The organism is Halalkalibacter akibai JCM 9157 (assembly GCF_000513135.1).
GTDB lineage: Bacteria > Bacillota > Bacilli > Bacillales > Bacillaceae_D > Halalkalibacter > Halalkalibacter akibai.
This window is the reverse complement of the sequence record NZ_BAUV01000008.1, coordinates 1-57671: the sequence shown is the minus strand read 5'-3', so window position 1 is coordinate 57671 and position 57671 is coordinate 1. Positions and strand designations below refer to the sequence as shown.

At 37.1% G+C, this 57671-nt stretch carries 48 protein-coding genes, 5 tRNA genes, 4 pseudogenes and 1 riboswitch (1 of these 58 running past the window's edge); of the genes and pseudogenes, 16 read left to right on the top strand and 41 right to left on the bottom strand.

The window, feature by feature from the left end; all coding sequences use genetic code 11:
- From JCM9157_RS06955 to JCM9157_RS06940, 4 genes and pseudogenes are all read left to right on the top strand, one after another.
- Positions 1-426 carry the 3' end of an iron-siderophore ABC transporter substrate-binding protein gene (locus JCM9157_RS06955; RefSeq protein WP_035663344.1) on the top strand. Its footprint begins 642 nt before the window's first position, so the window shows 426 of its 1068 coding nt (coding positions 643-1068); its start codon lies off the left edge, out of view; its stop codon occupies positions 424-426.
- Positions 427-1460, top strand: a pseudogene (locus tag JCM9157_RS06950) (FecCD family ABC transporter permease).
- Positions 1457-2488 carry a FecCD family ABC transporter permease gene (locus JCM9157_RS06945; RefSeq protein ID WP_035663342.1) on the top strand — a complete coding sequence of 344 codons (1032 nt, stop codon included), beginning with the start codon at positions 1457-1459 and terminating at the stop codon, positions 2486-2488. The pseudogene JCM9157_RS06950 and the gene JCM9157_RS06945 overlap by 4 nt, the downstream one beginning before the upstream one ends.
- Positions 2488-3302 (top strand): annotated as a pseudogene (locus JCM9157_RS06940) (ABC transporter ATP-binding protein). Before JCM9157_RS06945 ends, JCM9157_RS06940 begins: the two are co-directional and overlap by 1 nt.
- A gap of 459 nt (positions 3303-3761) precedes the next feature.
- Here JCM9157_RS06940 and JCM9157_RS06935 read toward each other — a convergent pair.
- Complete coding sequence (locus JCM9157_RS06935; protein ID WP_052012994.1) at positions 3762-7133, bottom strand: endo-1,4-beta-xylanase; 3372 nt, start codon at positions 7131-7133, stop codon at positions 3762-3764.
- Between the two features lie 630 nt (positions 7134-7763).
- Here JCM9157_RS06935 and JCM9157_RS06930 point away from each other — a divergent pair.
- Positions 7764-8246, top strand: a complete 483-nt coding sequence (locus tag JCM9157_RS06930; RefSeq protein ID WP_035663340.1) for a hypothetical protein — start codon at positions 7764-7766, stop codon at positions 8244-8246.
- Positions 8247-8597: 351 nt separating this feature from the next.
- Here JCM9157_RS06930 and JCM9157_RS06925 read toward each other — a convergent pair whose 3' ends face one another.
- A complete protein-coding gene (locus JCM9157_RS06925; protein ID WP_035663424.1) occupies positions 8598-9476 on the bottom strand; it encodes a radical SAM/SPASM domain-containing protein in 879 nt (292 codons plus the stop codon).
- Positions 9477-9910: 434 nt separating this feature from the next.
- Positions 9911-9994: riboswitch (cyclic di-GMP riboswitch) on the top strand.
- A gap of 34 nt (positions 9995-10028) precedes the next feature.
- Here JCM9157_RS06925 and JCM9157_RS06920 point away from each other — a divergent pair.
- Together JCM9157_RS06920 and JCM9157_RS06915 are read left to right on the top strand one after the other, a co-directional pair.
- Positions 10029-11249 (top strand): hypothetical protein, encoded by a 1221-nt coding sequence (locus tag JCM9157_RS06920; RefSeq protein ID WP_035663337.1) that lies wholly within the window; start codon positions 10029-10031, stop codon positions 11247-11249.
- A gap of 185 nt (positions 11250-11434) precedes the next feature.
- On the top strand, positions 11435-11863 hold the full coding sequence (locus JCM9157_RS06915; protein ID WP_148296827.1) for a PxKF domain-containing protein: 429 nt from the start codon (positions 11435-11437) through the stop codon (positions 11861-11863).
- 67 nt (positions 11864-11930) lie between these two features.
- Here the strand turns inward: JCM9157_RS06915 and rlmH are convergent, their stop codons facing one another.
- The 26 genes and pseudogenes from rlmH to JCM9157_RS06795 form a co-directional block, all read right to left on the bottom strand.
- Complete coding sequence (rlmH, locus tag JCM9157_RS06910; RefSeq protein ID WP_035663333.1) at positions 11931-12410, bottom strand: 23S rRNA (pseudouridine(1915)-N(3))-methyltransferase RlmH; 480 nt, start codon at positions 12408-12410, stop codon at positions 11931-11933.
- 65 nt (positions 12411-12475) lie between these two features.
- On the bottom strand, positions 12476-12637 hold the full coding sequence (locus JCM9157_RS23875; RefSeq protein ID WP_081734087.1) for a CxxH/CxxC protein: 162 nt from the start codon (positions 12635-12637) through the stop codon (positions 12476-12478).
- 139 nt (positions 12638-12776) lie between these two features.
- Positions 12777-13997, bottom strand: coding sequence for a S1C family serine protease (locus JCM9157_RS06905; protein ID WP_035663332.1), 1221 nt, complete (start codon positions 13995-13997; stop codon positions 12777-12779).
- Between the two features lie 340 nt (positions 13998-14337).
- Positions 14338-15135, bottom strand: coding sequence for an MBL fold metallo-hydrolase (locus JCM9157_RS06900; protein WP_035663330.1), 798 nt, complete (start codon positions 15133-15135; stop codon positions 14338-14340).
- Positions 15136-15220: 85 nt separating this feature from the next.
- Positions 15221-15994 carry a two-component system regulatory protein YycI gene (locus JCM9157_RS06895; RefSeq protein ID WP_035663328.1) on the bottom strand — a complete coding sequence of 258 codons (774 nt, stop codon included), beginning with the start codon at positions 15992-15994 and terminating at the stop codon, positions 15221-15223.
- Positions 15981-17324 carry a YycH family regulatory protein gene (locus JCM9157_RS06890; protein WP_035663327.1) on the bottom strand — a complete coding sequence of 448 codons (1344 nt, stop codon included), beginning with the start codon at positions 17322-17324 and terminating at the stop codon, positions 15981-15983. The genes JCM9157_RS06895 and JCM9157_RS06890 overlap by 14 nt, the downstream gene beginning before the upstream one ends.
- A complete protein-coding gene (gene walK / locus JCM9157_RS06885) occupies positions 17314-19140 on the bottom strand; it encodes a cell wall metabolism sensor histidine kinase WalK (protein WP_035663325.1) in 1827 nt (608 codons plus the stop codon). The genes JCM9157_RS06890 and walK overlap by 11 nt, the downstream gene beginning before the upstream one ends.
- The gene (gene yycF / locus JCM9157_RS06880) at positions 19140-19853 is read right to left on the bottom strand and encodes a response regulator YycF (protein ID WP_035663323.1); all 714 of its coding nucleotides are present in this window, start codon (positions 19851-19853) and stop codon (positions 19140-19142) included. Before yycF ends, walK begins: the two co-directional genes overlap by 1 nt.
- 178 nt (positions 19854-20031) lie before the next feature.
- On the bottom strand, positions 20032-20706 hold the full coding sequence (locus JCM9157_RS23280) for a peptidoglycan DD-metalloendopeptidase family protein (protein ID WP_268870927.1): 675 nt from the start codon (positions 20704-20706) through the stop codon (positions 20032-20034).
- Between the two features lie 32 nt (positions 20707-20738).
- Complete coding sequence (locus JCM9157_RS23275) at positions 20739-21464, bottom strand: hypothetical protein (RefSeq protein ID WP_052012992.1); 726 nt, start codon at positions 21462-21464, stop codon at positions 20739-20741.
- 473 nt (positions 21465-21937) lie between these two features.
- Positions 21938-22010 (bottom strand) — tRNA-Thr (locus JCM9157_RS06870).
- A gap of 12 nt (positions 22011-22022) precedes the next feature.
- Positions 22023-22098: transfer RNA gene (locus JCM9157_RS06865), tRNA-Phe, on the bottom strand.
- Between the two features lie 17 nt (positions 22099-22115).
- Positions 22116-22192: transfer RNA gene (locus JCM9157_RS06860), tRNA-Asp, on the bottom strand.
- A gap of 18 nt (positions 22193-22210) precedes the next feature.
- A tRNA-Glu gene (locus JCM9157_RS06855) sits at positions 22211-22285 on the bottom strand.
- An 11-nt stretch (positions 22286-22296) separates the two neighbouring features.
- Positions 22297-22372, bottom strand: a tRNA-Lys gene (locus JCM9157_RS06850).
- Positions 22373-22700: 328 nt separating this feature from the next.
- On the bottom strand, positions 22701-23987 hold the full coding sequence (locus tag JCM9157_RS06845; RefSeq protein ID WP_035663322.1) for an adenylosuccinate synthase: 1287 nt from the start codon (positions 23985-23987) through the stop codon (positions 22701-22703).
- A 404-nt stretch (positions 23988-24391) separates the two neighbouring features.
- Positions 24392-25756 (bottom strand): replicative DNA helicase, encoded by a 1365-nt coding sequence (gene dnaB / locus JCM9157_RS06840; RefSeq protein ID WP_035663320.1) that lies wholly within the window; start codon positions 25754-25756, stop codon positions 24392-24394.
- Between the two features lie 159 nt (positions 25757-25915).
- Positions 25916-26359 (bottom strand): 50S ribosomal protein L9, encoded by a 444-nt coding sequence (gene rplI / locus JCM9157_RS06835; protein ID WP_035663319.1) that lies wholly within the window; start codon positions 26357-26359, stop codon positions 25916-25918.
- Between the two features lie 2 nt (positions 26360-26361).
- Positions 26362-28325 (bottom strand): annotated as a pseudogene (locus JCM9157_RS06830) (DHH family phosphoesterase).
- A gap of 11 nt (positions 28326-28336) precedes the next feature.
- On the bottom strand, positions 28337-29272 hold the full coding sequence (locus JCM9157_RS06825; protein ID WP_035663318.1) for a YybS family protein: 936 nt from the start codon (positions 29270-29272) through the stop codon (positions 28337-28339).
- A 139-nt stretch (positions 29273-29411) separates the two neighbouring features.
- Positions 29412-29645, bottom strand: a complete 234-nt coding sequence (gene rpsR / locus JCM9157_RS06820) for a 30S ribosomal protein S18 (protein ID WP_035663316.1) — start codon at positions 29643-29645, stop codon at positions 29412-29414.
- A gap of 67 nt (positions 29646-29712) precedes the next feature.
- Complete coding sequence (gene ssb / locus JCM9157_RS06815; RefSeq protein WP_035663315.1) at positions 29713-30225, bottom strand: single-stranded DNA-binding protein; 513 nt, start codon at positions 30223-30225, stop codon at positions 29713-29715.
- A 24-nt stretch (positions 30226-30249) separates the two neighbouring features.
- The gene (rpsF, locus tag JCM9157_RS06810) at positions 30250-30537 is read right to left on the bottom strand and encodes a 30S ribosomal protein S6 (RefSeq protein ID WP_035663314.1); all 288 of its coding nucleotides are present in this window, start codon (positions 30535-30537) and stop codon (positions 30250-30252) included.
- A 709-nt stretch (positions 30538-31246) separates the two neighbouring features.
- On the bottom strand, positions 31247-32347 hold the full coding sequence (gene ychF / locus JCM9157_RS06805) for a redox-regulated ATPase YchF (RefSeq protein WP_035663313.1): 1101 nt from the start codon (positions 32345-32347) through the stop codon (positions 31247-31249).
- A 126-nt stretch (positions 32348-32473) separates the two neighbouring features.
- The gene (locus tag JCM9157_RS06800) at positions 32474-32674 is read right to left on the bottom strand and encodes a DUF951 domain-containing protein (protein ID WP_035663312.1); all 201 of its coding nucleotides are present in this window, start codon (positions 32672-32674) and stop codon (positions 32474-32476) included.
- Positions 32675-32809: 135 nt separating this feature from the next.
- Positions 32810-33826 (bottom strand): YkvI family membrane protein, encoded by a 1017-nt coding sequence (locus tag JCM9157_RS06795; RefSeq protein ID WP_035663309.1) that lies wholly within the window; start codon positions 33824-33826, stop codon positions 32810-32812.
- 233 nt (positions 33827-34059) lie between these two features.
- On the opposite strand from JCM9157_RS06795, the gene yyaC reads away from it, so the two are divergent.
- A complete protein-coding gene (gene yyaC / locus JCM9157_RS06790) occupies positions 34060-34713 on the top strand; it encodes a spore protease YyaC (protein ID WP_035663308.1) in 654 nt (217 codons plus the stop codon).
- 81 nt (positions 34714-34794) lie between these two features.
- Here the strand turns inward: yyaC and JCM9157_RS06785 are convergent, their stop codons facing one another.
- From JCM9157_RS06785 to rpmH, 13 genes are all read right to left on the bottom strand, one after another.
- Positions 34795-35496 carry a DUF554 domain-containing protein gene (locus tag JCM9157_RS06785; protein WP_035663306.1) on the bottom strand — a complete coding sequence of 234 codons (702 nt, stop codon included), beginning with the start codon at positions 35494-35496 and terminating at the stop codon, positions 34795-34797.
- 23 nt (positions 35497-35519) lie between these two features.
- Positions 35520-35921 carry an aminotransferase class V-fold PLP-dependent enzyme gene (locus tag JCM9157_RS25675; RefSeq protein ID WP_268870923.1) on the bottom strand — a complete coding sequence of 134 codons (402 nt, stop codon included), beginning with the start codon at positions 35919-35921 and terminating at the stop codon, positions 35520-35522.
- Positions 35918-36667, bottom strand: coding sequence for an aminotransferase class V-fold PLP-dependent enzyme (locus JCM9157_RS25670; RefSeq protein ID WP_268870922.1), 750 nt, complete (start codon positions 36665-36667; stop codon positions 35918-35920). The genes JCM9157_RS25675 and JCM9157_RS25670 overlap by 4 nt, the downstream gene beginning before the upstream one ends.
- A gap of 151 nt (positions 36668-36818) precedes the next feature.
- The gene (locus tag JCM9157_RS06775) at positions 36819-37667 is read right to left on the bottom strand and encodes a ParB/RepB/Spo0J family partition protein (protein WP_035663305.1); all 849 of its coding nucleotides are present in this window, start codon (positions 37665-37667) and stop codon (positions 36819-36821) included.
- On the bottom strand, positions 37648-38421 hold the full coding sequence (locus tag JCM9157_RS06770; protein WP_035663304.1) for a ParA family protein: 774 nt from the start codon (positions 38419-38421) through the stop codon (positions 37648-37650). The genes JCM9157_RS06775 and JCM9157_RS06770 overlap by 20 nt, the downstream gene beginning before the upstream one ends.
- Before the next feature lie 401 nt (positions 38422-38822).
- Positions 38823-39683, bottom strand: coding sequence for a nucleoid occlusion protein (noc, locus tag JCM9157_RS06765; protein WP_035663302.1), 861 nt, complete (start codon positions 39681-39683; stop codon positions 38823-38825).
- A gap of 309 nt (positions 39684-39992) precedes the next feature.
- Entirely contained in the window at positions 39993-40706 is a 714-nt protein-coding gene (rsmG, locus tag JCM9157_RS06760) for a 16S rRNA (guanine(527)-N(7))-methyltransferase RsmG (RefSeq protein WP_035663299.1), read from the bottom strand.
- A gap of 91 nt (positions 40707-40797) precedes the next feature.
- Entirely contained in the window at positions 40798-42684 is a 1887-nt protein-coding gene (gene mnmG, locus JCM9157_RS06755; RefSeq protein WP_035663297.1) for a tRNA uridine-5-carboxymethylaminomethyl(34) synthesis enzyme MnmG, read from the bottom strand.
- Between the two features lie 35 nt (positions 42685-42719).
- Complete coding sequence (gene mnmE / locus JCM9157_RS06750; protein ID WP_035663296.1) at positions 42720-44096, bottom strand: tRNA uridine-5-carboxymethylaminomethyl(34) synthesis GTPase MnmE; 1377 nt, start codon at positions 44094-44096, stop codon at positions 42720-42722.
- Positions 44097-44314: 218 nt separating this feature from the next.
- Positions 44315-44935 carry an RNA-binding cell elongation regulator Jag/EloR gene (gene jag, locus JCM9157_RS06745; protein ID WP_035663294.1) on the bottom strand — a complete coding sequence of 207 codons (621 nt, stop codon included), beginning with the start codon at positions 44933-44935 and terminating at the stop codon, positions 44315-44317.
- A complete protein-coding gene (gene spoIIIJ, locus JCM9157_RS06740; RefSeq protein WP_081734084.1) occupies positions 44932-45735 on the bottom strand; it encodes a YidC family membrane integrase SpoIIIJ in 804 nt (267 codons plus the stop codon). The genes jag and spoIIIJ overlap by 4 nt, the downstream gene beginning before the upstream one ends.
- 59 nt (positions 45736-45794) lie before the next feature.
- Entirely contained in the window at positions 45795-46136 is a 342-nt protein-coding gene (gene rnpA / locus JCM9157_RS06735; protein ID WP_035663292.1) for a ribonuclease P protein component, read from the bottom strand.
- A gap of 155 nt (positions 46137-46291) precedes the next feature.
- The gene (rpmH, locus tag JCM9157_RS06730) at positions 46292-46429 is read right to left on the bottom strand and encodes a 50S ribosomal protein L34 (RefSeq protein WP_003323480.1); all 138 of its coding nucleotides are present in this window, start codon (positions 46427-46429) and stop codon (positions 46292-46294) included.
- A gap of 689 nt (positions 46430-47118) precedes the next feature.
- Between rpmH and dnaA the strand changes: the two genes are divergently transcribed.
- The 8 genes and pseudogenes from dnaA (at position 47119) to JCM9157_RS06690 (ending at position 57527) form a co-directional block, all read left to right on the top strand.
- Complete coding sequence (gene dnaA / locus JCM9157_RS06725) at positions 47119-48471, top strand: chromosomal replication initiator protein DnaA (protein WP_035663290.1); 1353 nt, start codon at positions 47119-47121, stop codon at positions 48469-48471.
- 176 nt (positions 48472-48647) lie between these two features.
- Complete coding sequence (dnaN, locus tag JCM9157_RS06720; RefSeq protein WP_035663289.1) at positions 48648-49787, top strand: DNA polymerase III subunit beta; 1140 nt, start codon at positions 48648-48650, stop codon at positions 49785-49787.
- Positions 49788-49955: 168 nt separating this feature from the next.
- Positions 49956-50171: a S4 domain-containing protein YaaA gene (gene yaaA / locus JCM9157_RS06715; RefSeq protein ID WP_035663287.1), complete on the top strand. Its 216-nt coding sequence runs from the start codon at positions 49956-49958 to the stop codon at positions 50169-50171.
- Between the two features lie 12 nt (positions 50172-50183).
- Positions 50184-51292, top strand: a pseudogene (gene recF, locus JCM9157_RS06710) (DNA replication/repair protein RecF).
- A 20-nt stretch (positions 51293-51312) separates the two neighbouring features.
- Positions 51313-51597, top strand: a complete 285-nt coding sequence (remB, locus tag JCM9157_RS06705; RefSeq protein WP_035663285.1) for an extracellular matrix regulator RemB — start codon at positions 51313-51315, stop codon at positions 51595-51597.
- A gap of 113 nt (positions 51598-51710) precedes the next feature.
- Entirely contained in the window at positions 51711-53633 is a 1923-nt protein-coding gene (gene gyrB, locus JCM9157_RS06700; protein WP_439644332.1) for a DNA topoisomerase (ATP-hydrolyzing) subunit B, read from the top strand.
- 127 nt (positions 53634-53760) lie between these two features.
- Positions 53761-56304, top strand: a complete 2544-nt coding sequence (gene gyrA / locus JCM9157_RS06695; protein WP_035663282.1) for a DNA gyrase subunit A — start codon at positions 53761-53763, stop codon at positions 56302-56304.
- A 143-nt stretch (positions 56305-56447) separates the two neighbouring features.
- Entirely contained in the window at positions 56448-57527 is a 1080-nt protein-coding gene (locus JCM9157_RS06690) for an HD-GYP domain-containing protein (RefSeq protein ID WP_035663280.1), read from the top strand.
- The last annotated feature ends 144 nt before the right edge of the window (positions 57528-57671 follow it).

Sequence of the window (57671 nt, the reverse complement as noted above, 5' to 3'; positions counted from 1 at the left end):
TCTGAAATTAAAGGTAAGAAAGCAGCATTTGCTATGATCAATGCTACTGACTTATCAAAGTTTTACGTTTATACACCTGCTGATCCTCGTGGAGAGTTCCTTGGTGAGTTAGGAATGGAATACCCTGAAAGTGTTATTGACCAAATTGCTGATCCAAATAGTTTTTATATTGAATTAAGTGCTGAAAATGCAGATGCACTTAACGGTGTTGAAGTATTAGTAACTTACGGAGATGAGAATACACTTAGTGCATTACAAGCTGATCCGATTCTTGGAAAAGTTCCAGCAATTGAACAAGGGTCTGTAGTCATTATTGGAGATAATACTCCACTTGCAGCAGCAGGTACTCCAAGCCCACTATCGATTCAATATTCTATTGATGAATATTTACAATTAATCTCAGAAGCTGTTAGTAAGTTAAATTAAATGATTACTACATCCGTTTCCGAGAATAAGCAGTTACTTATTCCGAAGTATTTCATAAGAGTTCTTATCCTTCTTATTATTTTACTCGGTATATGTATATTGGCTTCTCTTGCCTTTGGCTCTCGTACAATTGGATGGAATGAACTAATGACTGGGCTGTTCCAACCAGATGTACAGAGCATGAAGCAAATGTTGTACGCCAAAGAATTGCTAGAACTGTATTTAGTCTTTTGTGTGGTGCTGCATTAGGAATTTCTGGGGCTCTTATGCAATCTGTCACGCGCAATCCTATTGCAGATCCTAGTATTTTAGGAGTTAACACAGGGGCAGCATTGTTCGTTGTTTGTGGGATTTCCTTTTTAAATATTAGTACTGCTGGCCAATATATTTGGCTTGCATTAGCGGGAGCTATCATAACTGCCATCTTTGTTTTCGGAATTGGATCTATGGGGAGTGGCGGTGCCACGCCCCTTAAACTCGTTTTAGCCGGAGCTGCTACAAGTGCCGCATTATCATCATTAGTAATGGCAATTATGATTCCTCGCTCGAATGTTATGGATCAATTTAGGTTTTGGCAAGTAGGTAGTGTCGGATCAGGTAACTGGAGTACCATTTCTACCTTTCTTCCTTTTCTTATTGTAGGGGTATTAATAGCACTATTTACAGCTCCAGCACTAAATGCATTAGCGTTAGGTGATGAGGTTGCTACAGGTTTAGGAGTACGCACTGGTACGCTAAGGCTTATAGCTGCTTTTGGTGGTGTTCTATTATGCGGCGCAACAACAGCCCTAGCAGGTCCAATTGGCTTCATTGGTTTATTAGCAACTCACTTGATTCGACTTATGATCGGTCCTGATTTACGTTATGTTATACCTATGTCTGCTCTATCAGGGGCCATTATTTTAACGATATCAGATATAAGCGGAAGGCTTTTGGGAAGCCCTGGTGAGCTTGAAGTTGGTGTTGTCACAGCATTTATTGGCGCTCCCATCTTAATCTTACTAACTATGAAAGCGAAAATGCGATCATTATGATAAATGAAACAGTAAATCAAATTATAGTGAATAGAACTAAAAGACGTCGTCATTATTTATTCGTAACTTCCTTCCTTGCTTTCACTGCTTTGGCATTATCCTGTGCCATGCTCATGTTAGGAAATACAATGTATCCGGTTCAAGATGTTATCCGTGTTTTATTAGGTGAGGAAGTACAAGGAGCATCATTTGCAGTTGGGACCATTCGTTTTCCAAGAATGCTAGCAGGAGTTTTTGCTGGATTTGCTTTCGGAGTGGCAGGCACTGTATTTCAAACGATGTTGCGAAATCCTTTAGCAAACCCAAATGTCATTGGAATAACTGCTGGTTCCAGTGCAGCCGCTGTATTTTGTATCATTGTTCTTCAAGCAAGCAACACTGTTGTCTCAATTGCTTCTATTTTTGGTGGTCTTGCTACAGCGTTACTAATTTTCCTTTTAGCAAAAGGAAACTCTTTTTCAATAGGTAGATTAATATTAATAGGAATTGGAATTCAAGCAATGTTAAACTCCGTTATTTCCTATTTACTACTCATTGGTCAACAACATGACCTTCCTACTGCAATGAGGTGGCTAAGCGGTAGTTTAAATGGAGCAAAAATGGAGAGCCTTTATCCTCTTATTTTGACGGTTCTTATCTTCGCACCTATCATTTTAGTACTTGGAAAAAGATTAGATATGTTGGAACTTGGAGAGCAGGCAGCTACTTCACTTGGTGTTGATACAGATAAAACAAGACTTTTACTTGTTGTGAGCTCTGTCCTTATTATCGCACTAGCTACCGCTACAACAGGTCCTATCGCATTTGTTGCATTTCTTGCTGGACCTATTGCAAAAAGACTGGTTGGTGTTGGGTTTTCAAATATTATCCCAGCAGGTCTAGTTGGAATCATTTTAGTTTTAGCAGCAGATCTTATTGGACAGTTCGCATTCACTGCTAGATACCCTGCAGGTGTAATAACTGGCATTCTTGGTGCACCTTACTTGATCTACTTGCTAATTAGAATGAACCGAAAAGGAGATTTATAATGAAACCAACACATATTTTTCAAGCAGAAAAAATCACTGCTGGATATGATCATAAAGCCATCCTTCATGATGTAAGTATTTCCATTCCAAGTAATCAAATAAGCATCATTATCGGAGCCAATGGTTGTGGGAAATCCACTCTCCTTAAAACAATGGCTAGACTTATTAAACCCATTTCTGGTCAAGTGACCTTGGATGGGAAATCTATTCACAAAATTCCACCAAGACAGCTAGCTCGTGTGTTAGGACTTCTGCCTCAATCACCTATCGTTCCAGAGGGAATAACAGTTGCTGATTTAGTCGGGCGAGGAAGATTTCCGCACCAAACGTTTTTAAAAGGGTGGACAAAAAAGGATTATGAAGCTGTTGCTGAGGCAATGGAAATGATGAAAATCACTGAGTTTGCCGATCGAAATATTGATGAACTTTCAGGTGGGCAGAGACAACGTGTGTGGATTGCAATGGCTCTAGCGCAGCAAACCGATATCTTGTTTCTTGATGAACCAACAACCTTCCTAGATATCACTTATCAAGTTGAGATTCTTGACCTTTTAACAGATCTTAATCGAAAACATGGAACAACGATTGTCATGGTTTTGCATGATATTAACTTGTCAGCTCGTTATGCAGACATATTTTTGCTCTTCATAAAGGTAAGCTAGTTGCAGAGGGTACACCATCAAAGGTTATTACAAGTAAATTAATTGAAGATATTTTTGGTCTTCATTGTACCGTAGTCAAAGATCCTGTTTCAGGTTCTCCTTCTGTTGTTCCAATTGGACGATATCATAATCAATTGAAAATGTATTCATAAAGAGGATGGGACAAAAGAATTTTTAATAACGAGAATCCGAACGAAAAGGTTGTTGCAGCGTAGCAGTCGCTCCGGAAATACACTTCGCTTTCCGCGGGCGGCTGGTGAGCCTCCTCGTGGTTACGCACTGCGGGGTTTCACCCTTGCCTTTTGATCCCGCAGGAGTCTACGTATATTTCCTACGCTAAGGTTTTTCATCGTTTCATATGCTCATCAAAACACTTTAGACTTCCTTCCTTCAGGGTATATGACTAACTTTTCTAATACAAAATCTGGGCTTTAACCCTTCCTTGCAAATTATTGTCGTGCACTGTCTGTAAATAGAAAAAGAGCTATTAGCTTTATGCTAATAGCTCTTCTCTCTAACTATTAAGCTGCTCTTCCTAATGTGTTCATTGATTTATCAAACAATGAAAAATGTCAATCCGATTAGATATCCATTTTCCACACTAGTTTTGGTCACTTTTTTCCTTCTTTATCAGACTTCTTATCTTCTTTTGAAGCTTTCTTTTCTTCTTTTTCAGCTTGCTTAGTCGCTTTTTCCTCTTCTTTTAAAGCTTTTCTTTCTTCTTTTTCAGCTTGTTTCTCTTCTTTTTTCAATTCTTTATCACCTGGTACTGGTGCCTGGTCTTCATCATCTACTGGTTCTTCTGTTACATCACCAGCAAGTGTCAGTAAACCGAATACAGATGGGTCATTCCAACCAGCACCTGATGTATCATTCCATGTTGCAACACTTTGGCGAGCTCCATTTCTAGCATCATTGATTTGTAAATCAAATCCGATGATCATGTCGTTTTCTGGAGTTACTTCAGTCAATGGAATTTTCAACTCAACTGTGTAACCATTTCCTGATGGATGTACTTGAGTTGCAGATTCAAAACCGGCTCCAATTTCACCTGGATTAAAGCTAGTCTCATTTGCGAAATTTACTCGATATTGGCCATGGCCAACTCCATATGAAGTAGCTTTCGTATTAAGCTGGTCTATAAATACCTCAATTGAATCTTGTTCATGAGCAGCAGTAGACGATTTATCAAGCTCTGAGTCACTCACTTGAATCAGTACATACAAGTTTTCATGATCCCAAAGAACTCTACCTTCACCCGTTGCCCCTTCCCAAGCCGCTTGATAACGGTTAATAGGTAATCTTGGAGCGTTATTCCAAACATCATCAATCGTACCATCAATTACAGGAGTTCCAAAAACAGCTTTTCCTTGTCTCGATGGATTTTCATCCTCAGGTGGTGCTTCATATTTTGCAATATATCCCTCTGGATCAATAATCGCGTAGTAAGCTTCTTTTGCTTGAAGATTTCGATCGAACACTAACGGGTTACGATCCGCTCTCCAGCTCGTCGCGTCATTCAATCCCCAGAATGTTACACGGGAGATATGCTCAGCATGCTCTTTGTAAATCTTGAATAATTGAGCATAAAGATAAGCTTGTGCTTTCTCTTCAGCTTCAGTTAGGACGCCATCTGCACCTGCAGTAATATCAAGTTCAGTAACACCAACTTCTACACCAAGTTCAATAAATCTCTTTAACGATTGTTCCACTCTCTCAGCTGTGTTTCTTTCATGTAAATGATAGTGAGCTTGCATTCCAACACCGTCAATCAGAAGCTCTCCATCATTTTCTTTTGCATATTTTTCATTTATTTCTTTAATCATGTAGTACATGATTGAAGACTTATTTTCAAAGTGATCGTTATAATCATTGTAATAAAGCTTGATATCAAGGTTGTGTTTATTGACTACTTCTTTTGCTTTTCGGAAAGCTAATTCTACATAGTCATCTCCGATTGCTCGTAACCAACCAGATTGACGTAAATGCTGTCTCCAATTTTCGTAATTGCTGCCATTAACAACGATTGCTTCATTGACAACATCCCATGAAATGATATCGTCTCCAAAATTAAGAATCGTAGCTTCAATATGGTTATTCATATTTTCAATTGCTGCTTCACGACTTAAAGGAGTTCCATCTGCATTTTGGTAAAGCCACTCTGGCGATTGCTGGTGCCACACTAGAACGTGACCATGAACATCAAGCCCTGAATCTCTAGCGGCTTTCACAAGTCCATCCTGTGCACTGAAATCAAACTCTCTATTATCGTTATAAGCATAACCAGGTTTCATAGCATTTTCTGCTGTAACAAGATTGTGGTGCATTTTTAACAGGTCATATCTAAGACCTTCAAATTCAGAATAAGAAACTGCATTTCCAATCATGAAGTAATCAGCATATACATCTTTAATTGGTTTTAAATCTTTCTGAATGTCAACTGTCCCTGTACCTGTTGGTGTAAACGTTACGTCATCAATATAAAAAGATGCCGTAGCATTATTGGAACTTTCTACATAAATCGTTACATACTCGCCACCGACACTGCTGTAACGGAAGGTTCCTTCAAGCTTCACCCAGCCGTCATCAGTGCTAATTGTTTTTCCTTGAATGTTATTGTAACTAGCATTATTCCCGTTTCCAACTTGTGTTGATAGTTGAAGTTGGGAAGACGATGGTGAAATTAACTTAACCATCGCTGAAACATGATACTCATGACCTAAATCAATGTACTCTTCCACACGTAACGATGGACCATTCCAATTTTGCGTTCTGTTTTCAACTTTTAATGCATAAGAACCACCATCAGTATGGTTAGCTTCGTCTGTTACCGTTAGGACCTCAGTCGTTCCTCTCTGTTCAAATCCACCAGTTGTTTGATCTTCAAAGTCAATTTTTGTGAATTCTTTTGCAGGAGCTCTTTCATCTTCTGGTTCTGGCTCACTGCCACCAGAAGTTACTTGCTTAGTGATAAGAATATCACCGATATAAAATGGAACCTTTGCTCCATCATCATTAGATTGAATACGTACTGCCGTATCGGTACTTGCATTTACTTTATACTCACCTGTTAACGTAAATGCTTCTCCAGCAACAAAATCTACGTTTGCTAATAATGGATAGCTTCCAGATGGGATTTGAAGATAGACTTGACCATTTGCTGGTACAGTTACACCTCCATCAACATAACCCTTCACTGTGATCGTATAGGTGTTTCCAGCTTCCATGCCGACGTCGCTGAAGTTAATATCAGCACCATCCCAATTGTTTACTCTATTGCTTACATATACAGCTTTTCCGTTCTCATTACCAGCAAACTCATTAGAAACCGCTTCCAATTTAGCTCCACCTGCTTCTTTTGCAACACCTTTTCCATTTTCAAAGGTTTCGTGGTAGACAAGTTGATCTGTTACGGTTTCAACTGTTTCTTCAGTTGTGATGAGGATATCTCCTACAAAGAAAGGAACCGTTGCTCCTTCATTGCTAGATTGAATACGTACTGCAGAATCAGTACTTTTATTTACTTTATACTCACCTGTTAGAGTAAACTCCTTTCCAGCAACAAAATTTACGTTTGCTAATAAAGGATAGCTTCCAGATGGGATTTGAAGAAAGGCTTGACCATTTTCTGGAACGGTTACACCTTGATCAACATAACCCTTCACTGTAATCGTATAGGTTTTGCCATCTTCCATACCGGCGTCGCTGAAGTCAATATCAGCTCCATCCCAGTTGTTTGCTCTATTACTTATATATACAGCTTTTCCATTTTCATTGCCATCAAAAGCTTTAGAAACCACTTCTAAGTTTGCTCCGCCTGCTGCTTTTACAACACCATTGCCATTTTCAAAAGTTTCATGAAAAACCGTTTCCTTTTCTGCATTACTACTAGTTGTGTCTGTAGCTGCTGCAACCATAAATGGCTGACTCACCAAAATAGCTACAATTAGTAGTGATATTACTTTTTTCAATTTTCTACTCATTTGCTGCATTCCCCCATCAACTATTTTTTTTTGAGGCTTTTTAAAACGCTTACAAAAATCAATAAGAACCTCCTTTCCTTGCTACTTTATTCCATTATTGCTTGTTGAGATAAAAACTTAAATCTAAAAAACTATAGATTATACCCTAGAAAATAAATACGCTTACATTTTAAAGAGTAAACTGTTTTAGAGCTTGCTTCAGAACGGAAATTAAGATAGTTATAAAATTCATAAAGATTAATAGAAATAAAGTATTCAGTCTTTCATGTAGAAAACTAGTACATCTGAGATTTTTAACAATCCTTAAACATAAACAGGCAAACCTGATAACTGATTTGATTGGAGTTGATAGCTTGAACAGTTTCGATCCAGAGAAGCTTTTTGTTGACAGCAACCATATCTGTCATGTTTTCTGTGATTAAACGATAGTTTTTTTCATTCTCCATATAAGCAGCTACATTGGGTCTACGTGATGAAAGACATTTTTCACCATTGCATTGGTAATAGTCCCCATTAATCCCCATTCAAATGTAATTTTACTTAACCAAGTCGTTGTTTCAGTTACTTTATCGGAATAAATATAAGAACCGAGAGTAACACTACACATAAAACTATTGGGGGTTTAATGACATGAAACAGATTATTCTCTGGTCACTCTTAATATTGCCTTGGGCGTCCTTGTTTTTTTTGAACATGAATACTGTGCGCAGGTACATGCCGGTCGCTCTTTTTATGACCGTTATTCATACCTTGGCATATCAAGCGGCTTACCATTACGGATGGTGGAAAGAGACAGGTTCCAGTCTTTTTGGGTGGGATAAAGTCGTCCCGGTTCCTTGGGTATATGGAGCATATTTAGTTATAGTTATCTGGGTATTCCATTTTACCTACGGGAAATTTTGGATTTACTTGACTGTCAATATACTTTTGGACGGATTATTTATGTACCTCGTTTACCCAATATGGCAACGGATGGGGCTTGCCTCGAGTGAATCGACTTTGCCTACAATAGCTATTGTTGCTATGATGATCGGTTTTGCGCTTATCATCTATCTGTATCAACTGTGGCAGGACGAAGTGTTCAAAACAGCCCGAGACGAAACTCATAAATGACCAAGAACTGTCTTAATGTCCGTTTCATTTTGAGAAAGAAACCGAATTAACCGAAAAAACGTGGATATCTCCGATTGAAAGACTTTTCCACGTTGACTTTATAATAGCGATTACCTTGCTCCACAAACTGTACGAAACTAGTAAATTCCATACATTCTACATTGGTTTGGCACCTTGCTAGACCTTTTTATTTTGAAGATGGCCACAGCTGTTAGAATCTCTGCATTTACCACAAGGACTCTCCTCTGAATCAAATGATACTCCTTACTTATGCTTCTATTTATAATACAGTCACCGTATTGTATCTAAATGAGGTAATGTCTACTTACTAAATTCTTACCATCTGCCTATCTATTTCCCAAACCTTTTGCGATATCCACATTTCCTACATAATTCCTCGACTGCCACTCTTCGTGAAAAGCCATCTACAAGATTTTTTGCTCTATCCATTTCGATAATATCAGAAAATGAATCCTCGTTAATATTTCCTAGGTTGATAACGCCCTCACCATCTAGACAACAAGGTATAACCGTTCCGTTTGCTAAAATACCCGCTTGATTTCGCATGCCATAGCAGAAGCCCTTCCCATCGTCTTCTTCCTCATGTAACGCAGGCCATTGAAACTCGTAATCTTGATTGATGAAGATACGGTCTGCAATTTTCACGCCGCTTCCTGGCACGACCTTCTCCTCAATTTTAAAGTCTAGATTAAATTCCCTCTCAATAATCTCCAATAATTCTCGATTTCGTTGTCTTTCACTATTCGTCGCATTATCTTGGGTAAGGTTCCATAATCTCAAGGAAACGATCATTTCTGATTGACTTGTTGCTTCTTTAATAAAAGAAAGAATACTCTTCACATAACCTTCTTTATCTTTAGAACCAATATGGCCATCGAAACTATGAAGTGAGAAGTTCATCTGTCTTAACGCAGGTTTATTAAATAACTTCTCTCTTTTTTTATTAATTAATGTTCCATTTGTTGTGATATTAACTTTAAATCCTTTTTCATGACTTATATCTAACAACTGGCCAATTTTAGGATGGAGTAACGGTTCACCTTTTACATGTAAATAAATGTAGTCTGTATGTGGTTTAATTTGGTCTAATCGCTTAGAAAAATCTTCCACAGAAATAAATTGCTTCTGTCGTTCTGTTGGCGGACAAAAGCTACATGCAAGATTACACACACTTGTAATCTCTAAGTAAAATTTCTTAAATTTTTTCACCATCAAATTCCTCACTTCTTTGACTACTTAGAACCCTATAATATTGTTTGTATTAAGATTATAGCCTATTTGTTCATGATGGTAACATGCTTTTTCATGGAAATCATCGTTATCAGTTTGGCTTAGCGAAAAACCTCATTTACTTATGGTAAGGTTCACTGTGATTTTTCTGTATGATGATTCCTGTTACTTTTATACTACTGAAGATCTCAAATTCCACCCGTAAAACCTAAAAATTTTGTAACTATTTGTCGATTAAATTAAATTTCCTTTTTTTTCATCTGGACCTATAATATGTTTATAGGGAATTATACATAGGTAACTACCGTGGCCACGAAATTTATCCATGTATACTAGGACTTTAGGTAGGCTAAGAAATATAATCTTTATTTGGACACTTGGATTATATGGAGCTAATAGTGTAACCGGACCTCTAACTTTAGGGGTGCTATGAAAGATAGCCTTTATTTGGACACTTGGGCTATGTGGAGCTAGTAGTGTAACCGACCCTCTTATTTAATTTACCTACAAATTTATTTAAGAGGAGCAAGAATGATGAAGAAAAAAAGTATTATTAATGTATTAAGTAAAAAGGCTTTACTTGTCGCAACTGCAATTGCAATTTCAGGCGTTGTGCCTACGAGTGTTGCTTTAGCTCATGGAGAGTTAGTGGCTGCTGAGGTAGCTGCCCAGGAAAATACTAGAGTGTCTGGCTTGCCAGGAGAAACAGTTACAGTACCAGTTCAAGTTTGGTTAATCCCAGATGGTGGGGGGAACAAAACAGATGCAGCAACAGTAACTGTTAATTTAGGTGGTCAAACACAGCATGATAAAACTCTTACTTTTGCAGCTAATGAATTTAATACAAAGAAAACCGTTAATTTAGAATACACAATCTCAGCAGACGCTACTGTTGGCAACTTAAACCTTAAAGTTGAAATGAGCTCGAACATAAAAACTGGTAGTAATCAGGTACGAAATGAGAAGCCAGATAATGTTACCATACAAGTTGTAAACCCTGCTCCATTAGTTCCAGCTGATACAACAGCACCAGTCGTTGTTTTTATTAATCCTATAAGTGGTATATTCAATGCAACTACACTCCCAACTGAGTTTAAAATTTCTTTAGACGAAGCTAGTGAATTGTTTGTTAACGGTCAGTCTCAAGGAGAATTTGAATCAGGAACACATTCTTTACTTTTGCCTACACCAACTGAAGGGGTTAACACAGTAACTTTACAAGCAGTAGATGCTGCTAAAAATGTAAGTTCAGTAGTTCCTTTTACTTACACATACGACTCTATTGCACCTGAAGTAACTTCTTCTCCCAATAGAAACACAAATGGAAATAGTTGGTATAAAGAGGATGTAACTGTATCTTTTAATGCAACTGATAGTGGAACAGGTGTTAATAAAGAATCTATTAGTAAAGATGTTTTAGTAGCTGAAGATGGAATTCATACTATTTTTGGTACAGCTACTGACCTTGCAGGGAACTTAGGAACTTCTGAACCTATTACTATTAAGCTTGATAAAACAGCTCCAACTATTAGAGGAAGTGCAGATCGTTCTCCAAACTCAACTGGTTGGTATAAAGATAATGTTACGGTTACATTTAATGCTGCTGACACTCTTTCTGGTGTAGAATCATTTACTCAACCTGTAACTCTTTCTGAAGAAGGTAGAGACCAGTTTGCAAATGGTACAGCTACCGATCTTGCTGGGAACTCTGCTTCTACAGCAGTAAGTGGAATTAACATTGTTACCATTTGAACGGTATGTGCTAGCTGTTTTGCATAAACGACTTGGCTGACCCCACCACCAGCCATTGCACTGCGCCAGAAATAACTCTTACAGAAGCTCGTATATTTACACTTGGTGAAGTTGTAACTTGGACCGCTTCTGATAGGTTGTCTGGTCTTGCAACAGAAGCAAGTGGATTTATCGACACTAGCAAAGTGGGTAGTCATACTATTACAATTACTGCTAGAGATATTGCAGGAAATGAAACTGTAGAAACAGTAAACTATCAAGTAGTATATGACTTCGGTGGTATTCTCCAACCTATTAATCAGAATGGCTCTAGCGTGTTTAAAGCAGGTAGTACAGTACCAGTGAAGTTCCAATTAAAAGATAATAATGGTGCATTTATTACAGATGCAGTCGCAAAAATTGGTCATTCTAAGCAAAGTAACAATGTGTGGGGTAATGTAGAAGAAGCTGTATCTACAAGTGCAGCAACTACCGGAAATCTTTTTAGATATGATGCAAAAGACAACCAATATATTTTTAATCTAAATACTAAAGGGTTATCTTCCGGCACGTATAAACTTACTATTTCACTAAATGATGGTACAACTCAAGAAGTTGTTATTAGCTTAAGATAAATTCATGGAGGAGTCGCCTTAAGGCGATTCCTTTTTTAAAATTACTCTAAAATATACAAACCAAAAATCACTTATGATAAGGTTCACCCCTCATAATCCGAAACGCCCGATAAACCTGCTCCACCAACACCAACTTCATCAACTGATGCGGAAACGTCATCTTCGAAAAAGACAAACTTTCATTTGCTCTCTTCATCACATCATCACTCAACCCCAGCGATCCGCCAATCACAAAAGCAATTTTACTTTTACCGTATGTAGCTAGCTTATCTAGATTATCAGCTAGTTGTTCAGATGTTAGCATCTTTCCTTGTATAGCTAAAGCAATAACATAAGTATCAGGGTGGAGCTTGGCCAAAATTCTCTCCCCCTCTTTTTCTTTGATTTGTTGCTGTTCTGCTTCACTTGCTTGTTCTGGAGCTTTTTCGTCAGCAACTTCGATTAACTCTATTTTAGCGTAAGCACTTAAACGTTTTGTGTATTCATCTATTCCTTGTTTTAAATACTTCTCTTTTAACTTTCCTACGGTCACGATTGAGATATTCACAGTGTGTATAACCCCCTAAAATTTTATCCACAGTAGTTATCCACATATCCACACTGTGGATTTCTTTATGGGTTTACACTGTAGATGGCTCCGTTTTCACAGAAACTACATGCTGTGGATAACGATTTATCCTCTTCTTCTATTTTATCTACAACCGGTGCTTGCTCTTGCTCGTCCACCGTCATATCAATTGCTAAACTAATATGTTCGTCACATGCAAAATACATCGCTTTATACTCCCTTTCGTTTTTAGCTTATCTATTATATCATAACCACTTATTCGACTGTGGATAATTCCAAATTAAACCTTCTTCATACAAAAAAGAAGTAGCACCAAATCAGGTTCTACTTCTTTTATATAGCTAGTTAAAAACTTTGCTGTTCCGCCAATACTACCTTCACCGTTTCACGCGTTCCATTCCGGTAAATATCTACGTCAATCTCATCACCGATTTTCTTTTCTGTGTACAAGAATTTACGAAGATCATGCCCATCGTTAATGACCTCTCCTTCAATTTCAACAATCACATCATATTCTTGTAATCCTGCACGATCAGCTGGTGAGTTAGGAGAGATACTTGTAACAACGACTCCACCTTTAATGTCCTCAGGAAGCCTTAATGTTTCTTGCCAGTACGTACTTGGAATTTCGTTTAATGATCTAATGCCAACACCCATTTGTGGTCTACGAACTTCTCCAATGCTTTCTAGGTCTTCAATTACGGGGATTGCAATTTCTGTTGGAATCGCAAATCCAATTCCTTCAACCGAACTTTGAGCAATTTTCATTGAGTTAATACCAATTACTTGCCCTTCGATATTAATGAGAGCTCCTCCACTGTTACCCGGGTTAATAGCGGCATCTGTTTGCAGAACTTCTGCATACCAATCTATTTGACCATTTCCTGTTAAGTCAACGGGAATACTTCGTTCTGTCGCACTTATAATTCCTTGGGTAACGGTACTTGAGAACCTGAGTCCAAGTGGATTTCCGATTGCTAATGCTGGTTCTCCTACCTGGAGCATTTCAGAACTACCGAATTCAGCTATAACATCGACATCACTGCCATCGATTTCTAGAACAGCTAAGTCGGTTATAACGTCACTTCCTAGTAGTTTAGCTGGAATACGTGTTCCATCTGCTAAACTAACTTCTATTTCATTTGCTCGTTCGATAACATGGTGATTTGTTACGACATATGCTTTGTCTCCAGATTTCTTATAGATAACACCTGAACCAGTTCCTTCGTTTCCTTCTTGTGTGAAGAAATTTGTTTGTTGCATGTTAATAACACCAACTACGGCATCAGATACTTTATTTACGGCTTGAGTCACATCAGAGTTAACATTGTAACTTATCGTTTGAGCTAACCCTTCTTGCGGAGTTTCTTGTTCTGGAATACCTGATACTTCTCTATCATTTATTTCATAAGGTAATAGTCCAATATTCGAGAGAACAGGAATTGAAAATAGAACAATAAACCCACCTACAACTGCACCAATTAAAGCTGACAGACCTGATCCACCACGGTTGGGACCACGACGCCGACTCACTGTTTCTGTAACATGATCATCATAGTAACCCACAATTGACACCATCCTTTTTATTATTGAGATTTACTTTACTAAAGAAAGTGATTTTGATTTTATTATAATAATTTTACAGCGAAATACTAGTACTATGGTCACTTTCCCTTTATTTTTGATACTTTTTATATAATTACCAACAACATTGACGCGTAACCGTGTAAAGAAGGGTTACTATTATTTTTTTTAAATGGTTTATCAGATTGTTGCTTTAAAGATGTTTTTCCTCTTAGTGAAATGGAGTGGAATGGAACGAACATGTGAGAACGGCTAACCCATAACAACAACAAAGTTCTACTCAAAAAACCTCTACTTTCTTTCTCAGTAGAGGTTTACATTTCTATGAAACAACAGCTAATGCTGTTGGTTGATGAGGATCGGTATCATATAGTTCAAATTGCTCTCCTACGGCCATTCCTTGCTCTTTTAGCACTTGTTCAACCGAAAGCCTTGCTAAGTCCTTTAAATTGTTATCTAGGCTTAAATGAGCTAAATAAATACGGCTCGTGTTATCACCAATGCACTCAGAAAGAGCTAGGGCTGCATCCTCATTAGATACATGTCCAACATCGCTTAAGATACGACGCTTTATGCTCCATGGATATTTGCCCATTCGTAGCATGTTAATATCATGATTTGATTCGAAAATGAACATATCTGCACCCTTTATTGTCCCTTTAATGCGTTCACTCACATAACCCATATCGGTAGCTAAAACAAGCTTTTTTCCTTCATGCAAAAACGAGAAAAACATTGGTTCGGCAGCATCATGCGAAACACCAAAGGATTCAACATCAAGGTTTCCAAATGTTTTCACTTCTCCGGTTTTAAAGACAAATTTCTGCTCTGTCGCAATGTTGCCAAGATGACTGTCCATCGCTTGCCACGTTTTCTCGTTCGCATAAATCGGAAGCTTATGTTTTCTAGCAAAAATACCGACTCCCTTGATATGATCTGAGTGTTCGTGACTAACTAAAATGCCGTTGAGATCTTTAGGATTTCGATTAATGGATTGAAATAACTCGTCCATTTTCTTTCCACTTAAACCTGCATCTATTAATAATCGCTGGCTATCTGTTTCTACATAAACAGCGTTGCCGGTACTCCCACTTGCAAGTACACTAAAGCGTAAAGTCATATAAATTCATCCTCTCTACTAAGTAGTACTGTCAGAAATGACAGCCACCCTTAGTTTTCATAAAAATAGGCAGGAAGTAACTGCTCTATGTTAATTGCTGTACTGTACCTCCAGTAGCGTGAACAAGATAAATCTCACCATCAACAGTGACTCGCCACATCGGTGCAAAAACTTGAATGTCTCCTGTTGGGCTGATGAAGCTATAATAACCAAATTGAACATTTGTGATCGTTTGATTCATACGCACTAGTTGGTCATTTAATAAGATTTCAACTGCTTTTAAACTAGAGATGATTTCACGATCTTCCCCTTCTTGCTCTTCAAACTGAAAGTACCTTTGCTGATAACTAATTATTCTTTGTTGATCATCTAGTTGTAAAATTAAAGGCTGATCATCCAATGTATAAGCGGTTTTATCTTTGTGTACTTGATATAAGTACACCCTGTTTCTTTCATGCTCATAACCACCTAAGCGATAACGATCTCCTTCAAAAATATACGTATTTAAAAATAGATTGAGTGCTTCCGATTGCTGTTCATCAGCAAGTTCAAATGGCTCATCGAGTACCGAAACAATTGTATGTTCATCAACTAATTGAATGTCTTGTTCATCAATCGCTGGAATGTTATCAACTGTTAAATCTGCTAACTTGCCAATAATTAAAAGTCCAGAAACGTCTTCTTCCGGCAATTCCATTTCAATGGTTACATTATTTTCTCGTAAACGCTCTTGAATAGTTGCTTCTGTAATCATATTAATCTGATTTACATTGTGAGTCTCGATTAATTGCCAAGTTAAAAACACATTAATGAACAAGAAGGTAATAATGAAAATTGTCTTCGTTCTACTCCAATCCATTAGAACCTCCTCCTTCAAACGTTACTTTTTGCCATCTATTGCCGTAAAGCACAAACCAATGAGGTTCAATGGTGACAAAAGAGGTATTTCTCATCACCATTTCATAGCCAATCACCACTTTGGATAGCCTTTCTGGCTGGAAAAACTCTTGCTCATTTAAACGTTCGATTACTTCTTGACCTGAAGGCAACTCAATGCGTTCATTCACATCAATAGGAGTGCTATCGAGTTCAAATAGTGGTCTAGTATACGAGACAATTTGATTACCTGAGCGACTAATATCAAGTGACATGGATCCTTGTCCTTCAAAATTAATCACTGGATATCCATTTACATGAAGCATAAATGAAGCTTCATCTCGTAATTCTGTCTGACGCCAATCAGCCAACACATAATCATCTGACCATCCTCCGTGACCATTGATGAACTCATAACCATTTAAAATAATATGCTTACTGTTTCGCTCTTGCGTTTCAATAAAAATCGGGTTGATATACTCCATAAATAAACTATTATTTTGCAAAGTAATGATCCGATTTCCATCCGTATATGAATCTTCTCCGTCAGTTTGCTGATAATACTTTACCAAACTAGGATCGGTAAAAAGAGTCTGTTGATAATATTTAATAGATAATGAGTTTGTTTGAAAGGACAACCTGGAAGCTTTTACTGGTTCTACTGGAACATACACAGATGTTGTTAATTTAGGTGAATAGGCAGGTGGTAACTCAACAATTGGTTCAACTTGTTTGAAGTCATTTATCGCTTCAACATAAGTGGTGAAGTCTGTTATTGATAAATCTGTTGAGAGCTCAATCACTCTTTCTTCTTCCACCGATAAAATTTGCATATAAACCTCTTCACTCTGATCCACAAATAAAAATAACCGATCTAGCTCTGTTAATGGAACCGTCATTTCTTCTTCGCCTAATTCAAAAAGGCTAAAAAAGAGATCTGTTGGAATAGCAGCAGGGAAAATGATTTCTACTCCTCCTTGTTCCAACCTCTTTGGAAATGGCCCTGTTGCAAGTGTGTTAACAACATCCAAATTTGATCGTAACAACTTATCATAAACTTGCTGAAACCGTTTATCGTGCTTTGGGATCATTGCAAACTTGTTTTCAAAGTGAACAATCATTTGCTCGGGTAAGATGACTTCTTTTAGTTTTTTTTCTTCACGTTCTGTATTAAGAGACTCGCTCGGAACATACCTTTTTGTATCGTCTAGAAGAGCAATCTCTGGTTGAAACGTATAGAGCTGCCATGTTAATACAATACTGAGTCCAATTAAAACAATCAGGACCGTAGATTTGATATGCTCATAGTTCATGCTCTCCCTCCTGATCATTGGAATAAGGCAATGTAATATAAATCGTTGTTCCTGCGCCGTACTCACTCTCTGCCCAAATTTCACCGTTATGAACATGAATTAACTCTTTCGCAATAGCCAGTCCAAGTCCTGTTCCACCGACACTTCTGGCTCTTGCTTTATCTACTCTGTAAAAGCGGTCAAATATTTTCGTTTGACTTTCTCTTGGGATACCCATACCCTGGTCAGAAATGCTAATTTGAAGGTGTTCGTTTTTTTGCAACATTTGAATTTTAATGTCTCCACCCTCAGGAGAGTACTTCATTGCATTTGAGATAATATTATCTAGTACTTGCGTTAATTTATCAGGGGCTACCCTAACATAAACAGGTGTATTAGCAATTTTTCGATTGAAACGAATTTTTTTATCTAAGGCTATCATTTCAAAACGATCAATAATATCATTCAAAAGAGATCCCATATTAATGAGTTGAAATGAAAATTTATAATCGTGACTATCAATCTTAGATAGTTGTAATAAATCATTAACAAGGCGAATCATTCGTTCTGTTTCATTTTGAGTTACACCTAAAAACCGAGGGCCAAGCTCTTTATCATTCATTGCCCCGTCTTCCAATGCTTCAAGATAGCTTTTCATCGTTGTCAGCGGCGTTCGTAATTCATGTGAAACATTTGCTACGAATTCTCTTCGCTCTTGCTCAATTTTCTCTTGTTCCGTAACATCATGGACCACGGTAATAAAACCATTAATCGGTCCATTTTCTTCTTGAATAATAGAGAACTTCGCTTCAAGCAAGTATTCTTCGTCGTCACTACTAAAATCTAGTAATAATGAATCGGGAAGCTCCTCTAAATCTTCTAAACTAACGGCTTCTGGTAAACGCAAAACGTTTGTCAGCATCTCTCCTAAAACCGACTGATTGGAGAGCTTGAGTAACTCTTCTGCCCGTTTATTTAGTAAAATGATACGGCCGTTCTTATCACTGGCAATTACCCCATCTGTCATATGTGTTAAAACGGATTTCAAACGCTTCTGCTCACGGTCTCGAGTCAGCGTAGCATCTTGTAACTTCAACGTTAACTCATTAAACGACGTAGCCAGCTGACTAATTTCATCTGCACTATACACTTTTACTTGCTTTGAAAAGTCACCCCGGCCCATTCGTAACGCTTGTCTACGCATATCAAAAATCGGTCCGGTAATCGTTCTTGCAAGTAAGATAACTAACACAACAGAGATAATTAAAGCAATAAACGTACCACTTAATAAAATACTATTAATTTGCCTCATCTGTCCGTAGATACCTTCCATTGAAGCCTCAATATATAATGCTCCAACAGGTCCATCATCGGATTTGATTGGTACTGCCATCACACGAACTCGGTGGCCCGTTGTAGGATCTCTTAAAACGTCATCGTCAGCAGAACCGAGTAAAGCACGCTTCACTCGTACTTCTGTACTTTGTTGACCCACAATATGTCTATTCGATAAATTAGACGTGCTAATAACAACTCGATTCTGATCAATCACTTGTACTTCGGAGTGATCAATTGAAAAAATATCTCTTAACATCGCGTTAAATTTTGCATTAATCGCACTTCGGTCATCTTTATTATTAATCATTTCTTCAGCAAGATTATAAGCTAGTAGATTGGCTCGGTCATCGAGCATTTCAAAGTAATTACTCACTAGTTGATGCTCAAGCTGTTTTGTAAAATAAACCCCAATGATTTGCATTGCAATGAATATGAGAAGTACATAAATAATGATTAATTTGAATTGAATCGACTTAAAAAAGCCAACTTTATTTTCCATTAAGTCTGCTCCTGTAGGTCAGGTGAAGATAAATAGTAACCGACTCCTCTACGAGTAATAATCCAAGAAGGGTAACTTGGGTTGTCTTCTACTTTCTCCCTTAGTCTACGAACTGTAACATCGACCGTTCTCACATCTCCAAAATAGTCATAACCCCAAACAGCTTGTAACAAATGCTCTCTAGTCATCACCTGGTCTAAATGTTTTGCTAAATAATGAATCAATTCAAACTCCCGGTGTGTCAGATCAATCGCCTCACCACGTCGCTTCACCTGGTAAGCTTCAGGATAAATAATTAAATCGCCCACGACAATTTCTTTAGAGCTTACCCCTGAGTCTTCTCCACTTGTTTTATGACGCCTTAGATTAGCTTTAACACGAGCTAAAAGCTCTCTAGTACTAAAAGGCTTGGTAACATAATCATCAGCACCTAATTCGAGTCCAAGTACTTTATCTATTTCAGAATCTTTTGCTGTTAACATAATAATAGGAATGTCATATTGTTTACGAACTTCCCGGCAGACTTCCATTCCATCTTTATAAGGAAGCATAATATCAAGTAAAATTAAATCTGGTTCCTCTTTTTTTACTAATTCAATTGCTTCTAACCCATCATACGCACAAACAACTTCATAACCTTCTTTTTCTAAGTTGAACTTTAAAATATCTGCGATCGGTCTCTCATCGTCTACAACTAAAATCCGTTTTTCCATGTGCAGATCTCTCCCGTTCTCTTTTAGTCTTACCTTACATTTTAACACATGTAACCGATACCCTGTACGTTGGAAAACATGAAAAATCGAGGTAAACTCACAAGAAACTCTTTCCACCTAGCCCACAGAAACCCTGTCTAGGAGAGATCGTACCTTTTTGTGAGTCAACCTCGATTGACTATCTTAAGTAATGCATTGGATTTTTTAATTGTCCGTTTTCATAAACTTCAAAGTGAAGATGAATTCCAGTAGAATTACCTGTAGACCCCATCACACCAATTTTTTGGCCTTTTGTTACAGTTTGACCAACTTTCACATCAATAGATGCTAAATGAGCATAAAGTGTTTCCATGCCGTTATTATGGTTAATACGAACTAGATTACCATAACCACCTGAGAAGGTAGCTTGTGTAATCGTACCATTGTCAGCTGCTAAAATATTATAGTTACTCGGTCTTGCTATATCTATTCCTCTATGAAATCTTCCCCAACGATTTCCTTGATAACTAGAAATATAACCACCAACGGCAGGCCAACCTAATTGTCCTGAACCGCGTGAAGGCATTTCCTTTGTACCCCTTGTTACAATTTTAGTTACAGGTTCCTTCGTCACTTGTTCAGATATCACTTCACGTTTAATAAGGTTACCATTTTTATAAGTAGTTTCATATTCTATCACTTGTGTACCAGCTTGTCCTTCTTGAGTAACTTTATTGTCACCCTTCCACATCGAGTCATCTTCTCTCACTTCTGTTTCAAAAGCAATTTCTTCTTCTACTTTTGATCGTTGAGTTGACTCAACTTCAACAAGTGGCTGATAAGCTGTTACTTTAAGCTCTTGTCCAACTCGAATGACACTATCTTTATTTAACGTATTATTAATTTCTAATAGTTAGAAGTTGATAGATTATGGTTATCGGCAATTGTTCCTAATACATCGCCTTCTTTAACCGTATAGGTTTGTTCTTCAAGAACTCCTTTAGTCAACTTATTAACAGCTTCTTCTACTGTTAAAATATCTTGAGGAGATGCTAATACTTCCTTCTCCACTAATTCTTCTGTCAAAGAAATATCCGTAAAAATTGTTTCTCCTATTTCCAAGGCATCAACATTCTTTTCCTCTTCTATAAACTGCGAATAGGTTTCTTCATCTACATATTGTGTTATTAGATCTTGAATCACTTGCTTTGCTTCTTTTTTAGATGCGAGGTGGATGATCGCTTCTTCACCAAGCATTAAAGCCGTTACTTCTGCTTGAACGGTTAATTGTTCTTCTAAAGAATCCAATACACTCTGATCTTCTTCAATTTCAGTAAACACGAACTCTGGCAGTACTCGGACTTCCTCAGCTACTTGCAATGAAACATCCGAATATTGGCCCTTAGTTGAATCTAATAGTTCAGTCATATATTGATAGACAGGCTGATCATCAAGTAATGTACCAATATGTTCATTATCAATATAAATGTGATAAATAGTTTTTACATTAGGTCTTTCAGCAGAAACTCCGTTTGCAAACCCACTAAAAACCATGATTGTCATTAATGCTATTATAAATGTTTGAAATACTCTAGTTTGTGGAACATAAAGTAATGAAAGTTGTTTATTCATTTTTTTCCTCCTATTAAACCTTGCTCTATGTATAAAGTAATAGTTTTTAGTAAGCTTGTTTGTATAATAACCATAGAATAAAATATGGGATTACACGTTCTCCACATATTCGTTCCGCGGGGAGGTGTCAAGCTTCTAGGTCCCGCAGGAGTCGAGTGGCTTCCGCTTCATTTCACTACAAGAAAGACGAATGTAACAATTTTTATAAAAAATAAAAAAGATAATTCTAAAATCCGACTTATGGACCTAGAAACGTCACACGTTATTTAATAACTTTATAAAATACCTTATGTTTCGACGACATTTTACAAAGCTATTAAACCTTTTTTATTCTAACATAATCTTCTAGTTGTGGGGCTAATATATCAAACTGAAAATAGATTGTAATATTGCTGTCATATAACTGGTTATTTTAGGGAATTTTGTAGTTTTAAAAAATAAAAAATCCGCATGGAATTCCACACGGATTTGAGTGCCGGCCAGAGGACTTGAACCCCCAACCTACTGATTACAAGTCAGTTGCTCTACCAATTGAGCTAGGCCGGCAAATAAAAAAAATGGTGGCTCAGGACGGAATCGAACCGCCGACACATGGATTTTCAGTCCATTGCTCTACCGACTGAGCTACTGAGCCACTACTAAATATTAAATTGGCGGTCCGGACGGGACTCGAACCCGCGACCTCCTGCGTGACAGGCAGGCATTCTAACCAACTGAACTACCGGACCATGATAAAAAAATTAAATTGGTGACCCGTACGGGATTCGAACCCGTGTTACCGCCGTGAAAGGGCGGTGTCTTAACCGCTTGACCAACGGGCCACTTTGGGAAATGGTGAGCCATGAAGGACTCGAACCTTCGACCCTCTGATTAAAAGTCAGATGCTCTACCAACTGAGCTAATGGCTCTTACTTTTGAAAATTTCAATTAGCTTATCTGATATTCATCTGAAGCTTTTGTTATTTTCTCTCTAAGAGCTTGTTTATCTCTTAGCGACAAGATTTATAATATCATGTCTTTTATTTTAATGCAAGCATAATAATAATATTTTTCAAATAAATCTATTTCTGCATACTCTGTTGGTGTTTTTATAGGTTACCAATCCTTCACAATGTTTGTTGCATTACGCTCCTACACACTATTTCACTAAAGAAAAAATAACCTTTATACAACAATTTTTACTGAAACAGCCTAAAAAAATGAAGAGTACAACTTTTGCACTCTTCATCACGACCATTAAGCGAATACTCCACGAACTAGATTCGTTTGATTACGATCTGGTCCAACAGAGAAAATCGTTAATGGAATACCTGTTAATTGAGAAATACGCTCAATATAATGGCGTGCATTTACTGGTAGCTCACTTAAAGATTTTACCCCAGTAATATCTTCTTCCCAACCCGGAAGTTCTTCAAAAACTGGTTCACATTCTGCTAACATCTTAAGGCTTGCTGGAAACTCTTCAATGACTTCCCCACGATATTTGTAAGCAGTACAAATTTTTAACGTTTTAATACCTGTTAAAACATCAATAGAGTTTAAAGAAAGATCTGTAATACCACTTACACGACGAGCATGGCGTACAACGACACTATCAAACCAACCTACACGACGTGGACGACCAGTTGTAGTACCATATTCATTACCAACTTCACGGATTAAGTCTCCAATCTCATCATGCAACTCAGTTGGGAACGGACCATCACCAACACGAGTTGTGTAAGCTTTCGAAACTCCAACAACATGGTTAATCTTTGAAGGACCTACACCTGAACCAATTGTCACTCCACCAGCAATTGGGTTAGAAGAAGTAACGAATGGATAAGTACCTTGGTCAATATCAAGCATTACACCTTGAGCACCTTCAAATAGGACACGACGCCCTTCATCTAATGCATCGTTTAACACAACAGATGTATCTACTACATACTTAGCCACTTGTTGACCATACTCAAAGTACTCATCAAGGATTTCTTCTTTTGTAAATCCTTCTACTTCATAGTATTTTTCAAACATGCGATTTTTCTCTGCTAGATTACGCTCAAGTTTCTCTTCAAATACTTCTCTATCAAGTAGATCTGCCATTCGAATGCCTACTCGAGCAGCTTTATCCATATAAGCTGGTCCAATACCTTTTTTCGTTGTCCCAATTTTATTAGCACCTTTACGCTCTTCTTCAACTGCATCCAGTTTAAGATGATAAGGAAGAATAACATGTGCACGATTACTAATACGAAGATTACTTGTATCTACATCACGCTCATGGAGGTACGCTAACTCTTCAACCAGGGCTTTCGGATCAATAACCATTCCATTTCCGATTACGCAACTTTTATCTTTATAAAAAATACCTGATGGAATCAAATGAAGCTTATATTTTTTTCCATTAAAAACTATTGTATGTCCTGCATTATTTCCACCTTGGTAACGCGCAACCACTTCTGCTTTTTCAGAAAGATAATCTGTGATCTTTCCCTTTCCTTCATCGCCCCATTGTGTACCTACTACAACAACTGATGACATGAAATGCACCTCCATAAACTATCTATAACTAAATTTTATGTTTTTTCTAAGCCATTGATAAGTATACCAACTACGAAAACAGCCGTCAATGTAAACACGAACAATTGTAAGATAACTTTATAGGTTTGTTCGTTTAATGCACAGCAGGTAAAAATTAAGGTCTATTTTCAGAGACTGAGTTAAACGATCCTGACATGTTCGTTCCATTACACTGCAGTCACTCGCTTTCCGCGGGGAGGTGGCGAGTGACTTCCGTTCCATTTCACTATGAGGAAAAAACATAATACAAATCAAAAACCCATTGTGAAAACAGTCAAATAAAAAAAAGATAACCCCTGAGAAAGAATGGCTAATAAAGTTAAATTTATTTTAACCTATTCCTTCTTTTCTATGAGTTATCTTAGTTATGCTCCTGGTGGCATATCTCTTTCATCATGTCGTCGTTCTAAATTGACGAATTTATTGTATTCTTTTACGAAAGCAAGTTCTACAGTACCAACTGGACCGTTACGTTGCTTTGCAATAATAATTTCAATGATATTTTGATTTTCTGTTTCTTTATCGTAGTAATCGTCACGATATAAGAAGGCTACGATATCAGCATCCTGCTCAATACTTCCTGATTCACGAATATCTGACATCATTGGACGCTTGTCTTGACGTGACTCAACTCCACGGGATAACTGCGATAAGGCAATAACAGGTACTTCAAGTTCACGAGCAATTTGCTTTAGTGTTCGCGATATTTCTGATACCTCTTGTTGTCTGTTCTCGCCACTTTTTCCGTTACCTTGAATAAGCTGTAAGTAGTCAATCATAATCATACCTAAGCCATGTTCTTGCTTTAAGCGACGGCATTTAGCTCGAATATCATTAACTTTAACGCCCGGAGTATCATCTATATAAATTCCTGCTTTCGCAAGACTTCCCATTGCCATTGTTAGCTTCTGCCAATCCTCTGAATTTAGAGCACCCGTTCTCATTCGTTGCGCATCAATATTGCCTTCCGCACATAGCATACGTTGAACTAGCTGACTAGCTCCCATCTCCAAACTAAAAATCGCTACATTTTCCCCAGCTCTTGTTGCTACGTTTTGCGAGATATTTAATGCAAATGCCGTTTTACCAACTGATGGACGTGCGGCCACAATAATAAGATCGTTTCGTTGGAAACCAGCTGTCATTCGGTCTAATTCTACGAAGCCGGTTGGAATCCCCGTGATCTCACCTGTTTGATTTTGAAGTTCTTCAATTTTATCGTAAGTCTCTATAAGAACGTCTTTTATCGAAATAAAAGCACTCGTATTTTTCCGTTGTGATACGTCTAAAATTGTTTTCTCTGCTTCAACAAGGATCGTATCGACTTCTTCTTCGCTTGCATAGCCATCTGCTGCAATGTTTGTCGCTACTTTAATTAATCTTCTAAGAACAGATTTTTCCTCAACAATTCGACTATAATAATCGACATTGGCAGCTGTAGGTACAGCATTGGCTAAGTCACTTAAATAAGCAACGCCACCAATTTCATCAAGCCATTTCTTATTTTGAAGTTCCGAAGTTACCGTTACAAGATCAACTGGTTCTCCTTTTTCTGCTAAATCGAGCATTACTTGATAGACACGTTGATGGGCGGCGCGATAAAAATCATCAGGCAAAAGGCGTTCCGATGCTGTAACAAGTGCTTCATCCGCTAAGAAGATAGCTCCCAAGACTGCCTGCTCTGCTTCTATATTCTGAGGCGGCGTGCGATCTGCAAACAAGTCACTCATGCTATCTCTCCTCTCATCACTCTTTCTGTTAACACTTTAACAGCTTACTAGATTCATCTAAAGGTTTAAATTTTACCTTTTTTGCTTCATTCATACCAATTAGCATTTCTAAACACAAACAAAATGGCTGATTCACCATCAACCATCTGTTTGTAATCTCTATTCTTCTATAACTTGAACTTTTACAGTAGCAACCACTTCAGGGTGAATTTTAATGGGTACATTGGTAAATCCAAGAGCGCGGATTGGTTCGTTTAATAAGATTTTTCGTTTATCTACTTTTTTCTTCATCTTATTTAATGTTTCAGCAATTTGTTTAGTGGATATTGCGCCGAAAAGTCTTCCACCCTCACCAGATTTAGCTTTGATTTGAACAGTTAAAGCTTCAAGTTCTTCTTTATAAGCTTTTGCTTTTTCAAGCTCTTCTTCTACTTTTTTCTGTTCACTTTTCGTTTTTGCGTTAAGGTCTGCTAGTGTTCCCTTAGTTGCTTCAACAGCAAGTTTGTTTGGTAAAAGATAGTTTCTAGCGTAACCGTCAGAGACATTTTTTGTTTCTCCTTTTTTACCTTTTCCTTTTACATCAGCTAAAAAAATTACTTGCATCTTTATTTTCCCCCTTCTAAATAGTAATCTATTGCTTCTTGAAGTTTTCCTTTTGCTTCGTCTAAATCCACATCTTCAAGTTGCGTCGCAGCATTCGTTAAATGTCCGCCACCGTTTAAACGTTCCATAATCAATTGTACATTCACTTCGCCAAGTGACCTAGCACTGATACTAACGACTCCGTCTTTACGTTTTGAGAGGACGAATGACGCGACAGTCCCTTTCATATTCAGCAATGTATCAGCCGCTTGAGCGATGATAATCTGACTGTATACTTCATCATCATTAGCAATCGAAATGGCGATACCTTTGTGATAGAAATAAGCACTCTCAATCAGTTTAGCACGCTTCACATAATGCTCCAAGTCCTCTTTTAACAACGTTTGGACAAGGGTTGTATCTGCTCCATTTGAGCGTAGAAAGGAAGCTGCATCAAATGTTCTCGCACCAGTACGGACAGCAAAACTTTTCGTATCAACAATAATCCCTGCAAGTAAAGCTGTTGATTCAAGCCGATCCATCTTCAATTTCTTCGGTTGATATTCAAGTAACTCTGTGACTAACTCTGCAGTAGATGACGCATAAGGCTCCATATAAACAAGGACAGGATCTTTTATAAATTCCTCACCACGACGGTGATGATCAAGCACAATAATCCTTTCCACTTCTTCTAGGAGTTTAGGTTCAATAACAAGTGAAGGTTTATGTGTATCAACGACAATCAATAGTGTACCAGGGGTCACTTCTTCCAACGCCTCATTCGGAGTAATGAACTTAGACCAGAGATTATCGTGATTTTCTACTTCTTCCATCAATTTTTGAACATCATGATTTATATCAGTGTGATCAATGATAATTGAAGCTTCTTTTTCATTTACATCAGCGATTTTTTGAACACCAATAGCGGCTCCAATCGCATCCATATCAGGATTTTTATGCCCCATGATGAAAACTTTTTCACTTTCTAGAACGAAGTCTCGCAACGCATGAGAAATGACACGGGCTCTTACTCTCGTTCTTTTCTCGAGAGCATTTGACTTCCCTCCGTAAAAAGTTACTTTACCATTCTTTTTCTTAATAGCAACCTGATCTCCACCACGACCTAGAGCAAGATCTAAACTTGATTGAGCTAAAATCCCTAGTTCTCGGAGTGAATCTTCACCCTTCCCACTCCAAGACTTAACGTAATCGGAACTTTCTCTTTTCCTGTAATTTCACGAATTTTATCTAGTATATCGAAGCGATTTTTTTCTAAATCTTTAAGCGACTTCATATTCATAACTGCAATGAACCGGTCAGATGCTGTTCTACGTAAGAAGATTTCATGCTCATTCGCCCAATTATTTAAAGCCAGTGTCACTTGACTCATTAAACGACTTCTAAGTTGATCCTCCATTCCTTGAGTCACTTCATCATAATTATCTAAGAAAATGAGGGACACAACCGTCTGAGCTTCCTCAAAACGCTCCGTTGCTTCTTTGATTTCTGTTATATCTTGAAAATAAATTAATCTTTCATCTAGTTCATGTGACACATAGAAGAAAAGTTCACCTATTTGAAGAGTTTGATTTTTTTCATCACTCTCTATCATTAAAATTAATTCTTCACTAATATCGTTTAAATGTTTTCCGATCACATCGCTAGCTATATATGATGTTACATATGGGTTCCCCCACTGTACCACTTTTTCTTCATTATAAAGAATCATTCCAATTGGTAGCTTCGTAACAGCTTCTTCGCCAGCTTTTGATACACGGTAAGATAGAGTCGAGATATACTCCTCTAAATCTTTTTCAAACGATATTCTTGCTTGTATGCCATAGATTAAAACTACACCTAACAAGAAAAAGCCTATCACACCAATTTGCCATTGATACCATGTTAATATTCCTATAAATAACAGAGCGATCACAACAAGGGCAATCATGTGGTAGCCGTGCCACCGTTTCATTAAGAACTTTGGCATAATGTCAGCTCCTATTTCTTCTGGCTTGTGATACGTTTACGTAAATCAAAGCCTAAATCTATAATCCCTATAATACGAATCACATATAAAAGAGGAGGGATTAATACAGCCGCAGCCACTATAAGGATTGGTATTGCCTTTGCCACCTTTTTTTTATGAAAATAAAAGAATACCACGGCAAATCCTTGTACAGCAATCACAATTTCAAGTAGAGGAAGTAGGTTCCAAATAATAAGAAATAAAGTTGTCCCTTCTTCAGCTCCAATTAATGCTAAGATAAGCACAATCAAATAATACCATAAAAATGATTTAGGAAATTGCCAATCTCGAAAAGCTGGTAAAGCCTCAACTGTGTGTCCTAAACGTCGTAACGTAAAATAACTTATCAACTTTGTAATAACGGCAAGCGTAACGCCTACTCCAACAATCATAACCGGCGCTAGATAAACCAGGTTATCAACCATCTCCAGCATTGCTGCTTGTTGATCTCCGCCCTGTCCAAACGAACCTAATGTCGTCTCAGCTAATTCTAATTGCTCTCTTGTTAACTCCGCTGCTAACTTCATCGGATTTTCTCCGATAATTAATACTAAAACTAAAAAAACAAGGAGCATATTTACTGTATAAACCAATCCAGCACCAATCAATACAGAGAAAGCAGAAAGATTTCTTCTGTATAACTCCCCTACTACTACACCAGAGCTACCAAAAATGAAAGCAGTTGGCACAGTAGGAAGCCCACCTATAAGAAACGCTAAAAATAGCGAAACGGCCCAAAGCATAATACCTGGCTTCAACCCTCTTCTAACTGTATACACAACAAACGGTAATGGCAACGCCCAAACAGTAATTACTCCTACAAACGGTACATATGTAGTTAGAAGTAAAATAATCGCAAAAACAGCGGCAAGAAGTGCACCTTCTGTTAGCGTTCTCGTATTTTTCACATAGACACCTCTTTTAACCTTCTTATCCTTGTCTATTTTAGCGTACTTACACGTAAAATTAAAGTTTTGCTGACAGACAGTTTTTTTATTGTGTCTAAAAAAAGAAAAGACACAGTGTTACACACTGTGTCTTTAATCATTAATTTACTTCATTAACATAAGGCAATAGAGCGATTTGACGAGCACGCTTAATTGCGATAGTTAATTGACGTTGATACTTCGCAGAAGTTCCAGTTACACGGCGAGGAAGAATTTTTCCACGCTCAGAAATGAAACGCTTAAGAAGATCAGTGTCTTTGTAATCGATTTTCGTAATTTTGTTTACTGTGAAGAAACAAACTTTACGACGCTTTGGACGACCACGACGAGCCATTAGACAGCACTCCTTTCAAATAGATTTTATAATAGTTAATAAAATTCTCATTTAGTAGAGAGGTCGCTTAGAACGGCAAATCATCATCCGATATATCTATCGGCTTACCATCGTTTGCAAATGGGTCATCATTAAACCCACCAGAAGGACGGTTTTGATTATTGTTGTTCTGTTGCTTAGCAAAGTCGTTTCCACCGCCGCCGTATCCAGGATTACCTCCAAAATAGTCATTCCCTTGTCCTTGATTCGCATTGTTTCCGCCACGAGGCTCAAGAAACTGAACGCTATCAGCTACAACTTCAGTAATAAAGACACGCTTGCCTTCATTATTATCATAGCTACGTGTTTGGATTTTTCCGTCTACACCAGCTAAACTACCTTTTTTCAAATAGTTAGCCACATTCTCTGCAGGTTTACGCCAAATAACACAGTTAATGAAATCTGCATCACGTTCGCCTTGCTGGTTAGAAAATGTACGGTTTACCGCTAGTGTGAAATTGGCAACTGCTACACCATTTGGTGTATAGCGTAACTCTGGGTCACGTGTTAAGCGCCCAACTAGCACGACTCTGTTTAGCATACGTACCCCTCCTACATCAATTAATTATTCTTCGTCTTTTGTAATAAGAACACGAATAACATTATCGTTGATCTTAATAAGACGGTTAAATTCTGCAATCGCTTCTGAGTTAGCTTGTACGTTTAATAACACGTAGAAACCTTCACGAAAATCGTTGATTTCATATGCTAAACGACGCTTACCCATCTCTTTTACCTGGTTGATTTCAGCACCATTAGTAGTTAGAACGTTGTTAAAACGTTCAACAACTTCTTTAGTTGCTGCTTCTTCTAGGTTTGGAGCGATGATGTACATGATTTCGTACTTACGCATTCCGGTCCACCTCCTTTTGGTCTAGCGGCTCCTTAATCGGAGCAAGGAGCAAAACTCAATAACTGAGTCTTTGCACTCGCATTAGTAGAGTATAACAGAACCGAACTTGCGCTGCAAGTCATTTAAAAAGTGTCAGACTATTACTAACTTTAGTAAACATAAATCAAAATAACTTCTCTTTGAATAAGGTGTTTAGAAAGAATGGTTTAGGAGGTTGAACAAGAAAGGATAGAGATGAATCTAAAAGCGGGTGTTTTGAAGGGAAATTCAATTAAACTATTTATTAACCTTTGCTTAGTTTTATAATAATTCAAAAAACTTATAGTTAAAAGCGTTATGTAAGAAAGATTAACAAAGAATATAAAGACTGTTTTGGAATAGTTTGTTGTTTATGCGAAATAGAATGAACTACCTTATTTTATCGCAAAAATTTTTTCAACAGTCTATATAAAAAGTAAGAGGCTGAGACAAAAGTGTTTTTAATAACGAGTAATCCGAACAAAAAAATGGTTACAGCGTAGCAATCGCTCCGGAAATACACTTCTCATTCCGCGGGCGGCTGGTGAGCCTCCTCGTGCTTACGCACTGCGGGGTCTCACCCTTGCCTTTATCCCGCAGGAGTCTACGTATATTTCCTCCGCTAAGGTTATGCATCGTTCGTATGCTCATTTAAAACACTTTAGTTAAGTCTCATCCTCTTGTCCAATTTTTATACGTTGAAACGGAAATGAATAACATCTCCATCTTGAACCACATACTCTTTTCCTTCTAAACGCACTTTTCCTTTTTCTTTGGCGATAGCCATTGAACCAGCTTCAATTAGGTCTTCGTAAGAGACAATTTCAGCACGAATAAATCCACGTTCAAAGTCAGTATGAATGATTCCAGCTGCTTGAGGTGCTTTAGTTCCTTTTCGGAAAGTCCAAGCTCTTACCTCTTGTACCCCTGCAGTAAAATACGTTTGCAAACCTAGCAAATGGTAAGCTGCACGAATCAATTGGTCAAGACCTGATTCCTTAATACCTAATTCTTCAAGGAACATTTGCTTTTCTTCACCTTCAAGCTCAGCTATTTCAGATTCAATCTTTGCACAAACAAGAATAACTTGGCTTCCTTCGCCAGTTGCAAACTCTTTTACTTGTTTTACATAATCATTGTCTTCTTCAGATAGTAGATCTTCTTCACTAACGTTTGCAACATAAAGGACAGGCTTGCTTGTTAATAAATGAAGTCCTTTTACAATTTTAGATTGTTCTTCTGTAAATTCAATACTTCTAGCGGGCTTTTCATTTTCAAATGCCTCTTGAAGAAGTTCAAGCACTTCCAACTCAGCAACAGCTTCTTTATCTTTTGTTTTTGCTAATTTTGTCACACGAGTAATTCTTTTTTCAATAGATTCAAAATCAGCTAAGATTAACTCAAGATTTATCACTTCAATATCACGAAGCGGATTTACACCACCAGCAACGTGAGTAATATTGTCATCGGCAAAACAACGTACAACGTGTGAAATTGCATCAACTTGACGAATATGAGAAAGGAATTTATTTCCCAATCCTTCACCTTTACTTGCTCCTTCAACGATCCCCGCAATATCTGTAAATTCAAAAGCTGTCGGGATTGTTTTTTTAGGCTCAACCAATTCAGTTAACTTTTGCAAGCGATAGTCTGGTACTTCCACAATCCCTACATTAGGGTCAATGGTACAGAAAGGGTAATTGGCTGACTCCGCTCCAGCCTGTGTAATTGCATTAAATAAAGTCGATTTTCCTACGTTTGGTAAGCCGACAATTCCAGTAGTTAAAGCCACTCTTTCTCACGTCCTTCTTCTATTTTCAAATATTCATGAATTATTTCCTATAATAACATACCAATTATAGTGATTAGCATTAAAAAAAACAAGGCAATGAAGAGTGACTCCCCTTCAAAACCTTGTTTATTGATCCTCACTTTGTTCGAGGACCTTCTTAATTTTCTTCTCAAAATCCTTACGCGAAAGCATGACACTATGCTGACAACCAAGGCACTTAATCCGAATATCCATTCCCATTCGAATGATTTTCCAACGGTTTTCTCCACAAGGATGCTGCTTTTTCATCTCGACAACATCATTGAGAGTAAATTCTTTATTGTTCATGCCTTGCGCCCCCTTCTCACTACCAATTAATATATGGTTTGTATTATACACGATAGTAAATGAGCGAGTCGAGAAGGAGTCTGAAATAACCTAGAGATAACAATCTATTTTGACCTAAAAACTGTCCAAACAGTTCTATAATGACCGATGATTCATAATAGGATAAAGCAATAATGATGCAAGTACAAATAGATTTAAAACTCCGTACAATGGATATAAAACCGAAATTAAATTTGAGAACCCAAATGTAGTTAAAGGTGCCATAATGGCAATTAAAAACAAAGCAATTAACCAAGCTGGTCCTTTCAACCATGCTCTTGCTCTAGATAAAAGACCAAAAACTCCTGCTGTTGCAGTTGTATAAATGGCCAGCCATAACAAAGCTGACATAATTAACATCATGTAATAAGGATAATGCTTTAAAATAGCAAATAGCGGTATTTCATACAGCATAATATCACTAGCTACTTGCAAAAGAGATTCATTGTATAAAAATGAAATAGATCCAAGAATGAGTCCACTTCCTAAACTCGCAATCCAGATTTCGCCTTTGTGTTTAATTTCATTTCCGATAGCACCAAGGACTGCTATTAGCGGGAGAATATTGAGCGCTGTAAAGGTGAGAGCTGACGGCCAATTATGTTGAGCATTGATTTTAAATTCTATTGGGAATCCTTTTAGAGACTGGAACATTAATAAAATTGCTATTAAAAATATTATTAAGATGGGAATAATAAATGCATTCATTGATGTCATTCCCTTTGTATCCCACAGAAAGAGAATGACTACCATTCCACCAATAATGACCGTTCCAAGCCAGTATGGTACATGTATTACCTCAAGCGTTGCTCCACCACCAGCAAGCATGATAACAGTCGTGGAAAATAAATAAATGATAATCATCACATCATAGACTCTAGCTAACTTTTTCCCCATTAATTTATTTAAGATTGGCAAATAATGAGCAGACTCATTTTTATAACTAATAGACATGATAACAGAACAACAAATGATAAATAATACAGCAAAAAGAATAATTGCTAGTCCACTTTCCGCACCAAAAAACTCCCATAATTCTCTACCAGATGCATAACCAGCTCCTATCATTGTCCCTATAATGAGAAACATCCATTTCAAGCCATTGACCCACATAACATCCTCTCCTCGCTAGTCTTTTCTATTTATCTGCTAAGTTCAGGTGAACGATTACTTTACTTTATGCCCGCCTGTCGGAAAAGCTTCATACGACTTTCACCTACCTATAGATAAATTCTCTTAAATTGTCATTCTAAAAAGAAAAACAACTCTTTTAAACAACTTGTTTTATGTATAGAAAGGAAAAAAGTTCCGTATACTGTTACTACTATGGCAAAGGAGGCGATGTTATGAGTACAAACCATCGTCTGTTCGGAAAAAACAATCCTCCTATCCGTGTTCATATGGAAGAAGAGAGTGCAATCGAACAGTTGAGTGAGCAATTACTTGAATTAACAGAAGCACAAGTTAAGCGGGAATTAGTTGTTGTCTGTATTGGCACTGATCGTTCCACTGGCGATTCACTTGGACCATTAGTAGGAACTAAACTTGAAAAAGAATCCCTTCGACGTTTTCATGTATATGGAACTTTAGAAAATCCAGTACATGCTGTTAATTTAGAAGAGAGAATCGCAGCTATATATAAGAATCATCATCGCCCTTTCATTCTAGCCATTGATGCTTGTCTTGGAAGAATGACTAGCGTCGGGAAGATTTCATTAGCTGATGGCCCCGTGCAACCAGGTGCTGCCGTTCAAAAAAATTTACCTGCTATTGGAGACATTCACATGACTGGCATTGTTAATGTTGGTGGAATGATGGAGTATTTTGTTCTACAAAACACTCGCTTGCACACAGTCATGCAAATGGCTGATGTCATTGCCTCGTCCATTCGAGCAGCAGATATACGCCTTCCTGATTTAGCGCCAACAGCTTCACTGTTACGTTCGTTACGAGTTAAATCTCCATTACAATTTCAAACAAAAAATAAAACATCGATGTAGGCATGACTACATTAAAAAAAGGGTTTATCAAATGGCTTTTATTGACCTTTGGATAAACCCTTTATTATTACAAAAATCGCTTTAATTCATATATAATGCTAAAACTAATCCGGCTACTACAACAATGCTAGGCAGTAAATTTGCTACTCTTATTTGAACAATTCCTAATATATTAAGTCCAATCGCAATAATCATCACTCCACCAGTTGCCGTCATTTCTGTAATAAACGTACTCATTAAAACCTCAGGTACAAACTGATTTATTTGCGTCGCTAAAAGAGCAATTCCACCTTGGTATAAAACAACAGGAATAGCTGAAAACATAACACCTATTCCGAGTGTTGATGTAAAAATAATAGCTGAAAAACCATCCAACATTGATTTTGTATAAAGAACAGAATGATCCCCTCTTAATCCACTATCAAGTGAACCCAGGATCGCCATTGCCCCGACTACATAGATAAGGGTAGCTGTGACAAATCCTTTTGCAACAGATCCATTTTCTTTTGCACCAACCTTTGCCTCAATCCAAGCCCCTAATCGGTTTAAACTCCCTTCTAAGTCAAGTTTCTCACCAATAATTCCGCCTAAAACCAAACTGCCAATGACAATAAGAAATTGCTCACTCTTTAAAGACATGCCAATCCCTAGAACAACAACTGCAAGAGCAAGTCCTTGCATAATGGTCGTCTTCATTTGTTCCGGTATATTTCTGACCATTAATCCTATAAGTGAAGCTAGCACTATTGCTAGACCATTTACAATCGTCCCTGTTAAAACCATCTTCCTCTACTCCTCATCCCATATCAAAATGCCAGACTAATCTCTTTTAAAGCTTCTATTAATCTTTCAACTTCTTTTTTGGTATTATATGGACCAAAACTCACACGAACAAGTCCCTTTTCGCTTGTTTCAAGTGTTTCATGTGCTTTAGGCGCACAATGTAAACCTGCTCTAACAGCAATATCATAATGTTCATCTAAAATGACGGCAAGCTCATGGCTATCAAGGTTATTCATCGACAATGAAATAACAGCTACTCTATTTGTTAAATCACTCGGACCAAACATTTTTATGTTCTCAATCTCTTGTACTTCGCTTATGAACAAACGCATCAAAGCTTGTTCGTGCTGCCAAATATGATTCAATCCCAATGCTTCAACTTCCTTAATTCCAGCCAACAACCCGGCTATGCCAGGTGTATTCATTGTTCCAGCTTCATAACGTTCAGGCCATTGTAATGGCTGAAAAGGTGACTCAGATGCCCCCCAGTACCACCAACAATTAATGGTCTCAAATCAAAATCACCTTTAGTTACTAAAACCCCAGTCCCCTGCGGTCCTAACAATGATTTATGACCAGCCAACGCTAATAGATCAATACCGTCGCGATCTATATCAATTGATATTGTACCGGCTGTTTGTGATGCATCAAGTAAGAGCATAATTTGTTTTTCTTTTGTTAATAAACTAATTTCCCTTAGTGGAACAATTGCTCCTGTAACGTTTGATGCATGTGAAATAGCAAACATTCTAGTCTTATTTGTTATTGCTTTTTTCATCGCATCAACGGAAATTACACCATCAACATTTGGCTCAACGTAAGTGACAGTGATTTTTTTCTCGATTACTAACCTTTCAAGTGGACGAATAATGGAGTTATGTTCAAACTTGGTTGCAACTACATGATCGCCTTCTTCAAATGGAAAACCAAGTAAAGCTTGGTTCAGTGCCATCGTCGCATTTTGATAAAACCAAACATGCTTACTACTTGGAGCATTAAAAAAAGAAGCTATTGTCTTTCTTGCTTCATTTATTACACTTCGTGCACGTTCTGCTAATTTGTGTCCCCCTCTACCTGGATTTGCACTATAACTACTAACCGCTTCATGCATCGCATGAGCAACACTATCAGGTTTAGGATAAGATGAAGCAGCATGATCAAAATAAATCATCTTATTCGTTCCTTTCCTCAAATATATAATTATGTAAATAAAAAAAGAAGGCTGTTCAAACAACGTACCTCCATACCATAATACATTTACTAGTGAGATTCCACATGTATTTCGATAGGCTAAGGTTTGAACTACCCTCTTATCAATTTTATTAGTCGTTTGAATCAAGTAATTGAACAATTCTTTCTAAATCATCCTCTGAAAAATACTCAATTTCAATTTTCCCTTTTTTCTTTCCAGGTTTAATTGCGACAGACGTCCCTAATCTCGTTCTCAAAACATCTTGTCTCTCTTTTAAGAATGGCGATAAAATCACTTTTTTTCGTTTTGTTTCACGTGAAACACGATCATTTAGTTGATTAATTAACTCTTCAATCTCCCTAACACTCAACTTTTCTTTTAATATTTTCTCTACAAGAACCGTAAGTTTTTGTTTGTCTTTTAAACCTAATAGAGCTCGTCCATGCCCCATAGAAAGTTTGCCATCGGAAATAAACTGTTGAACGATCTCAGGAAGATTAAGTAATCGTAAATGATTCGCAATATGAGGGCGACTTTTGCCAACTCGTTCAGCCAACTGCTCTTGAGTTACAGATAAATGTTTCATAAGTTTATCATAGGCAATCGCTTCTTCAATTGGGTTTAAATCTTCACGTTGCAGATTCTCAATTAAAGCTAGCTCCATCATCTTTTGATCGTCTAACTCTTTAACTACAACTGGGACCGTTTTTAAATTGGCACGCTTGGCAGCACGTAAGCGTCTCTCACCAGCGATAATTTCAAAACCTTTTATACTTTTTCTAGCTATAATCGGTTGCAAAATCCCATGTGTTTTTATAGATTCAGAGAGTTCTATTAACGCTTCTTCTGAAAACGTTTTTCGAGGTTGATAAGGATTCGGACGAAGCTCCGTTATTGCTACATCTAGTACTTCATTCTGTTGATTATTTTTGTCCTCAGGGAACAGTGCCTGCAGTCCTTTACCTAACCCTTTCGCCACTCGCAACCACTTCCTTTGCTAGATCTAAATACACTTCTGCTCCTCTTGACTTAGCATCGTAGGTAATGATAGGTTCGCCATGACTTGGTGCTTCCCCTAAACGTACATTACGAGGAATGATCGTATCAAACACTTTCTCACGGAAATACTTTTTCACTTCATCAATAACTTGAATACCTAAATTGGTTCTCGCATCTAACATCGTTAATAACACACCTTCAATTCCAAGATCAGTATTAAGATGTTTTTGAACGAGACGAACCGTATTTAATAACTGACTCAATCCTTCGAGGGCATAATATTCACACTGAACAGGAATAAGCACAGAATCTGATGCTGTCAAAGCATTTATCGTTAAAAGCCCTAAAGATGGAGGGCAATCTATAAAGATATAATCATAGTTTGCAGAAACACTATTTAAAGCTCTTTTCAAACGAACTTCACGCGAAATCGTTGGAACAAGTTCAATTTCAGCACCTGACAATTGAATTGTTGAAGGCAATACATCTAAACGTTCCATTGAAGTTGGCTTTATGACTTGTGAGGCCTCAACATCTTCAACAAGAATGTCATACACACACTCATCAACATCTCCCTTTTCAATGCCTAATCCACTTGTTGCATTTCCTTGAGGGTCAATATCAACAAGTAAAACTCTTTTACCTAAATAAGCCAAACAAGCACTTAAATTTACAGAGGTAGTCGTTTTACCAACTCCACCCTTCTGATTCGCTACGGCAATGATCCTAGCCACACTCAGTCACCTCTTTTCCATTCAAAACTCCAACTCTAGTATATATTAACATATAATTAGAAGAACTTGCTCCCTGCCAGACTAATTTTAAAAAACACTAACTATATTCCCACTCTATCAAGATCAAAGAAGACAAATTAAGGGCATCGAAAAATCCTTTTTAGCAGATTCAAGGATGCAGTAATGGCTCCACACGTTGCACGCCATCTATAATAAAACCACTCCTAGCAAGCTTTTAAAAAATTGCAACAGTTACGCTCATTGCTTAAGAGGCCACTAAAATAGGCGAAAACCACCCTTTTACAGTGGTCTCTAGCAAACTCCGGCAGGGGGCTTAGTTCTTCTTAACCACCTTCCTACTACTCTCACTCTACAAAAAAATAACCTATCTCTTTGATAGATTATTTTTTCGGTATTCGAATAGTAAACTGATAAAACTCATCGTGTTCTTCTTCATCCGTATCTACATGTAAGCCGCTTTTTAATACCATATCGACCGATTGACGAATCGTATTCATCGCAATTCTCATGTCTTTTGAATAAGCTTTTCGAGTTGGTTTCTTTTTGGGAGGTGCTTGTCCTTCTAAAAGAAATTTCACACGTTCTTCCGTTTGTTTTACGTTCAAACTTTTTTCAGTAATTTCTTCTAATAGCTTAACTTGTAACTCCGTGTTTTTTAGTGAGAGTAATGCGCGTGCATGCCGTTCTGAAATTTGACGGTCTAAAATTGCGTTTTGCACAGCCTCAGGAAGGTTTAATAATCTTAGTTTGTTTGCTACCGTAGATTGACCTTTTCCTAGTCGCTGAGCTAGACTTTCTTGCGTTAATCCATGTAACTCAATTAATTTAGCGTAAGCAATGGCTTCTTCAATTGCTGTTAAACCTTCTCTTTGAAGATTTTCAATTAAAGCAATAGATGCAGTTTGTGAATCATTAAAGTCCTTCACTAAAGCTGGTATTGTTTCCCAACCAAGTTTCGTGACAGCTCGCCATCTTCTTTCTCCAGCAATAATTTCAAATTTCCCCTCACGTTCACGAACAACGATAGGTTGAATCACTCCGTGAGTACGAATTGTCTGCGCTAATTCGTCTATTCTTTCTTGATCAAATACTGTACGTGGCTGGAAACGATTTGGTACTATATCTGATATTTTAATTTCTCTTACTTCCTCGTTGCTGCTTAACTCTTCGTTTCCACTTACTTCAACCTCTGCCTGTTGCTTATCACCAAAGCCAAATAGGCGTGAAAACGGTTGCTTCATCGCCTGACACCACCTTCTGATAGTAACCGTCTTTCTAGATTCTACATCCGCTCTTATAAATCCTTCTTTTTTACCTACTTCAGTTATATCCTGCACGCCGTACAGCGTCAAGCAAAACTTACTTTAAGAAACTCAAAAAAAGCTATGTTATTCGGCTTTTTGACAAATTTAAGATAGTTAAACACTAATTAAAAGGAGAGCGAATGTAGTAGATAACTGCACCCTTTTACATTCAAAATGAACATTAAAAAAATAATTTTATCTTCGTGTTCAAAAGGTGATTAACTACTAAAATCACCTTTGAACTTCCTACAATGGTGTTTTATTAGGGGTACCTGGTTTCCGAGGGTATTTCTTAGGAGTCGTTTTCTCTTTTTGAATGGTTATAATATGACGTTCACTTTCTTCAATAGGTAAAACGAATGAATCGTCTGAGATGACTTTTCCTCCTAAGATTTGAATTGCCTTATTAGCATCAACTACTTCATCTGCTGTACCAGCTGCTTTCATCGCAATAAAGTCACCCTTTATCTTAACTAATGGAAGACAAAGTTCAGATAACACTGAGAGTCTAGCTACTGCACGAGCTGTTACAATATCATATTGTTCTCTGTGATCTTTATTTTGGCCAAACGTTTCTGCACGGTCATGGTAAAAAGCAACCCCATCTAACTTTAACTCATTCGCTAAGTGAGTTAGAAAGCCAATTCTTTTATTAAGTGAATCAACAATACTAACATGTAACTCTGGATGAATTATTTTCAGGGGAATACTCGGAAAACCAGCACCTGCACCTACATCTAATAAACGCTGTCCAGCTTTAAAAGGGTAATAAAAACTCGCTGTAATCGAGTCATAAAAGTGCTTTAGGTACACATCATCTTCTTCCGTTATGGCAGTTAAATTCATTTTTTCATTCCATTCAACTAATAACTTAAAATAAAGTTGAAATTGTTCTTCTTGCTTAGCTGACAGTGTAATTCCTCGTTCATGAAGTAATGTCGCGAACTGTTTTTTACTCATAACAACTCTCCATTTTATTTATGTAATTTCAAACAATAATTGCACCCACTGCAAGCAGATGCAGTGGGCTGCACATAAACCTTAATATTGATTACTGTATTTTAGCTAATCGACCTTGCTCAAGATAAACAAGCAATATTGAAATATCAGCAGGATTCACGCCAGAAACGCGTGAAGCTTGCCCAACAGAAAGCGGACGAACCTGCGCAAGTTTTTGTTTAGCCTCTGTTGCTAAACTGTTAATGGCGAAGTAATCAAGATCTTCAGGGATCTTCTTGTTTTCCATTTTCTTTGAACGTTCTACTTGTTGAAGTTGCTTTTCAATATATCCTTCATATTTCACTTGAATTTCTACTTGTTCAGCTACATCTTCAGAAATTTCCGTATCAGGTCGGTCGACTATTTTAGCAATGTGATTATAAGTAAGTTCTGGTCGTTTTAATAGCATTGTTGCTTTAATCCCATCTTGAATTGGGGAAGATCCAGCTTCTTCTAAAATCTTCTTCACTTCTTCAGAAGGTTTTATATTAATTTTTTCTAATCTTGCTTTCTCTACCTCAATTTGCTCTTTCTTTTTCAAGAAACGATCATAACGATCTTGTTTAATTAAACCAATGTTAAAACCTGTTTCTGTCAAGCGCAGATCCGCATTATCATGACGAAGAAGAAGGCGGTATTCCGCACGTGACGTAAGAAGACGATACGGTTCATTTGTCCCTTTCGTTACAAGATCATCTATTAAGACACCAATATAAGCCTCTGAACGATCAAGGATGACTCCGTCTTTCCCTTGTGCTTTTCTAGCTGCATTAATTCCGGCCATAATTCCTTGCCCTGCAGCTTCTTCATATCCTGATGTTCCATTAATTTGACCTGCTGTGAATAAGCCTGGTACTTTTTTCGTTTCAAGAGTTGGCCAAAGTTGAGTAGGAACCATTGCATCATACTCAATTGCATAACCTGGACGCATCATTCTAGCATTTTGCAAGCCAGGAACCGATCTTAATATTTCCAACTGTACATCTTCAGGTAAACTCGTTGATAAGCCCTGCACGTAAACTTCAGATGTATTTCTACCTTCTGGTTCAAGGAAAATTTGGTGCCTTGGCTTATCATTAAAACGAACAATCTTATCTTCAATTGAAGGACAATAACGTGGCCCAGTTCCTTCAATCATCCCTGAATACATCGGAGAACGGCTTAAGTTATTATTAATGATTTGATGAGTTTCTTCACCCGTATATGTTAACCAACAAGGAAGTTGATCGGTTATATACTTCGTCGTTTCATACGAAAAAGCACGTGGTGTATCATCACCTGGTTGGATCTCAGTTTGAGAATAATCTATTGTACTCCCGTTTACACGAGGTGGTGTTCCCGTCTTGAAACGAACCAGATCAAAGCCTAGTTCTTTTAAATGATAAGATAACTGTACGGATGGTTGCATGTTATTAGGACCACTCTCGTAGGATAAATCACCAATAATAATCTTCCCTCTCAAGTAGGTCCCTGTCGTTATAACAACTGCTTTTGCTGCATACTCAGCACCTGTATTTGTGATAACTCCCTTACATACACCATCTTCTACTATTAAACGTTCAACCATTCCTTGACGAAGAAGTAAGTTTTCCGTTTCTTCTATTGTTTTTTTCATTTCATGCTGGTAAAGATACTTATCAGCTTGTGCCCGCAATGCACGAACAGCTGGTCCTTTTCCGGTATTAAGCATCCTCATTTGGATATGGGTTTTATCGATATTTCTTGCCATTTCACCGCCTAGAGCATCAATTTCCCTTACGACAATCCCCTTTGCCGGTCCTCCAACAGATGGATTACAAGGCATATAAGCAACAGCATCTAAATTCAACGTTAACATTAATGTTTTTGCACCCATTCTTGCTGCAGCAAGCCCAGCCTCTACACCTGCGTGACCAGCTCCAACTACAATAACATCATATTGTCCACCTTCATATTTCATCTTTAAAACCTCCTTAGTAACAGAGAGATCTCTGTTTATTTCCCTAAACAAAATTGAGAGAACAATTGATCAATTAAACTCTCATGAACACTATCTCCGATTATTTCACCTAGTAATTCCCATGTTCTTGTAATATCAATTTGAACTAAATCAATTGGAACACCCATGTCAATTCCTGCAATTGCATCTTGAATCGTTGTTTTAGCTTGCTCGAGTAAAGCAATATGTCTTGTATTAGACACATATGTCACGTCTGCTCCTTCTAATGCACCTTCAAAAAATAAATCTGCAATAGCTTGTTCTAATTGCTCGACTCCTTCATCTCGTAAAAGAGAAGTTGTGACTAACGGTCTTCCTTGGTTTAACTTTTTAACTTCGTTTAAATCTATTTTTTGTTCAACGTCGACCTTATTCACAATGACAATGACATTCATTTTTTCTACCGCTTTAAAAAGGGCTTCATCCTCTTGAGATAATACCTCTCCATAGTTTAACACTAACAGTATAAGATCTGCTTTCTTTAACACTTCTCTAGAGCGTTCAACACCAATACGCTCAACAATATCTTCAGTTTCACGAATTCCTGCTGTATCAACAAGTCTTAACGGAACTCCCCTTACATTTACATACTCTTCAATTACATCCCTTGTTGTTCCTGGAATATCGGTAACAATTGCTTTATTTTCTTGAACTAAACTATTTAACAATGAAGATTTCCCCACATTGGGTCTCCCTATAATAACGGTCGATAAACCTTCACGTAAAATCTTTCCTTGGGCTGCTGTTGCCAGAAGAGTTTCAATTTCCTTCACAACAAAGTCTGCTTTTTCCTGAAGGAGGCTGTGGGTCATAACTTCTGCATCATATTCAGGATAATCAATATTAACCTCCACATGCGCAACCGTTTCAAGTAATGCTTGTCTTAGTACTTGGACTTTTTTCGATAATCGTCCATCAATTTGATTCAAAGCGACATTCATCGCTTTATCTGTTTTCGCTCGAATTAAATCAATGACTCCTTCAGCTTGAGAAAGGTCAATTCTTCCGTTTAAAAAAGCTCTTTTCGTAAACTCCCCTGGTTCTGCAAGTCTTGCCCCGTGTTTTAGGGCTAACTGCAGAACTCGGTTTACAGACATGAGACCACCATGACAATTAATCTCTACAACATCTTCTCTTGTAAAAGTTCTTGGTGCACGTAACACCGAAACCATGGCTTCCTCTACTCGCTCACCTGTACTTGCATCTACAATATGACCATAAATAATCGAATGTGACGGAACATCAGAAAGTTGATTTTTTCCTTGATATAATTTATCTGCAATTGCTATGGCATCATCACCACTTAACCGAACTATCCCTATTGCTCCCTCACCCAAAGCTGTTGATATAGCAGCTATTGTGTCAAACTCCATTTTGCTCACCTCTCACTCTTAAACCTTTTCACGTTTCAAAAATATCTATTATATAGTATCGACTTTTTTCAAGAACATATATCATCTATTTGATTCTTTTCATTAAAATTATAGAATAGCACAGCATTTGAGGAAATTCTATTAAAGCAATCTTTAATTCAAAGAAAGGGGTTGTTCCAAAAGGTTTGTTTAAACCTTTCGGGACAACCCCTTTCATCCTAGTGCCTGGGCAGGATTACAATATGCCTACCTAATCCACTTCCTTCAGATCTTGTTTCCACGCCTTTAACACGTTTTAACTTCTCATGAATAATTTTACGCTCTAACGCATTCATCGGTTCTAATGCTGAAGGTTGCTTAATCGTTTTTACTTTATCAGCTACTCGTAGAGCTAATTGTTCAAGCGCTTGCTTGCGACGCTCACGATAATCACCTATATCTAGTTCAATTCGTCTATATTTTTGCTCCCCACGATTACAAACTAGATTTGTTAAATACTCTAATGACTCTAACGTTTGCCCTCTTTTTCCAATTAACCTGCCTGTATCCTCAGTCGCAGTTAGGTGGAAAAGAATCTTATCGTTCGATTCTGTTTTTGTAATCGTTGGTTCTTGACCCATCAATGAGACGGTTGTTTGTAAAAAGGACTGAGCAATTTCAACCGAATCAGGAATAACATGGGCTTCTATTTTTGCAGGTTTTACACCAATAATACCTAAAAAACCTTTTTGTGGCTCTTCTATAACTTGGTAAGAAAGTTGCTCTCTAGTTGTTTGCAACTCACTGACTGCTTTTGCAATGGCCTCTTCAATTGTTTTTCCTGATACAGTTATTGTCACTTCTTTTTACCTCCCGATTTAGGCTTCGATGTTGATTTCCCACCGGCTGTTGCTGTAGCTTCAGCTTTTTTTCCAACATTCGGACCCGTAATGAAGTAAGTTTGAGCAATCATAAAGAGGTTACCTACTACCCAGTAAAGAGTAAGAGCCGCCGGGAAGAAAATCGCAAAAACGAAAATCATAATCGGCATTACATAAAGCAAAATTCGCATTTGTGGATTATCAGTAACCATCATCATCTTTTGTTGAATGAAGGTAGTAGCCCCTGCGATAATTGGTAATAAGAAAATAGGATCTGGAGTTCCAAGTTCAAACCACAAGAACGGGTGATTTCCTATTTCATGTGTACGCATAATTGCATGATAAAACGCAAGTAATATCGGCATTTGAATAAATAATGGTAAACAACCAGCTAAAGGATTAACCCCATGCTCCTGGAACATTCCCATCATTTCTTGTTGAAGCTTCTGTTGAGTTTTTTGGTCTTTCGCACTATATTTTTCACGAAGCTTTTGCATTTCTGGTTGAATTGCTTGCATCGCTTTTGCACTTTTGGTCTGCTTAATCATTAATGGTAAAATTAAAATCCGTAATAATATAGTAACTACAACAATTGACAAACCAAAATTATCATTAAATAGATCTGCAAAATAAATGATCAACCACGATAAAGGATAAACTAGATAAGAATCCCAAAAGCCTGTACTATCTTTTGTAATTGGTTCCTCAATATTAAAACACCCGGTCATCATAACAAGGAGTCCTACAATCAAGGCTATTAAGCCAAACTTTTTAAGCACGTTTTCTCCTCCTGCCATTTAGTTACTTCATATATAAATGATGGTTTTATAAAAACTATTCACTTTTTTAAGACGCGAGCCTTTTTTAAAACGTGAAGTAGACTTTTTTCAACCTCAAAAAAATCCATTGTTGCTGCTGGCTTTCTAGCAATGACAATATAATCATTCCCAGCTAAGACAACCTCTTCTTTCAAACGGAATACTTCTCGTATGTAACGTTTTACTTGATTTCTCGTAACAGCATTCCCTACTTTTTTACTCACGGAAAGGCCAAGCCGAAAATAATCTTGTCCTTGTTTAGGAAGCGTATAAAGAACAAATTGTCTATTTGCAACGGAATTCCCATTATTAAATACCTGCGAAAATTCCTTATTCGTCTTAATCCGTTGCTCTTTCTTCATCTTTTACACTCCTCGATCTCGCTTATACATGATATCGAAAATAAAAGTCTTCTATATTAAAATGAAGTAATTTCTTATTTTTAGTTTGGACAAAAAGATTCAAATTTACCTTTTTGTCCAAACTAGAAAGAAAAAGACCACTGACAACCAGTGGCCTATGCAGATAATACCTTTCTTCCTTTACGACGACGACGAGCTAATACTTTACGGCCATTTTTTGTGCTCATACGTGCACGGAAACCGTGTACCTTTTTACGCTTACGATTATTCGGTTGAAATGTTGGTTTTCCCATCTATAACACCTCCCTGAGGAATAAAACTCATTCTTTAAAGACATTCTTGTAAATTATAAAGAAATATATACCCTCTTGTCAAGATTCTCTTTTTCTCAACCAATTTATTTCTTATAGATACTTCTTTTATTTTTTTATCTTTTATTACTTTTTCCTAATCATATCTGTGATGATCCATTCCAATAGCTACTTAACTCAAATATCAAATTATAAAAGCCACTTCTAAAAGGTTCAACACTTTTCACACAAAAAAACAAACGCGCCCTGTGGATAACCTATTTTCGACATTTTCCGAGTTCTCCCCAACTCTATCGACAAGTTACGCACATATATAGTGTTGTGGATAAAATTAAGACACAACATAAGGTGTTATGTGGATAAATACATTAAACCATTGCGACAGCAGGTTTTTTTTGCTATGATTGAATTGTTTTCACTCGTGGACAAGTATTTAGCTTGTATTTTTGTCCACAGTCTGTGGGTAAAGTTGTGGACATCTTTCTTTTATGTGTGTATTTCTTTCTCCACAGGTTGTTCAGAACTCATTAATAGTAGCTTTTCTACTATATTAATATTTTTGCACATTTGGCTGTGAATGTATAATTATTCGACCATATCCATGAGCTTGTACAAAGATTCGACAAGTTCATGTTTGTTGTTCGTTATTTAGAAAAAAGGAGGCGAAAATTTTGGAGAATATCCATGATTTATGGGACCGGGCTTTGGCTGAGATCGAAAAAAAGGTCAGCAAACCTAGTTTTGAGACATGGTTAAAAGCCACTAAAGCGAATGACATTCAAAATGACACTATTGTCATAACCGCACCGAATGAGTTTGCCCGTGATTGGCTGGAGGATCATTACGCAGAGCTTACCTCTGACATGATAGAGCAATTAACAGGAACACGTTTAAAACCTAAATTCGTTATTCCACAACATGAAATGGAAGAGGATTTCATTCCTGATCCTCTACCCAAAAAACAAACGAAGCAGGAACAGAATTCAGCCAATACCACACCTAAAACTATGCTTAACGAAAAGTATATGTTTGATACATTTGTTATAGGCTCAGGAAATCGCTTTGCTCACGCTGCCTCTTTAGCTGTTGCTGAAGCACCAGCTAAAGCTTATAATCCACTTTTTATTTATGGGGGTGTCGGGCTAGGAAAAACACACTTAATGCATGCCATTGGCCATTATGTTATGGATCATAATCCTAATGCAAAAGTCGTTTATTTATCCTCTGAGAAATTTACAAACGAATTTATTAATGCGATTCGTGATAATAAAGCTGTTAATTTTCGCAATAAGTATCGAAACGTTGACGTTTTACTTATAGATGATATTCAGTTCCTAGCTGGAAAAGAACAAACACAAGAAGAATTTTTTCATACTTTTAATGCTCTACATGAGGAATCAAAGCAAATTGTTATATCAAGTGATCGCCCACCTAAAGAAATCCCTACTTTAGAGGACCGACTTAGATCAAGATTTGAATGGGGTTTGATTACAGATATTACTCCACCTGATCTTGAAACTAGAATTGCTATCTTACGCAAGAAAGCAAAAGCTGAAAATCTTGATATACCAAACGAAGTCATGCTTTACATTGCAAATCAAATTGATACAAACATAAGGGAGCTTGAGGGAGCACTCATTCGTGTTGTTGCTTATTCTTCTTTAATTAATCAAGATATGAATGCTGATTTAGCAGCTGAAGCATTAAAAGATATTATCCCTAACTCAAAGCCAAGAATCTTAACGATTACGGATATTCAGAAGCTCGTTGGTGAACATTATCATGTAAAACTAGAAGATTTCAAAGCTAAGAAGCGCACAAAATCAGTCGCCTTCCCTAGACAAATCGCTATGTATCTTTCTAGAGAATTAACAGATGCTTCTTTACCTAAGATCGGTAGTGAGTTTGGAGGCCGAGATCATACGACTGTCATCCATGCTCATGAAAAAATATCTACTTTACTTGCAACAGATCGTGAACTTCAAGATAAAGTGCAAGAATTAATAGATCTACTAAGAAATTAATCTTAAAAATCATTGTGTGTATTGTGAATAAAGTGTACGCACCTATTAACACATTACTAACATGTGAATAACTAGTCATTCTGTAACAAAAAGCGACTTATCCACAAATTCACAGGCCCTATTACTATTACTACTATCTTTTTAAAACATAAATATAATTATTAAGGAGATTTATTATGCGTTTTACTATTAATCGTGATCGTTTTGTTCATGATGTTCAAAATGTGACAAAAGCAGTTTCTTCAAGAACAACTATTCCGATTTTAACTGGTATAAAAATAGTAGCTCATTCAGAAGGAATTACTCTTACAGGTAGTGACTCAGATATCTCAATTGAAACATTTATTCCGATTGAAGAAGAAGGAACTGAAATTGTCACTATTGATGAACAAGGTAGTATCGTTCTTCAGGCTCGTTTCTTCGCAGAAATTGTTAAAAAATTGCCTGGAGATAATATTGAATTGATTGTCCAAGATCAATTTGCTACAACTATTCGCTCAGGTTCTTCAGTTTTTAATTTAAATGGACTTGATCCCGAGGAGTATCCTCGTCTTCCTCAATTGGAAGAAGACTTATTATTCCGTTTGCCGCAAGATATTTTGAAAAATGTCATAAGGCAAACTGTCTTCGCGGTGTCCACTCAGGAAACACGTCCAGTGTTGACAGGTGTAAACTTAGAAACTGAAAATAGTGACTTAATCTGTACTGCAACAGATAGTCACAGGTTAGCAATGAGGAAAGCAACTATTCAAAAAAACGATGAAGGACTTGTTTTCTCGAATGTAGTCATCCCTGGGAAAAGTTTGAATGAACTAAGTAAGATCATTGAAGACAACAATGATCTAATTGATGTTGTTGTAACTGAAAATCAAGTTTTATTCAAAATGAAAAATCTTCTTTTCTTCTCAAGATTACTTGAAGGAAAATATCCAGTTACAAAAAGTATGATCCCGACTCAGTCTAAAACGACTCTTCGTTTAAAAACGAAACCTTTTCTTCAAACTCTAGAACGTGCTTTACTTTTATCTAGAGAAGGGAAAAACAATGTAATTAATTTGAAAACAATAGACAGTGGTCTTGTTGAAATCACTTCAATTTCCCCTGAAGTTGGTAAGGTAACAGAAAACATTGAAACGGATGTACAAGGAGAAGAAATGAGAATTTCCTTTAACGGTAAAAATATTATTGATGCGTTGAAGGTTATTGATAGTGAAGAAATTGATATTGTATTTACCGGCGCAATGAGTCCGTTTGTCATTCGTCCAATCGATCATGATCAATATCTACACTTATTCTCACCGGTCAGAACTTACTAAAAATAGTGAAGTTCATCCTTTTTTAGTGAAACTACTTGGCTTACATGCTGTGGTTTAGTACAATGTAAAGATAGATAATCGAATGTAATTTAAAGAGACAGCAAATCGCCAATGAATTGCTGTCTTCACTTTGCTAGACGAATTATTTAAACGGAAAGAGTGATTAAGTTGAATCAAATCGTCATTTCAACAGCTTACATAACACTAGGACAATTGCTAAAGGAAGTTGGAATTATAGATACTGGAGGTATGGCTAAATGGTATCTATCTGAGCATATTGTTTATGTAAATGGTGAAGAGGAAAACCGTCGTGGTAAAAAGCTTGTACCTGGAGATGAGATAACTCTTGTGGATGGGACTGTATATCAAATTGTTGAGAACTAGGGGGAAGCCCTTTTGAAATTAAAACAACTGACACTAAGGCAATTCCGCAATTACCAAAATGTGGAATTAGCATTTGATCAACAAGTGAATGTCTTCTTAGGAGAAAATGCTCAAGGGAAAACAAATATCATTGAGGCTATTTATGTTCTAGCATTAGCAAAATCTCACCGTACTTCTAAGGATAAAGAGTTAATTGGTTGGAATCATGATTTCGCTAAAATCCAAGGTAAGATAGAGAAAAAGTCTAGTTTACTTGAATTAGAGTTGATCTTATCGACAAAGGGTAAAAAAGGTAAGGTTAATGGCTTAGAACAAAAAAAGCTAAGTGAATATATTGGTGCAGCAACGTGGTCATGTTTGCTCCAGAAGATTTAAATCTGGTTAAAGGTAGTCCCCAAGTAAGAAGAAGGTTTCTAGATATGGAAATTGGACAAATCAGTCGTGTTTATTTGCATCATTTAGGACTCTATCAAAAAGTTCTCCTGCAAAGAAATCACTTATTAAAATCCCTCCAAATAAACAAGGGTTCCAAAGAAATGTTAGACGTGTTAACTGATCAAATGATTGTGTTAGCTGCAGAAGTGACGAAAAGAAGATTTGAATTTATTAAACGACTTCAAAAGTGGGCTGAACAAATACATCATGATATTAGTAGGGGAAAGGAAAAACTAGAGATCTCTTATGTTCCTTCTAGTAACGTATCAGATGAGATGGATTTGTCGATGATAAAAGAAGAGTTATATAAAACGTACGAAAAGCAAAAAACACGTGAAATACAGCGAGGAGTTACTCTTTTTGGACCACATCGAGATGATCTTGGTTTTGTTATAAATCATCATGATGTTCAAACTTATGGATCTCAAGGGCAACAAAGAACAACGGCTCTAGCCCTTAAATTAGCCGAAATTGAATTAATTTATTCAGAAATAGGCGAATATCCAATTTTACTATTGGACGATGTTTTATCAGAGTTAGATGATTATAGACAATCACATCTTTTACAAACCATTCAAAATCGCGTTCAAACCTTTGTAACTACAACTAACATAGCTGGGATTGATCATCAAACATTAAACCAAGCGAACATTTGTAAGGTTTCTGAAGGGACAATTTCATCTTAATAGATCGGGCGGTGAGTTGATTGTTTATTCATTTAGGTGGAGATTTCATTATTAGATCAAAAGACATCATTGCTATTTTAAATTGGGACGTTCATGAGCAGTCGACGATTACAGGACTTTATCTAAAAGCAGAAGCGAAGAGAAAAAAGAAAATTATTATTTCCGAAGAATACATTAAGTCTATCGTAGTAACCGACGAAGAAATCTATTACTCACCCGTTTCTTCTTTAACCTTAAATAGAAGAGCGCAAGGGTTAGCCCTGTTAGACCTTAATATAGAGAGCGAAACTGAATATGAAGGATAAACCTCTGTAATTAAATCGGAGTTAATGTTAAAATAAAATGTTCAGTTTAAAAATTAAAGAACATTTAAAAATATATATGATCTGATCGATATTGAAGAATGAAGGTGATCTATTTGGCAGAACAACATTCTACACAACAAGCTTATGATGAAAGTCAAATACAAGTACTAGAAGGCTTAGAAGCCGTTCGAAAACGCCCTGGTATGTATATTGGATCAACTAGTGCGCGTGGTTTGCACCACCTTGTCTGGGAAATTGTTGATAATAGTATAGATGAGGCTATGGCTGGTCATTGTGATACGATCAAAGTTATGATCGAGGAAGATAATAGTATTACTGTTGAAGATAACGGCCGAGGAATTCCAGTTGGGATTCATGAAAAAATGGGGCGTCCTGCTGTTGAAGTAATCATGACCGTCCTCCATGCAGGTGGTAAATTTGGAGGCGGAGGCTATAAAGTTTCTGGAGGTTTGCACGGTGTTGGTGCTTCTGTTGTTAATGCATTATCAACGATTCTAGAAGTTAAAGTTCACCGCGAAGGCCAAATTCACTATCAAAAATATGAAAGAGGTGTACCAGCTGCTGATTTAGAAGTAGTTGGTGAAACTGAGAAACGCGGAACAGTTATTCACTTTAAACCTGACCCAGAAATATTTCAAGAAACGACTGTTTATGACTTTGATACATTAGCTTCAAGACTACGTGAGTTAGCTTTCTTAAATAAAGGTTTAACCATTATGATTGAGGATAAACGCCCTGAAGGCAAAGAAAAAACGTACCACTATGAAGGTGGTATTGCTTCTTTTGTCGAGCATCTTAATAGATCTCGTGAAGTTCTACATGAAGAGCCTATTCATATTGAAAGTGAAAAAGAAGGCTTAACTGTTGAAGTAGCAGTCCAATACAATGATAGTTACACCAGCAATATCTACTCATTTGCTAATAACATTAATACTCATGAAGGTGGAACACATGAATCTGGTTTTAAAACCGGTTTAACTCGAGTGATTAATGATTACGCCAGAAAAAATGGTTTGTTTAAAGATAGTGACCCGAACTTAACAGGTGATGATGTTCGTGAAGGTCTGACCGCTATTATCTCTGTGAAAATTCCTGATCCACAGTTTGAAGGACAAACGAAAACAAAGTTAGGAAATAGTGAAGCAAGAACGATTACAGATTCACTGTTCAGTGAAGCCTTCTCTCGTTTTCTAAGTGAACACCCACCAGTTGCTAGAAAGATTGTAGATAAAGGTCTTATGGCATCACGAGCTCGTGAAGCTGCAAAGAAAGCGCGTGAATTAACTCGTCGCAAAAGTGCCCTTGAAGTAAGTTCGCTTCCAGGTAAGCTTGCCGACTGTTCTTCTAAAGATGCTTCTATAAGTGAAATTTATATCGTAGAGGGTGATTCCGCAGGTGGTTCGGCGAAACAAGGACGTGATCGTCATTTCCAAGCTATTTTGCCACTACGCGGAAAAATTATTAACGTTGAGAAAGCAAGACTAGATAAAATTCTAGCCAATAATGAAATTAGGGCTATGATTACAGCATTTGGAACAGGTATTGGTGATGATTTTGATATTGAAAAAGCAAGATATCATAAAATTATCATTATGACTGATGCCGATGTCGATGGTGCTCATATTAGAACTTTAATATTAACGTTTTTCTATCGTTATATGCGTCCATTGATTGAACATGGTTATGTATACATTGCTCAACCGCCACTTTATAAGATTAGTCAAGGTAGAGATGTGAGTTATGTATATTCAGATAAAGAGCTAGAAGAAGCTTTAAAAGATATTCCTAACAAAGATAAATTAGGAATTCAACGTTACAAAGGTCTAGGAGAAATGAATCCAACTCAATTATGGGAAACAACTATGGATCCAGAACATCGCACGGTCTTACAAGTTACGTTGGAAGATGCAATTAAAGCTGATGAAATTTTTGAAATCTTAATGGGTGACCGTGTAGAACCACGTCGTGACTTTATTCAAGAGAATGCACAGTATGTACAAAATCTTGATATTTAATAGGTGGAAAAAATTCTGCAAAAACAGAGCTGTATTTTTATTACTTCTTAAGAAGATGATATGCGACAAATCTGTTTACGCCTTGGGACACACAAGCATTTAGGCTTGGAGATGGAGGTTTATTGTAATGGCTGAGGAAGAACAATTAAGAGTTAGAGAGCGGAATATTAGTCAAGAAATGAAGTCATCCTTTATGGACTATGCGATGAGTGTTATTGTCAGTCGCGCCCTGCCCGATGTTAGGGATGGTTTAAAACCTGTTCATCGTCGTATTTTATATGCAATGAATGAGTTGGGTATGACTTCTGATAAAGCATACAAAAAGTCAGCGCGTATTGTTGGAGAAGTTATCGGTAAGTATCATCCACACGGTGACTCGGCTGTATACGAAACAATGGTACGTATGGCACAAGATTTCAGTTACCGTTATATGTTAATAGATGGACACGGAAACTTTGGATCTGTCGATGGTGACTCTGCTGCTGCAATGCGTTATACAGAAGCAAAAATGTCTAAGATCTCAATGGAACTTGTTCGTGATATTAATAAAGACACGATTGATTATCAAGACAATTATGATGGCAGTGAAAGAGAACCAAAAGTTCTCCCTGCGAGATTTCCTAATCTTTTAGTAAATGGAGCTGCAGGAATAGCCGTTGGAATGGCTACGAATATTCCACCTCACCAATTAGGTGAAATTATTGACGGAGTTCTTGCGCTTTCAAAAGATCGTGATTTAACGATTCAAGACTTAATGGAGTATATTCCAGGACCAGATTTCCCTACTGGTGCTGAAATTTTAGGACGTTCAGGTATTCGTAAAGCCTATCAAACTGGTCGAGGTTCAATTACTTTACGGGCTAAGTCTTATATTGAAGAGCATAACGGGAAGCCGAGAATTATTTTCACTGAAATTCCATATCAAGTTAACAAAGCGAGATTAATTGAAAAAATTGCTGAGTTAGTTCGTGAGAAAAAGATTGATGGAATCACAGATCTACGTGATGAATCCGATCGTACTGGAATGAGAATTGTAATAGAACTACGACGTGATGCGAATGCCAATGTTTTATTAAATAATTTATATAAGCAAACGGCACTTCAATCAAGCTTTGGAATTAATCTACTTGCGTTAGTTAATGGACAACCTAAAGTATTAAATTTAAAAGAATGTTTAGAGCACTACCTAGATCATCAGGTTGTTGTAATAAGACGCCGTACAGCATTTGAACTTCGTAAAGCAGAAGCACGTGCACACATTTTAGAAGGTTTACGTATTGCCCTAGATCATCTTGACGAAGTTATTAATTTAATTCGTGCTTCTCAGACGACAGAGATGGCAAGAACTGGCTTAATGGAGCGATTTGAGCTTAGTTATGAACAAGCACAAGCTATCCTTGATATGCGTTTACAACGTTTAACTGGTTTAGAACGCGACAAGATTGAAGGGGAATATCAAGAGTTGGTGGCACGTATTGCAGAACTTAAAGCAATCTTAGCCGATAATGAGCGAGTATTAGAAATCATTCGTGAAGAGCTTTCTGAAATCAAAGCAAAGTTTAATGACGAACGTCGTACCGTTATTTCTATGAGTGAAGAGCAATTTGAAGATGAGGACTTAATTCCTCGTACGAATATTGCTATAACCATCTCTCATAATGGTTATATTAAACGTCTGCCAATTTCTACTTACAGAGCTCAAAAACGTGGTGGAAAAGGAATACAAGGGATGGGAACAAATGATAATGATTTTGTTCAACATCTTTTTACGACTAGCTCTCACCACACTATTTTGTTCTTTACGAATAAAGGGAAGGTATATCGCTTAAAAGGATATGAAATTCCTGAATTGGGACGTACAGCAAAAGGTATACCGATTATTAACCTTTTACAAATAGAGCAAGGCGAATATGTAAGTACGGTTATTCCTATCGATGATTTTAAAGATGATTCTTATCTATTCTTCTTAACGAAATATGGAGTTGCGAAAAGAACGGAACTTTCATCATTTGCTAATATTAGAAAAGGTGGGTTATTTGCTATTACTCTTCGTGACGAAGATGAACTCCATGGCGTTCGTCTAACAGATGGTCATCAAGAATTAATCATTGGAACAAAACACGGAATGTCAATCCGCTTCCCTGAAAATGATGTTAGGTTAATGGGACGTACAGCAGCAGGGGTTCGAGGAATCTCACTTGCTGGTGATGATCATGTTGTTGGTATGGATATAATAGAAGAAGATCATGACGTTTTAATCGTTACAGAGAAAGGGTACGGCAAGCGTACTCCAATTGATGAATACCGCATTCAAAATCGTGGTGGGAAAGGTATTAAAACTTGTAACATTACTGAGAGAAACGGTAATCTTGTAGCCTTAAAAGTAGTTGGTAATAATCATGACATTATGATTATTACAGTTAGTGGAGTCATTATTAGAACTCAAGTCGAAGGAATTTCAACCACAGGGCGTAACACACAAGGAGTTACTTTAATTCGTGTAAATGAAGGCGAGGAAGTTGCAACTGTTGCTCGAGTTGATATTAATGAAGATGAAGATATTGAGTCTGAAGAAACAAATGAAGAAACAGTAACTAATGATTCACCTGAAAACAAAGAAGAAGAGTCTACTGAAGTTGAAGAGAACAATCAATCTGAAACTGAAGAATAGATCTAATTTAAAAGAGATGTTACAGGAATGATTTATTCTGTGACATCTCTTTTTCCTTATCTACCATCTTTTCTTGGCATCTTTCCTAAAGTATAATAAATACACGAAGAAATAGAATTGTCTTGAAGGAAGAAGGTTATTGTATGAAAGTTAAACCAGCGCAGCTGCAAAAGGGATGTATTACAACCAAAGATATTGAAGGTTTAACAGACTTTCCTATCGTGAAAGAAAATACAATACTAACTGATGAGTTAATTGAAATATTAAAGTTATTTCTAGTAAAACAAGTTGAAGTAGAATCTGTACTGGTAAATGGTGAGAAATTCAGTCCGCTTGAAGTTATTGAAGAAGAAAACTTTGAGGATTATCATACACCTGAAAAAGAATTTCTTCTAATTTACTTAGAAGCTGTTAAACAATATAAAAAACTATTTCAGTCATGGCAAGCAGGCCGGAAAGTTGAAATGCTTGAAATAAGGACTTTGTTCACTCCTCTTTTTGAGAAGATTATTGAAAGACCAGATGCTTTGCTACAATTACACCATTATAGTAATAAAGAAGATTATTTATATCATCATTCTGTTTTCGTTGGACTTCTATCAGCTTTTATAGGTTTTAAGATGAAGCTTGAAAAGAAAGATTGGTTGAAGATTGGTTTTGCTGGGGTATTAGCCGATATAGGAATGACGAAAGTATCTCCATCTATTTTAAAGAAAACCAGTTCCTTATCTTCAATTGAGTTTGAAGAGATAAAAAAACATCCTATTCACAGTTATAAGATGTTAAAAGGTGTGACTGGAGTATCAGATACCATTTTACTCACTGTACTTCAACATCATGAGCGCTATGACGGAAGTGGGTACCCATTAGCGACAAATTCAGATAAGATTCACTTGTTCAGTCAAATAGTAGCAGTAGCTGATGTCTATCATGCTATGACATCTGAACGCTATTATCGTGGGAAAAGAGCGCCTTTACTAGTTTTAGAAGAAATTAATAAAGAGCAATTTGGGAAGTTTGATGTCAAAGTAGTTCAAACTCTTTTTCAATCCCTTGTTCAATTTTCTTTAGGTGATAAAGTACGATTATCGTCTGGAGAAGAAGCAGAAGTTATCTTTATGGATCAGCAAATGTTAACAAGGCCGATAGTGAAACTTCTTTCTAACGAAGAGATAATTCAACTCTCTCAACATTTATCTATTCATATTGAAGAAATCTTATAAAAAGAGTTGCATATCTTTTATGTTTTGTGTTATATTATTCCTTGTCGCCAAAACAAACGACATTATTTTCTTAAAAAAACTATTGACACTTAATTAGTTATGAGGTAAGATAATAAAGTTGCTGTTGAGCGACAAGTTAAAAGA

Coding starts and splice junctions, on each gene's coding strand:
- JCM9157_RS06945 (WP_035663342.1), top strand. CDS start 1,457: ATGATAAATGAAACAGTAAATCAAATTATAGTGAATAGAACTAAAAGA.
- JCM9157_RS06935 (WP_052012994.1), bottom strand. CDS start 7,133: ATGAGTAGAAAATTGAAAAAAGTAATATCACTACTAATTGTAGCTATT.
- JCM9157_RS06930 (WP_035663340.1), top strand. CDS start 7,764: ATGAAACAGATTATTCTCTGGTCACTCTTAATATTGCCTTGGGCGTCC.
- JCM9157_RS06920 (WP_035663337.1), top strand. CDS start 10,029: ATGATGAAGAAAAAAAGTATTATTAATGTATTAAGTAAAAAGGCTTTA.
- JCM9157_RS23875 (WP_081734087.1), bottom strand. CDS start 12,637: ATGTATTTTGCATGTGACGAACATATTAGTTTAGCAATTGATATGACG.
- JCM9157_RS06900 (WP_035663330.1), bottom strand. CDS start 15,135: ATGACTTTACGCTTTAGTGTACTTGCAAGTGGGAGTACCGGCAACGCT.
- JCM9157_RS06895 (WP_035663328.1), bottom strand. CDS start 15,994: ATGGATTGGAGTAGAACGAAGACAATTTTCATTATTACCTTCTTGTTC.
- JCM9157_RS06890 (WP_035663327.1), bottom strand. CDS start 17,324: ATGAACTATGAGCATATCAAATCTACGGTCCTGATTGTTTTAATTGGA.
- walK (WP_035663325.1), bottom strand. CDS start 19,140: ATGGAAAATAAAGTTGGCTTTTTTAAGTCGATTCAATTCAAATTAATC.
- yycF (WP_035663323.1), bottom strand. CDS start 19,853: ATGGAAAAACGGATTTTAGTTGTAGACGATGAGAGACCGATCGCAGAT.
- JCM9157_RS23275 (WP_052012992.1), bottom strand. CDS start 21,464: ATGAATAAACAACTTTCATTACTTTATGTTCCACAAACTAGAGTATTT.
- JCM9157_RS06845 (WP_035663322.1), bottom strand. CDS start 23,987: ATGTCATCAGTTGTTGTAGTAGGTACACAATGGGGCGATGAAGGAAAG.
- dnaB (WP_035663320.1), bottom strand. CDS start 25,756: ATGAGTGACTTGTTTGCAGATCGCACGCCGCCTCAGAATATAGAAGCA.
- rplI (WP_035663319.1), bottom strand. CDS start 26,359: ATGCAAGTAATTTTTTTAGCTGATGTAAAAGGAAAAGGTAAAAAAGGA.
- rpsR (WP_035663316.1), bottom strand. CDS start 29,645: ATGGCTCGTCGTGGTCGTCCAAAGCGTCGTAAAGTTTGTTTCTTCACA.
- ssb (WP_035663315.1), bottom strand. CDS start 30,225: ATGCTAAACAGAGTCGTGCTAGTTGGGCGCTTAACACGTGACCCAGAG.
- rpsF (WP_035663314.1), bottom strand. CDS start 30,537: ATGCGTAAGTACGAAATCATGTACATCATCGCTCCAAACCTAGAAGAA.
- JCM9157_RS06800 (WP_035663312.1), bottom strand. CDS start 32,674: ATGAACAATAAAGAATTTACTCTCAATGATGTTGTCGAGATGAAAAAG.
- JCM9157_RS06795 (WP_035663309.1), bottom strand. CDS start 33,826: ATGTGGGTCAATGGCTTGAAATGGATGTTTCTCATTATAGGGACAATG.
- yyaC (WP_035663308.1), top strand. CDS start 34,060: ATGAGTACAAACCATCGTCTGTTCGGAAAAAACAATCCTCCTATCCGT.
- JCM9157_RS06785 (WP_035663306.1), bottom strand. CDS start 35,496: ATGGTTTTAACAGGGACGATTGTAAATGGTCTAGCAATAGTGCTAGCT.
- JCM9157_RS25675 (WP_268870923.1), bottom strand. CDS start 35,921: ATGAATACACCTGGCATAGCCGGGTTGTTGGCTGGAATTAAGGAAGTT.
- JCM9157_RS25670 (WP_268870922.1), bottom strand. CDS start 36,667: ATGATTTATTTTGATCATGCTGCTTCATCTTATCCTAAACCTGATAGT.
- noc (WP_035663302.1), bottom strand. CDS start 39,683: ATGAAGCAACCGTTTTCACGCCTATTTGGCTTTGGTGATAAGCAACAG.
- rsmG (WP_035663299.1), bottom strand. CDS start 40,706: ATGAGTAAAAAACAGTTCGCGACATTACTTCATGAACGAGGAATTACA.
- mnmG (WP_035663297.1), bottom strand. CDS start 42,684: ATGAAATATGAAGGTGGACAATATGATGTTATTGTAGTTGGAGCTGGT.
- mnmE (WP_035663296.1), bottom strand. CDS start 44,096: ATGGAGTTTGACACAATAGCTGCTATATCAACAGCTTTGGGTGAGGGA.
- rnpA (WP_035663292.1), bottom strand. CDS start 46,136: ATGAAGAAAGAGCAACGGATTAAGACGAATAAGGAATTTTCGCAGGTA.
- rpmH (WP_003323480.1), bottom strand. CDS start 46,429: ATGGGAAAACCAACATTTCAACCGAATAATCGTAAGCGTAAAAAGGTA.
- dnaN (WP_035663289.1), top strand. CDS start 48,648: ATGCGTTTTACTATTAATCGTGATCGTTTTGTTCATGATGTTCAAAAT.
- gyrA (WP_035663282.1), top strand. CDS start 53,761: ATGGCTGAGGAAGAACAATTAAGAGTTAGAGAGCGGAATATTAGTCAA.
- JCM9157_RS06690 (WP_035663280.1), top strand. CDS start 56,448: ATGAAAGTTAAACCAGCGCAGCTGCAAAAGGGATGTATTACAACCAAA.